At 56.2% G+C, this 57,671-nt stretch carries 45 protein-coding genes and 1 pseudogene (1 of these 46 running past the window's edge); 34 read left to right on the forward strand and 12 right to left on the reverse strand.

Annotated elements, in window-relative coordinates; translation table 11 throughout:
• Nucleotides 1–120 precede the first annotated feature (120 nt).
• Together KXG62_RS34630 and KXG62_RS11130 are read right to left on the reverse strand one after the other, a co-directional pair.
• Nucleotides 121–279 (reverse strand): annotated as a pseudogene (locus KXG62_RS34630) (phospho-N-acetylmuramoyl-pentapeptide-transferase); the annotation flags it as partial.
• Between the two features lie 212 nt (nucleotides 280–491).
• Nucleotides 492–1,373 carry a LysR family transcriptional regulator gene (locus KXG62_RS11130; protein WP_218092038.1) on the reverse strand — a complete coding sequence of 294 codons (882 nt, stop codon included), beginning with the start codon at nucleotides 1,371–1,373 and terminating at the stop codon, nucleotides 492–494.
• Nucleotides 1,374–1,482: 109 nt separating this feature from the next.
• Here KXG62_RS11130 and KXG62_RS11135 point away from each other — a divergent pair, with 109 nt between their 5' ends.
• Together KXG62_RS11135 and KXG62_RS11140 are read left to right on the forward strand one after the other, a co-directional pair.
• Nucleotides 1,483–2,760 (forward strand): adenylosuccinate synthase, encoded by a 1,278-nt coding sequence (locus KXG62_RS11135; protein ID WP_218092039.1) that lies wholly within the window; start codon nucleotides 1,483–1,485, stop codon nucleotides 2,758–2,760.
• A gap of 111 nt (nucleotides 2,761–2,871) precedes the next feature.
• Nucleotides 2,872–3,963 carry a DUF3900 domain-containing protein gene (locus KXG62_RS11140; RefSeq protein ID WP_218092040.1) on the forward strand — a complete coding sequence of 364 codons (1,092 nt, stop codon included), beginning with the start codon at nucleotides 2,872–2,874 and terminating at the stop codon, nucleotides 3,961–3,963.
• A 704-nt stretch (nucleotides 3,964–4,667) separates the two neighbouring features.
• On the opposite strand, the gene KXG62_RS11145 is transcribed toward KXG62_RS11140, so the two are convergent.
• Nucleotides 4,668–6,392, reverse strand: a complete 1,725-nt coding sequence (locus KXG62_RS11145) for a vWA domain-containing protein (RefSeq protein WP_218092041.1) — start codon at nucleotides 6,390–6,392, stop codon at nucleotides 4,668–4,670.
• 26 nt (nucleotides 6,393–6,418) lie between these two features.
• Nucleotides 6,419–7,720: an AAA family ATPase gene (locus KXG62_RS11150; RefSeq protein ID WP_218092042.1), complete on the reverse strand. Its 1,302-nt coding sequence runs from the start codon at nucleotides 7,718–7,720 to the stop codon at nucleotides 6,419–6,421.
• 243 nt (nucleotides 7,721–7,963) lie between these two features.
• Here KXG62_RS11150 and KXG62_RS11155 point away from each other — a divergent pair, with 243 nt between their 5' ends.
• Nucleotides 7,964–8,446, forward strand: coding sequence for a glutathione peroxidase (locus KXG62_RS11155; protein ID WP_218092043.1), 483 nt, complete (start codon nucleotides 7,964–7,966; stop codon nucleotides 8,444–8,446).
• A 53-nt stretch (nucleotides 8,447–8,499) separates the two neighbouring features.
• Here the strand turns inward: KXG62_RS11155 and KXG62_RS11160 are convergent, their stop codons facing one another.
• Both KXG62_RS11160 and KXG62_RS11165 read right to left on the reverse strand, forming a co-directional pair.
• Entirely contained in the window at nucleotides 8,500–9,009 is a 510-nt protein-coding gene (locus KXG62_RS11160) for an SRPBCC domain-containing protein (RefSeq protein WP_218092044.1), read from the reverse strand.
• 13 nt (nucleotides 9,010–9,022) lie between these two features.
• A complete protein-coding gene (locus KXG62_RS11165; protein ID WP_218092045.1) occupies nucleotides 9,023–9,361 on the reverse strand; it encodes an ArsR/SmtB family transcription factor in 339 nt (112 codons plus the stop codon).
• Between the two features lie 209 nt (nucleotides 9,362–9,570).
• Here KXG62_RS11165 and KXG62_RS34635 point away from each other — a divergent pair, with 209 nt between their 5' ends.
• The 7 genes from KXG62_RS34635 to KXG62_RS11200 all read left to right on the forward strand — a co-directional run bounded on the left by KXG62_RS34635 (nucleotide 9,571) and on the right by KXG62_RS11200 (nucleotide 15,510).
• Nucleotides 9,571–9,855, forward strand: a complete 285-nt coding sequence (locus KXG62_RS34635; RefSeq protein ID WP_425517342.1) for a superoxide dismutase family protein — start codon at nucleotides 9,571–9,573, stop codon at nucleotides 9,853–9,855.
• Nucleotides 9,856–10,031: 176 nt separating this feature from the next.
• Nucleotides 10,032–10,889 carry an ATP-dependent sacrificial sulfur transferase LarE gene (gene larE, locus KXG62_RS11175; RefSeq protein ID WP_218092046.1) on the forward strand — a complete coding sequence of 286 codons (858 nt, stop codon included), beginning with the start codon at nucleotides 10,032–10,034 and terminating at the stop codon, nucleotides 10,887–10,889.
• Between the two features lie 33 nt (nucleotides 10,890–10,922).
• Nucleotides 10,923–11,915 (forward strand): 2-hydroxyacid dehydrogenase, encoded by a 993-nt coding sequence (locus tag KXG62_RS11180; RefSeq protein ID WP_218092047.1) that lies wholly within the window; start codon nucleotides 10,923–10,925, stop codon nucleotides 11,913–11,915.
• 166 nt (nucleotides 11,916–12,081) lie between these two features.
• Complete coding sequence (locus KXG62_RS11185) at nucleotides 12,082–12,669, forward strand: class I SAM-dependent methyltransferase (RefSeq protein ID WP_218092048.1); 588 nt, start codon at nucleotides 12,082–12,084, stop codon at nucleotides 12,667–12,669.
• Between the two features lie 3 nt (nucleotides 12,670–12,672).
• Nucleotides 12,673–13,371 carry a response regulator transcription factor gene (locus KXG62_RS11190; protein ID WP_218092049.1) on the forward strand — a complete coding sequence of 233 codons (699 nt, stop codon included), beginning with the start codon at nucleotides 12,673–12,675 and terminating at the stop codon, nucleotides 13,369–13,371.
• Nucleotides 13,364–14,773, forward strand: a complete 1,410-nt coding sequence (locus tag KXG62_RS11195) for a sensor histidine kinase (RefSeq protein WP_246627398.1) — start codon at nucleotides 13,364–13,366, stop codon at nucleotides 14,771–14,773. The genes KXG62_RS11190 and KXG62_RS11195 overlap by 8 nt, the downstream gene beginning before the upstream one ends.
• Nucleotides 14,774–14,961: 188 nt before the next feature.
• A complete protein-coding gene (locus tag KXG62_RS11200) occupies nucleotides 14,962–15,510 on the forward strand; it encodes a DUF3231 family protein (protein WP_218092050.1) in 549 nt (182 codons plus the stop codon).
• Nucleotides 15,511–15,638: 128 nt separating this feature from the next.
• Here KXG62_RS11200 and KXG62_RS11205 read toward each other — a convergent pair whose 3' ends face one another.
• Nucleotides 15,639–17,801 (reverse strand): HelD family protein, encoded by a 2,163-nt coding sequence (locus KXG62_RS11205; RefSeq protein ID WP_218092051.1) that lies wholly within the window; start codon nucleotides 17,799–17,801, stop codon nucleotides 15,639–15,641.
• 291 nt (nucleotides 17,802–18,092) lie between these two features.
• On the opposite strand from KXG62_RS11205, the gene KXG62_RS11210 reads away from it, so the two are divergent.
• The 10 genes from KXG62_RS11210 (at nucleotide 18,093) to KXG62_RS11255 (ending at nucleotide 29,543) form a co-directional block, all read left to right on the forward strand.
• Nucleotides 18,093–19,166, forward strand: a complete 1,074-nt coding sequence (locus tag KXG62_RS11210) for a YncE family protein (protein ID WP_218092052.1) — start codon at nucleotides 18,093–18,095, stop codon at nucleotides 19,164–19,166.
• A gap of 156 nt (nucleotides 19,167–19,322) precedes the next feature.
• Complete coding sequence (gene fumC, locus KXG62_RS11215) at nucleotides 19,323–20,711, forward strand: class II fumarate hydratase (RefSeq protein WP_218092053.1); 1,389 nt, start codon at nucleotides 19,323–19,325, stop codon at nucleotides 20,709–20,711.
• Nucleotides 20,712–21,023: 312 nt separating this feature from the next.
• The gene (locus tag KXG62_RS11220; protein WP_218092054.1) at nucleotides 21,024–22,091 is read left to right on the forward strand and encodes a BMP family lipoprotein; all 1,068 of its coding nucleotides are present in this window, start codon (nucleotides 21,024–21,026) and stop codon (nucleotides 22,089–22,091) included.
• Nucleotides 22,088–23,647, forward strand: coding sequence for an ABC transporter ATP-binding protein (locus KXG62_RS11225; RefSeq protein ID WP_218092055.1), 1,560 nt, complete (start codon nucleotides 22,088–22,090; stop codon nucleotides 23,645–23,647). The genes KXG62_RS11220 and KXG62_RS11225 overlap by 4 nt, the downstream gene beginning before the upstream one ends.
• Nucleotides 23,640–24,716, forward strand: a complete 1,077-nt coding sequence (locus KXG62_RS11230; RefSeq protein ID WP_218092056.1) for an ABC transporter permease — start codon at nucleotides 23,640–23,642, stop codon at nucleotides 24,714–24,716. The genes KXG62_RS11225 and KXG62_RS11230 overlap by 8 nt, the downstream gene beginning before the upstream one ends.
• Nucleotides 24,717–24,719: 3 nt before the next feature.
• The gene (locus KXG62_RS11235; protein WP_218092057.1) at nucleotides 24,720–25,682 is read left to right on the forward strand and encodes an ABC transporter permease; all 963 of its coding nucleotides are present in this window, start codon (nucleotides 24,720–24,722) and stop codon (nucleotides 25,680–25,682) included.
• A 171-nt stretch (nucleotides 25,683–25,853) separates the two neighbouring features.
• A complete protein-coding gene (locus KXG62_RS11240; protein WP_218092058.1) occupies nucleotides 25,854–27,053 on the forward strand; it encodes a DHH family phosphoesterase in 1,200 nt (399 codons plus the stop codon).
• 253 nt (nucleotides 27,054–27,306) lie between these two features.
• The gene (locus KXG62_RS11245) at nucleotides 27,307–28,050 is read left to right on the forward strand and encodes a MerR family transcriptional regulator (RefSeq protein ID WP_218092059.1); all 744 of its coding nucleotides are present in this window, start codon (nucleotides 27,307–27,309) and stop codon (nucleotides 28,048–28,050) included.
• 173 nt (nucleotides 28,051–28,223) lie between these two features.
• On the forward strand, nucleotides 28,224–28,664 hold the full coding sequence (locus tag KXG62_RS11250; protein ID WP_218092060.1) for a GNAT family N-acetyltransferase: 441 nt from the start codon (nucleotides 28,224–28,226) through the stop codon (nucleotides 28,662–28,664).
• A gap of 78 nt (nucleotides 28,665–28,742) precedes the next feature.
• Entirely contained in the window at nucleotides 28,743–29,543 is an 801-nt protein-coding gene (locus tag KXG62_RS11255; RefSeq protein WP_218092211.1) for an HAD family hydrolase, read from the forward strand.
• Between the two features lie 48 nt (nucleotides 29,544–29,591).
• On the opposite strand, the gene KXG62_RS11260 is transcribed toward KXG62_RS11255, so the two are convergent.
• Complete coding sequence (locus KXG62_RS11260) at nucleotides 29,592–29,957, reverse strand: hypothetical protein (protein WP_218092061.1); 366 nt, start codon at nucleotides 29,955–29,957, stop codon at nucleotides 29,592–29,594.
• A gap of 594 nt (nucleotides 29,958–30,551) precedes the next feature.
• On the opposite strand from KXG62_RS11260, the gene KXG62_RS11265 reads away from it, so the two are divergent.
• The 5 genes from KXG62_RS11265 (at nucleotide 30,552) to KXG62_RS11285 (ending at nucleotide 39,227) form a co-directional block, all read left to right on the forward strand.
• On the forward strand, nucleotides 30,552–31,175 hold the full coding sequence (locus tag KXG62_RS11265) for a 3-keto-disaccharide hydrolase (RefSeq protein WP_218092062.1): 624 nt from the start codon (nucleotides 30,552–30,554) through the stop codon (nucleotides 31,173–31,175).
• 272 nt (nucleotides 31,176–31,447) lie between these two features.
• Nucleotides 31,448–32,779 (forward strand): FAD-binding oxidoreductase, encoded by a 1,332-nt coding sequence (locus tag KXG62_RS11270; protein WP_218092063.1) that lies wholly within the window; start codon nucleotides 31,448–31,450, stop codon nucleotides 32,777–32,779.
• 244 nt (nucleotides 32,780–33,023) lie between these two features.
• Nucleotides 33,024–36,878: a heparinase II/III domain-containing protein gene (locus KXG62_RS11275; protein WP_246627403.1), complete on the forward strand. Its 3,855-nt coding sequence runs from the start codon at nucleotides 33,024–33,026 to the stop codon at nucleotides 36,876–36,878.
• 249 nt (nucleotides 36,879–37,127) lie between these two features.
• Nucleotides 37,128–38,396: an FAD-binding protein gene (locus tag KXG62_RS11280; RefSeq protein WP_218092065.1), complete on the forward strand. Its 1,269-nt coding sequence runs from the start codon at nucleotides 37,128–37,130 to the stop codon at nucleotides 38,394–38,396.
• A gap of 36 nt (nucleotides 38,397–38,432) precedes the next feature.
• Nucleotides 38,433–39,227 carry a GNAT family N-acetyltransferase gene (locus KXG62_RS11285; RefSeq protein ID WP_218092066.1) on the forward strand — a complete coding sequence of 265 codons (795 nt, stop codon included), beginning with the start codon at nucleotides 38,433–38,435 and terminating at the stop codon, nucleotides 39,225–39,227.
• An 88-nt stretch (nucleotides 39,228–39,315) separates the two neighbouring features.
• Here the strand turns inward: KXG62_RS11285 and KXG62_RS11290 are convergent, their stop codons facing one another.
• The 3 genes from KXG62_RS11290 to KXG62_RS11300 all read right to left on the reverse strand — a co-directional run bounded on the left by KXG62_RS11290 (nucleotide 39,316) and on the right by KXG62_RS11300 (nucleotide 41,980).
• On the reverse strand, nucleotides 39,316–40,599 hold the full coding sequence (locus KXG62_RS11290; RefSeq protein ID WP_218092067.1) for a sulfatase family protein: 1,284 nt from the start codon (nucleotides 40,597–40,599) through the stop codon (nucleotides 39,316–39,318).
• A 199-nt stretch (nucleotides 40,600–40,798) separates the two neighbouring features.
• Entirely contained in the window at nucleotides 40,799–41,497 is a 699-nt protein-coding gene (locus KXG62_RS11295) for an AIM24 family protein (protein WP_218092068.1), read from the reverse strand.
• A 36-nt stretch (nucleotides 41,498–41,533) separates the two neighbouring features.
• Nucleotides 41,534–41,980 (reverse strand): hypothetical protein, encoded by a 447-nt coding sequence (locus KXG62_RS11300; RefSeq protein WP_218092069.1) that lies wholly within the window; start codon nucleotides 41,978–41,980, stop codon nucleotides 41,534–41,536.
• A 499-nt stretch (nucleotides 41,981–42,479) separates the two neighbouring features.
• On the opposite strand from KXG62_RS11300, the gene KXG62_RS11305 reads away from it, so the two are divergent.
• From KXG62_RS11305 to KXG62_RS11340, 8 genes are all read left to right on the forward strand, one after another.
• A complete protein-coding gene (locus KXG62_RS11305; RefSeq protein ID WP_218092070.1) occupies nucleotides 42,480–43,505 on the forward strand; it encodes a Gfo/Idh/MocA family protein in 1,026 nt (341 codons plus the stop codon).
• Nucleotides 43,506–43,510: 5 nt separating this feature from the next.
• Complete coding sequence (locus KXG62_RS11310; protein ID WP_218092071.1) at nucleotides 43,511–44,830, forward strand: neutral/alkaline non-lysosomal ceramidase N-terminal domain-containing protein; 1,320 nt, start codon at nucleotides 43,511–43,513, stop codon at nucleotides 44,828–44,830.
• Between the two features lie 47 nt (nucleotides 44,831–44,877).
• Nucleotides 44,878–47,163: a helix-turn-helix domain-containing protein gene (locus KXG62_RS11315; RefSeq protein ID WP_218092072.1), complete on the forward strand. Its 2,286-nt coding sequence runs from the start codon at nucleotides 44,878–44,880 to the stop codon at nucleotides 47,161–47,163.
• 156 nt (nucleotides 47,164–47,319) lie between these two features.
• On the forward strand, nucleotides 47,320–48,894 hold the full coding sequence (locus KXG62_RS11320; RefSeq protein ID WP_218092073.1) for an extracellular solute-binding protein: 1,575 nt from the start codon (nucleotides 47,320–47,322) through the stop codon (nucleotides 48,892–48,894).
• An 80-nt stretch (nucleotides 48,895–48,974) separates the two neighbouring features.
• Complete coding sequence (locus KXG62_RS11325) at nucleotides 48,975–49,874, forward strand: ABC transporter permease (protein WP_218092074.1); 900 nt, start codon at nucleotides 48,975–48,977, stop codon at nucleotides 49,872–49,874.
• Nucleotides 49,875–49,933: 59 nt separating this feature from the next.
• Nucleotides 49,934–50,797, forward strand: a complete 864-nt coding sequence (locus KXG62_RS11330) for a carbohydrate ABC transporter permease (protein WP_246627404.1) — start codon at nucleotides 49,934–49,936, stop codon at nucleotides 50,795–50,797.
• A 255-nt stretch (nucleotides 50,798–51,052) separates the two neighbouring features.
• Nucleotides 51,053–53,434, forward strand: a complete 2,382-nt coding sequence (locus tag KXG62_RS11335) for a DNA topoisomerase 3 (protein WP_218092075.1) — start codon at nucleotides 51,053–51,055, stop codon at nucleotides 53,432–53,434.
• 25 nt (nucleotides 53,435–53,459) lie between these two features.
• The gene (locus KXG62_RS11340; RefSeq protein ID WP_343223462.1) at nucleotides 53,460–53,873 is read left to right on the forward strand and encodes a DUF4395 domain-containing protein; all 414 of its coding nucleotides are present in this window, start codon (nucleotides 53,460–53,462) and stop codon (nucleotides 53,871–53,873) included.
• A 90-nt stretch (nucleotides 53,874–53,963) separates the two neighbouring features.
• Here the strand turns inward: KXG62_RS11340 and KXG62_RS11345 are convergent, their stop codons facing one another.
• Entirely contained in the window at nucleotides 53,964–55,601 is a 1,638-nt protein-coding gene (locus tag KXG62_RS11345) for an RNA polymerase sigma factor (protein ID WP_218092076.1), read from the reverse strand.
• Between the two features lie 313 nt (nucleotides 55,602–55,914).
• On the opposite strand from KXG62_RS11345, the gene KXG62_RS11350 reads away from it, so the two are divergent.
• A protein-coding gene (locus KXG62_RS11350; protein ID WP_218092077.1) for a winged helix-turn-helix domain-containing protein crosses the window boundary here: on the forward strand, nucleotides 55,915–57,671 show its 5' portion. 847 nt of this gene lie beyond the right edge of the window; 1,757 of the gene's 2,604 nt are visible here — the first part of the coding sequence; its start codon is at nucleotides 55,915–55,917; its stop codon lies beyond the right edge, outside the window.

A 57,671-nucleotide genomic window follows, 5' to 3' on the forward strand; every position in this document is an offset into this window, starting at 1 on the left:
AATCATCTACTCTCACCTACTTTTCGTGATGCCTTAATTATACAGTAAAAAAGGTACAGCCTCCTCAATTTTCTTGAAGGACTGTACCTTTTTCGTATGAAAGGACTTTTTCAGTGGCCTCGCCATTAGCGGCGTGCCTCGTTTGGCCTGGTGGTCGGACGGGAGCTCGGAGAGGATCGGCTGCGTCAGCTTCAGGCTTCGAAGGCCCCAGATCAGCAGCGGGCAGCACACGGCGGTAGCAGCAAAAGCAATGAATACGGAAAACAGTACGGGATTCACGGTAAGCACCTCGACTTTCGCATAAAGAGCGATTCATATCTTCATGCTTCATCTTTATCCGGATTGTCCCTGTTTAAAAGTGAAACTTTTAGGCGGTACATTTCCTGTTTTTGGCTGAGCCAACCGCAAATAGGCTTTGATGTTCATCCGGCAGCTTCAGCGCGCTGTGAGCCGCCGCCGCTGACTGCCGAGCTCGTGACTCGCTGCGGGTTCTATAGCAAACGGGACATTAGCCGCTGGGCAGCGGCGGAGACGGGGACGTCTTTCAGCGTAATGAGGCCGATGCGCCGGGGCGGAATCGGCGTATCGAGCCGCACCTCGAACAGCTTGCCCGAGCGCAGCTCATCCCCTATGAAATCGGTGATGACACAGGCCACGCCGAGACCGATCCCGGCAAACTGCAGCAGCAGGTCGACGCTGCCCAGTTCAAATTCCGGCCGAAGCTGGACGCCTTGACTTTCGGCATACCGGTCAACGTAGCGGCGAGTGCTGCTCCCGCGTTCCAGCAGAATGAGCGGATATTCGAGCAGCTCTTGCAGCGAAACGGCGCGGTCTGCGAGCTGCTCCCTATACCTCACGCCCGCCACGAAGCCGTCTTGAATCGCCATGCCTTCGCGGACATGGATCTGCTTGTCCTCCAGCGGCAGGTTGACGATTCCGAAATCGATGTGGCCTTCCTTCAGGAGTGCGAGCGTTTCAAGGGTCGTACGATTCGTAACCTGCAGGCGGATGGCCGGAAAATCGCGGTGAAACGACTCCAGATGCGGCAGCAAATAGTGGCGGCACAGCGTATCGCCGGCGCCGATCTTGACTTCGCCGGCCATCAACTGGTGCATTTCGCCGATTTTACGTTCGCCCGTCTCCATGAAGTGGTAAGCCTGCTCGATATATTTGAACAAAAGGTCGCCTTCTGCCGTCAGTTTGACGCCCTTGGAGGTGCGGAAGAACAGCTGGCCGCCCAATTTTTTCTCTAGCTGCTTGATCGTATGGCTGACGGCCGGCTGGGTCAAAAACAGCTCCTCCGCAGCTTTGGAAATGTTCCCGATTTTGCCGACGGTATAAAAGACACGATACCATTCCATATTGGCGATCATGACATAAACTCCTTTTATGGCAGATATAATCATTATTCATTATATTTATGGTATGTACATCCACTATAATACGGTTGAAAGCAAAATCACAAGCAGAAGGCGGGATAATATGAGTGTTACGGCGATTGTAGGCGCGAATTGGGGAGACGAGGGGAAGGGTAAAATAACCGACGCTCTGGCGGCTGAAGCCAAGGTGGTCGTTCGCTATCAGGGCGGAAGCAATGCGGGGCATACAATTATTAACGAGTACGGGAAATTTTCGCTGCATCTGCTGCCGTCCGGCGTATTCCATCCGCATATCATCAACGTGATCGGACCTGGCGTGGCGCTGAACGTAGCGGATTTGATGGCGGAGCTGGACGCGCTGGAAGCCAGAGGCGTGCCGAAGCCAGAGCTGCGCATTTCCGACCGGGTGCAGCTGGTGCTGCCGTTTCATATGCTGTTCGATCAGTTGGAGGAGGAGCGGCTCGGCGCGCGGGGGTTCGGTTCGACGCGCAAAGGGATCGCTCCGTTCTATGCGGATAAGTACGCAAAGCTCGGCATCCAGGCGGGTGAGCTGGCGGACCCAGTGCGGTTGAAAGAACGGGTTGAATCGGCGGTCGCAGCCAAAAACGTGCTGCTCACCGAATGGTACCGGGAAACGCCTATCGAGACGGAAACGCTCGTTGAACAGCTGCTGAAGGACGGGGAGAGACTGAAGCCGTATTTATGCGATACGACCGCGCTGCTCCATGAAGCGCTCGAACGCCATGAGCGGATTGTGGTCGAAGGTCAGCTGGGGGCGCTGCGCGATCCCGACCACGGCATCTATCCGTTCTCGACCTCTTCTTCAACGCTGGCCGGCTTTGCCGCCGTTGGAGCGGGGCTGCCACCATACTCGATCGATCGCGTCGTCGCGGTGGTGAAAGCTTATTCCAGCTGCGTCGGAACAGGACCGTTCGTGACGGAGCTGCACGGAGAGGAAGCCGGCGAATTGCGCGCAAGGGGTGGCGATGCAGGCGAATATGGAGCGACAACAGGCCGGCCTCGACGCGTCGGCTGGTTCGATGCGGTGGCCACTCGTTACGGGTGCCGGGTGCAGGGTGCGACCGAAGCTGCCTTGACGAACCTGGACGTGCTCGGCTACTTGGACGAAATTCCGGTATGCATCGGGTATCGGATCGACGGCGAAGTGACGGAACGGTTCCCGGTCACGGCCTTGCTGGACCGGGCGGAGCCGGTGTACACCGTGCTTCCGGGCTGGAAGGAAAACATAACGGACATACGCTCGTTCGACGATCTGCCGGAGCGAGCCCAAGCGTATGTACGGATGATCGAGGAGCAGATCGGTGTGCCGGTTCGCATGATTTCGGTTGGACCGAAACGCGATCAAATGTTCCGTAAATGAACCGAATCGGACATATTTCTCTATGATCTTCAGCGAAATGTATAGTATACTGAGAGTCGGTCTCTTCGAACGGAGACGGAAGTCAACGCTGGATCAAAGGGGACGCGCAGTATGAAATTCGATGTGGAATTCATTTCTTTTTTTGTCGTGCAAACGGATGGGGAAGAAGGACAGGGCGGCAAACGCTCCAAGCATTACGTGACGATGGACGGATACGATTATGCGGAGAGCGAGCTGAGCGCGTTTTTGGACGGAGAGTTTGCCAAGACGGCGAAGCGCAAGGCCGAGCGCAATCCGAAGGCGGAACAGGTGCCGACCAAGATCGGCATGTTCATGACCGAGCCGGGGTATGATCTGGACTCCAATCCGAACTATAATTTGTTTGCCAGGCTGCGGACAGCCTCGACGCTGGATCAGTTCATGGGACATGCCGACGAGCTGGTTACGACGTATATGGACGCCAGTGCGGTGCGAGGCGGGGCGATGTTTATCGTTCGCGCCAAGCTGAATCAATATTTCGATGAGCCGTTTTTGTTCGTGTTCAAGTGCGATTTCGAGCAAAAAATCGCGCGGATTACGGACGAGCGCAGCTTGCTGAATAAAGTGGAAATGGCGATCAACGCCAAAAACTTGAAATCGATCATGTACCCGCACATGCCGGAACCCGGCATGATGGAGGTGCGCGAGCTGAAAATTCATCAGTCGTCCCACGCCAACTATTTCGAAGACTTTCTCAAATACGTCGAGTATGAAAAATCGGTGCCGGAGCTGATGAACGAGCAGGTGCTCGGTTTCGTGCAGCAGTACGTCGAGCAAGTATACGAGGATCAGCCCGAAGTGATAGAACGGGAATTGGAAGAAATGGACCTGTGGGCGCACAGCGACAAGCGCGAGCTGCAGGAAAAGTGGGAGCCGCAGCAGGTCGTCGAAGCGGCTTCGATCATGGTCGAGCAAAAGCCGGATCTCGAGCTGAAGCTGAAGCTGGGGCATATGGCAATCAAAGCGCTGCTCGCCGACTTCGGCGACCGCCTGCATATCGCGAAGCAGGGCGAACGTTACGTCGTCGTCATGGAAGGGGACTGGCTTCAGTTTGAGCGGGGCATTTCGCCGATCGAGCTGCTTGCGCCGGAGCCGCTGGACGTGCTCGTGGAGCGGCTGAAGCGGAAGATTATGGAGGAAGAGCGGGAAGAAGTGTTCAGCTAGGGCTGCGGGGAAGACACGGGAGAGTCGAGTCGCTGGAAATCATGTATAGTTGGAATACATGAGGGAATATCATTGGAGAAACAGAAAGTGTGATAGTGGGTATAACGGTGGTATTCGTTAGGCAAACTGCACTAATTTGTGCCCAAACCGCCGATTTGAGGCTTCTTGTTGCCTAAAGCGAGTTATTCAGAGGCCTTCCCCTCTGAATAATCGGGCTAGCACTACTGCAAGTCTCTTAACGCTCGTTTGTCCCTTTTTTAGTTGGTTTAACCCAAGGAATAATGGGCTAAACCATACTATTGTTATGGTTCCATCGGGAAACGACGTCCGAAGGCTCTCCGATGGCTAAATGGCTTCAAAGGTCGCAAAGGCCTAAAATGGCGCGAATACGACAATAGATAACATTAACCGTGTTAAATCATTCAATCGCCATTAACACCAATAGAACCCATCGCGCCAATAACATCAATAAACCAATAGAGCCAATAGAACCAATAGAACTCAGTAGCCAGCAGCATCAATGGCATCGATGTGGCATAGGCACTGCGTTCCACAGCAGATAAGTAAATGGCATCCAGCACTCCATTCCAAGGAAGGGAGGAGAGGATGCCATTTACTTATTTCTATCGCGGGCACGATAGTTGTCCGCGGGGCTGAGCTGTCGTCTAACGGAAACGAAGATGCCGTAACATAACCATAAATCGCTACCTGCTCCGCTTTCGCTTGCCTTGTCCGACGACATCGAGCAGCAGCTCGCCGCTCTCCTGCGTCTCCCACGTCGCGGCGAAGCGCACGTTGTGCGAGACGCCGAGGATGTCGTAGCGCTGGGCGAGATGCTGCCGCGCCGCGCCGATGATCAGCGAGTGCAGGCGCAGCTGCTTCTCCGCGCCGAGCGCGGCGAGCTTCTCGCGCACCGGCGGCGAGATCGCGCCGACGCCGTCGGTGACCATGACGAAGTCGGCGTCATGGTAGCGGGGCTGCGCGGACACGAGCTCGATGCCCCGCCGGAGCGGGGCGTCGAAATGCGTGCCGCCGCCGAAGGCCAGCTGCGACAAGGCGTAGAACGCGGGCCAATCGGGCTTCCGCCAGTAGAGCGGACGCTCGATCAGCTCGCCGCTCGCGCCGAACAGCAGCAGCATGAAGTCGCGGCGTTCGAGCAGGCTGAACGCCGCGAACGTCGCCGTGAACAGCTGGGCGAGCCGGAGCTTGCCGCCGCGCATCGAGTAGGACGTATCGAGCATGCAGATGACGGGGCCTTTGAGCGGCTCCTCGGTCCAGCCGGAGATGTTGTACGTCAGCAGCTTGCGCTCCAGCCAGTTGACGAGAAAATACGACTCGTAGTCTTCGTCGGCCAGCAGGCTCGCTTCGGAGGGCAGCATATGCGTAATGTCGCCGGACTGCCGCAGATCGTCGTAATTTTCCGGAACGCGGGGCGAGCGGGTCTTCCGGCGCATCGCTTTCAACTGCTGTACTTGCCGCCCGACCTCCTGCACGAACGCGACAAGCTCCGGATGCCGCTTCAGCTTCTCCAGCCATTCCATATAATGGGCAAACTGTTGGCGGTGCAGCTTGCCCAGATCGCTGCCCCAGCGGCGGTTCGCGATTTGCTGGCTGGCCTGCAGCAGTTCGGATACATTCAGGCTCTCCGTCTCTTCCCGGCCGAGCGATTCCTTCAAGGAACGGCTGAGCCAGGCGCCGAGCTGCTCCTCAAGCTGCCGGAACGTCTCCTGCTCCCGGCGGGAGAGCCGGTCCAGCTGCTTCTCGCGCTGTGCCAGCTCCGTCTCCGCCTTCTGCAGCTTGAGCCGCAGCTTGTCGCGGCGCACGAAGTCGACGCGCATCTCCTCCTGCAGCGAACGGATGCGCTCCTTCAGCGCGGCGATTTCCGCCTCGGCCAGCGGCCTGCTGTCAAGCGCGGCCTGCTTCTCCTCCACGTTGCGCTTGCCCTGCTGCAGCGTGTAGCCGACGAGCTTGAGCTGCTCGATCTGCTTGTCCGACAGCCGCTCGCTCATCTGCATCGGGTCCTCGCCTTGCTGCTGCTGCCGGTCGTTCATCCCGATCGTCAGCAGCTGGCGCTCTTCCTGCTTGCGCCGCTTCACTTCCTCCTCGAAGCTGCTCGTCAGCCACATCAGCGCTTTGAGCGCCGTCTTGAACGATGCGTTCACTTCGCCTTCGGTCCGCGGATGGATCGTCCGGTAAAAGTGCTGCTGCTGCAGCTGCACGACCAGCCAGCGGTGAAACGGCGTTTCCTCGGCGCCGCGGTCGATCTCGGGGCGCTTCTGATAAAAGCACATGAAAAAATCGGCGAACAGCTCGACGGAAAACCAGGAGGTACGCGCCTTCGCCTCGCGAATCCATTCCTGCGCGGTTCGCGAGGAGTGAACGTAGCCGTCAAACACATAGCGGTCGATGCGCGCCGCACGGATGATCATATGCTTTCACCTCGCTATGCTTCCTTTTACAGCGTGTAGTCGTATTCCACGCCGGGGATTTCACGGTCGAACAGCGTGCGGTACAAGCCCTGCAGCGTTTGCAAAATACGTTCGCCCTGAATCCGCAAGTGCGTGTACTTCACCGCATATTGGGCCGTTTGCAGCAGCAGGAAATTGCGGTTGCGGATATACCCGGGCAAATCCTTCTCCCGCTGCAGCCAAAGGATCAGCTTGCCGCGCAGCTCGCGCGCCGTTTCCTCCAGCTCGAGGCGGCACTCCTCCAGGTTCGCTTTTGCCTTCTCCTGGTCTTCCTTGCTCATCCGGCCGCCGACTTCCTTCTTGAACTGGAATGCATGCAGCTCGTCCTCCTTGCCCGCCCAATGCTTGGCGATCCGGTCGTATTTGCGGATGGGCAGCTCGCGTTCCGTTTCCTGCCCGAGCGCCTCTTGAAACGCCTTCTGGAATATCTCCTGCAGCGCGGTCGCATCCTCCGGGAAGTCCCAGAGCATATGCGGGGTATAGACGGTATCCCACACATTCACTTCACTGCGCCTGTTCAGGGCGGCCGACGTTTTCCAGACATGTCCGATTTTGCGCCAGCGGCGGTCGGAGAGGGCGAATTCTTTTGCTTCCATGCTCGTTTTGAGCTGGTACAGCATATAGATCAGCGTCTCCGGAATCGTCACATCGCGGACGGCGGCCTGCACAGTCTCCGCGTCCTTCAGGGACAGCAGCGCCGGCAGCGGCTCGTCCGGCAGCTGAAACATCCGTTCGTAGCTCGACATATGCTTCAAATAACCGACCTCGTACCGGATCAGGAACCGGTCGTATAACGCGGCGAGCTGCTCGTTTTCCTCGGGAAGCTCGTTGGATGCCGCGATCAGGAAGACGAGGGGGGCTTGCTGTTTTTCCCGGCCGTTGAAGAAGACCCGTTCGTTCAAGATCGACAGCAAGGAATTCAGGATCGCGCTGTTCGCTTTGAAAATTTCATCCAGGAAGGCGAAGTCGGCGGCTGGCAAATAACCGTCCGTCTGCCGCACATACCGGTCCTGCTTGAGCTGCTGAAGCGACACCGGACCGAACATTTCATCCGGCGTCGTGAACCGGGTCAGCAAATAGTCGAACCAGCGGCCTCCGCCGAACAGCTGGGAGACCGCGCGGGCAAGCTGCGATTTGGCCGTTCCCGGCGGACCGACGAGCAGGGCGTTCTCGTGGCTCATCAAGCCGAGCAGCAGCAGCCGGATCAGCTCCTCCCGTTCCAGGAAGCGCGCCTCCAGCAGGCGGATCGCTTCCTCCATGTTGCGTTGAATGGACTGCATCTCGTTCATCGTCGTTATTGCCGCATGCCAGATGGCCCGATACCCGGACCCTTGCGCGGGCCGACAGCGCATTTCTGCATGGCCGCGTCCGCTACCGGCATGCGTACCTCCTTCGGCGAAAAATAAGTGGCATGAATATCGTTCCTATTGTAACAAACCTCCATTCTTTTCTCTAATGGGCATGGATTTTAATTCCATCCGCATTCATGCTACAATGAGCATATATTCCATGAGGACAAGGGGAGATAAGGTATGTCGGTATATTCCTTTACGGTCAAGACCATTGACGGGGAGCAGCAGTCGCTCGCCGATTACAAAGGGAACGTGCTGCTGATCGTCAATACGGCGAGCGCATGCGGTTTGACGCCTCACTACAAAGGACTGCAATCGCTGTACGAAGCATACAAGGATCAAGGCTTCGCCGTTCTCGGGTTTCCGTGCAACCAGTTTGCCGGACAAGAACCGGGGACGGAGGAGGAGATCAAGCAATTTTGCGAGCTGAATTACAACGTCACGTTCCCGATGTTCGCCAAAGTGAATGTAAAAGGGGAAAACGCGCATCCGCTGTTCCGTTATTTGGTGGATAATGTGCCGGAGCCGTACCGGACCGGGGAGATCGAATGGAACTTCGCTAAATTTCTCGTGAACAGGGAAGGCGACGTCGTGAAGCAGTTCGGCGCACGCACGGAACCGGCGTTGCTGGAAGAAGACATTGCCGCCGAATTGAAGAAGTAAGGAAACGCGAACAAGCCGCCCGTTCAATGACGGACGGCTTTGTTTGCAATCGTTTAGCGCTGGGATTGCAGATGAGTTTCCAGACGATCCCAAGTTTCGGAGATCCCTTGCTCCATGCCCATATCCAGCACCGTTTGCAGCGCTTCGGCGGAAGCGTAACGCCCCACGTTAATCAGCTTTGTCTTGCCTTCAGACTCTTCAAACGTCAATGTGACATGGGTGGAAGGCATCGTCTCGTTCTCATTGCCTTCGGCATCCGAAAAGTAGTCGACATAGACGATTTTTTCAGGCGCTGCGATTTCTTCGTAGACCGCTTTGCCCCAGGACTCCATGCCGTAGAAGTCGCCCTGATTTTTGTCGACGCATTTCATGCAGTAATGCCACACGCCGCCCGGGCGAAAATCGACGTTGCATACCGGCAGCTCCCAGCCGCTGGGTCCCCACCAATGCTTCAGATGCTCCGCCTCGGAGAACGCTTGGAACACAAGCTCGCGCGGTGCGTTGAAGACGCGCTCCAGAATCAATACCGAACCTTCTACTTTCTTGATCATTGCATTTGCCATGTGTTGTTCCTCCTCATGATTTACCCGTAGGTTTGATTTCTTTTTGCCTTAGCTTTTGTAAGTAATGGTCCAGCGCGTCGAGGCGTTCATCCCAGACGCCGCGATACGTTTCCAGCCACGCGTCCAATTGCTGAAACGGTTCCAGCCGAAGCTTGTAATGACGTCGGTTGGCATCCGCATGCACTTCGACGAGCCCCGCGTCGAGCAGGACGCGCAAATGCTTGGAGGCTTGCGGCTGGCGCAGCTGCAGCCGGTCGGCGATGTCACCGACGGTGAGCGGACCGTCGAGCAGCAGTTCCACAATGCGCAGGCGATTCGCTTCGGCCAGCGCGCTGAATGTCGTAATATCCATGATGCAAGGGTCCTTTCATGAAACGATTGCTTGCATGAGGGACGGTGCGGGATGGGATCCAACGTGCTCCGTGATTCGCGCCACCTCGATTCGCCTGTTTCGTGGGATCGTATTTGCATTCTTAATATACCCCGTTAGGAATATTCTTGTCAAGGAATATTACGTAAAAAATTTACAGCAGCCGATACTTCCATATCGAAGCGGTCTATTTGCCGCGCGGAGAACATGGCTTCCCCGTGCATGAGAACGACAAATGCGAAGCGCCGCAATTCGAATCGGCCGGGGCGCATTTCAATCCGTACAATGACAGCGCCAAGGCTCTACTGGCCGCTGTGCAATGCTGCAGCATGCGCTGGGTTCGTTCCAGACATGCGGCTGCGATTCGCGACCATAATGCTTCATACATCGTGCTTGTTCCAGAATATCGGCGGCCGCGCGGCGGGTCGGTAGGCAAGAGGCGAACGAGAGGAAGTGCCGGTTTGAACCTTGCATAAGCCGATACCTTCGGAAGCTTGCCCGGTTACTCCGCTCCGTTTTTTGCGTCGATTTGGCGCTCCCTCTTTTTCTTCCGGTCAAAAGCGTCTATAATGATGTTGAAGGATCGTGATCATCAATCTTGCAAACGTGTGCATTTACATAATGCGTGCGAGGGAGACGGGAGGCCAAAGCCATGGTAGCCATGGAACAACAAATAGAGCAGAAGTATGAGCAGCTTGGCGGCATTCTCCGGTCGATGGGGAAGGTCGTCGTCGCCTTTTCCGGCGGCGTGGACAGCGCGTTTTTGCTGAAGGCTGCGCTTGAGTATTTGGGTAAAGACAACGTGCTGGCCATTACGGCCGATTCGGAGACGTATCCGGAGCGCGAGAAGTATGAGGCGATCGAGCTGGCCAAGGAGCTTGGGGCGCATCATGAAGTCATTCATACGAGCGAGCTGAACATTCCCGGCTATGCTGAGAACCCGACGAATCGCTGCTATTTTTGCAAAAATTCATTGTTCGACCATCTAATTCCGATTGCGGAAGCCCGCGGCTACGTGAATGTCGTCTTCGGAGCGATCGCCGACGATTTGGGCGAGCACCGTCCGGGACTGCAGGCGGCGCACGAACAGGGCGTAAGGGCGCCGCTGCTCGAGGCCGGCATCAAAAAATCGGAAATTCGCCATCTGTCGCGCAAGTTCGGATTGCGGACATGGGATAAGCCTTCGTTCGCCTGTTTGTCATCGCGTATCCCGTATGGGGAAATGATCACGGCGCATAAGCTGTCCATGATCGATCAGGCGGAAGATTTCCTGATTCAGCTCGGGTTTCGTCAGGTGCGCGTGCGACAGCACGATACGCTGGCCCGCATCGAAGTGCCGGCGTCGGAGCTGGCGGAAGTGCTCGCTGTAGCAGATACGGTACATGCGAAGCTGAAGGAGATCGGGTACGCTTACGTAACGCTCGATCTGAAAGGATACCGTTCCGGCAGCCTGAATGAAGTGTTGGCGCCGGAGCAGCAGTCGATCAAAGCGGTAGCGGGTTTAAGCTAAGCGGAAGCAAACATCGGGAGGAGTCAAGTGATCATGAGCAAACCGAAAATATATATTACAAAGCGGATTCCCGCGGAAGTGCTGCACTATTTGGAGCAATATTGCGAATGCCGGATGTGGGACGGCCAAGGTACCCCGTCGCGGCAAGGGTTGCTTGACGAGCTTGCGGAAGTGGAAGGCTTGCTGACTACCGGAGGACCGGTCAATCAGGAGCTGCTGGATCGCGCGCCGAAGCTTCGCGTCGTGAGCAGCATCTCGGTCGGCTACAACCATTTTGACCTCGACGAGATGCGCGCTCGCCGTGTCATCGGCACGCACACGCCGTATGTGCTCGACGATACGGTGGCCGATCTCGTGCTGGCGCTTATGCTGTCGTCGGCGCGGCGCATTCCGGAACTCGACGCGTTCGTGAAGGCGGGGAATTGGAAGAAAGGCGCGGGACTGAGCGAAGAAGATTTCTTCGGGATGGACGTTCATCATGCGAAGCTCGGCATTATCGGCATGGGGCGCATCGGCGAGGCGATCGCCAAACGCGCGGTGCACGGCTTCGGCATGGAGCTGCTGTATTATAACCGCAGCCGCCGGCCGGAAGCGGAAGAGAAGTACGGCGCGCAGTATTGCGATCTGGAAACGGTGCTGCGCGAATCGGATTTCGTCGTCCTGATGACGCCGCTTACGCCGAAGACGGAGCGGTATATCCGCAAGGAGCATTTTGCAATGATGAAGCCGACGTCGTTCTTCATCAACGCTTCGCGCGGGCAAACCTTAGACGAAGCGGATTTGATCGAGGCGCTGCAGACCGGGCAAATTCGCGGCGCCGGCCTCGACGTGTTCGACGTGGAGCCGGTGCAGCCGGACAATCCGCTGCTGCACATGGCGAACGTGGTGACGATGCCGCATATCGGCTCGGCCACGGCGAAGACGCGCTTCGACATGGCGATGCTGGCGGCGCAAAATCTGGTCGCCGGTCTCACCGGCAAGCGGCCGCCGCATGTGGTGAAGGAGCTGCAATCGCTGGTGGAATAGACGATCGCTGCGGCGGTTTCAAAGGCTCATACCGAGTAACTTATCGGTATGGGCCGTTTTTTTGTACAATCTTAAGAAAAACTTAAATAATTCCGTACCTAAATTCTAAAAATTTATAGATATGATAACTGCATGACTACGCGAGAGCCAAAGGAGCTGACCGTCGATGCTATCGGAACCATCCGTCAAAACATCCGCCGCAGGCAAATGGATGTTTCTCAAAAAATTCATGCAAAATCCGCGGGACGTGGGGAGTATCATCCCCAGCTCGAACCGTCTGACGCATAAAATGCTCGAACCGATCGCATGGGACCGCGTACGCAGCATCGTCGAATTGGGCGCGGGCACCGGCATTTTCACAAAGGCGATCTATGAGCTGGCCCGGCCTGACTGCAAAGTCGCGATCTTCGAGAAAGACGACGAGATGCGCACTCAACTGCTGCAAACGTTCAAAGGCTTTTACTTTTGCAAAAATGCGCTCGATTTGCAAAGCTGCTTGCCGAAAATCGGAATGGCGAAGGCGGACTGTATCGTTTCGGGACTGCCGTTTGCGAACTTTGCCCGGTCCGATCGCGAACAAATCATTCAGCAGGCGCATGATTCGTTGAGCGATGACGGCGTGTTCGTCACGTTCCAGTACTCCCTGCAAATGAGAGCATCGCTGCAGCGCGCGTTCGCTCAAGTATCGGTATCGTTCGTGGCATGGAATATGCCGCCGGCGTTCGTGTACGTGTGCAGGAAAAAGGTGGTTTAATAGATGAATAACGGGAATGCGCCCTGCGTATTGATTATCGAAGATGAGCCGGAAATTCGCGATATCGTGCAAATTTTTTTGAAAAACGAAGGCTGTCTCGTGCTGGAGGCGGAGGATGGGGAGCAGGGCCTCGAGCTATTGCAAAAGCATCCGGTCGATCTGATCATCCTGGATGTGATGATGCCGCGGCTGGACGGCATTCAGACCTGCATTAAAATTCGGGAAACAAATAACATCCCGATCATTATGCTCTCCGCCAAAAATGAGGATATGGATAAAATATTGGGACTGACGAGCGGCGCCGACGATTATTTGTCGAAGCCGTTCAACCCTCTGGAGCTGGTGGCGCGAGTCAAGTCCCAGCTGCGAAGAAGTAAAATGACCGAAGCGGCAGGCAGCCTCCAGCAGGTTATCACGATCGGCGATTTAACCGTTAATATTCCGCGCCATCAAGTGACGCTCAGCGGCAAGGAAATCCCGCTTACGCCGCTTGAATTCGGCATTCTGGAGCTGCTTGGGACGCACCGGGGTCAAGTGTTCAGCGTCGATAAAATCTATGAAACGATTTGGAAAGAGCCGGTCATGCAGTCCGACAAAACGGTCATGGTGCATATCCGCAATATCCGCGAGAAGCTGCAGGATCATCCGCGCGATTCGAAATATATTAAAACGGTGTGGGGAGTAGGGTATAAGATTGATTAATCAGCCGCAATGGCTCCGCAGCCTTCGCATCCGGCTGGTGATGATGTTCGCCGCGACGCTGGTCATCAGCTTTTTTCTGTACATTCTGTTTGACTTTGCGACAAGAGATTTCCGCAAGGAATATTACATCAGCTACGAAACGAGCAAACAAGCGATAAGCGGTACGCTGGAGGCGGTCGAGCAGGAGCTGCCTCGATTGCATAACCCGGAAGCGCTTCAGTCGCTGCTGAGCCGCATCAGCAAGGAGAAGCAGCTGGACCTGCTGCTAGCCGATCTGCAGGGAAACGTCGTATACCGTTCGCCGGATGTGCGGCAAAGCGCCATCGATTTATACCAGATCGCATACGAGCAAAAGGACGCGCTGGCGCATCCCGAAGCGGGAAAGCCATTGTCGCTCATGGCACCGGTGCAGTTTCAAGGGAACAAGCTGTTTTTGGTCGTGTCGGGCCGCCTTGTCGGGGAAGCGGCTTATCGATATAAATTTCCGTATTGGTACAACGCCATAGTCGCGCTAGCCATTTTTCTGCTCGTGTTTTATTTGTTCACCTACAACAAAATGAGGCAAATTCAAGAGATGAACGCCGGCTTGGAGCGGATCGCCCAGGGCAATTTGTCCGTGCGGCTGCGGGTGCGAAGCCGGGACGAGCTTGGAGCGTTAACGGGAAATATCAACGCCATGGTTGGACAGCTTGAAGAGAAGATCGCCCAGGAGCGTTTGGCGGAGCAGACGAAGAACGAGCTGATCACGAACATTTCGCATGATTTGCGGACGCCGCTAACGAGCATCATTGGTTACTTGAGCGTCCTAAGCGGGCATAAGGAAACCCGCGAAGCGCTGCAGCCGTACATTCAGAGCGCACTGAACAAATCGAACCAGCTGAAGCAGCTGATCGATGACCTGTTCGAATACACCCGTCTGACAAGCAATCAGGTATCGCTGGATCGCAGCCGGATTGATCTGACGGGGTTGATCAATCAGTTGATTATGGAGTTCATGCCGCTGGCGGAGCAGCAGCAGGTGCAGGTGCATAGCGCCATTCCGGAGCATAGAATCGTAGCGCATCTCGACGCTGGCAAAATGGTGCGGGCGATCGATAATTTGCTGACGAACGCGCTGAAATTCAGCGTCAAGCCGGGAACGATCGACATTACGCTCCGCCAAGAGGCAAGCTCGGCGACGCTATCCATCACCAATACCGGCAATCCGATTACGGACGAGCAGGAGAAGCGGTTGTTCGAGCGGTTTTATAAAGCGGACGAATCCCGGGGCGGCCACAGCATGCCGCGCGGCTCGGGACTCGGTTTGTCGATCGCCCAAAGCATCGTACAGCTGCACGGCGGAGACATTGCGCTCAAGCGGACGGACAGGCATTATGAATTTTGCGTCCGCATTCCGCTATGATGAGACAAGCGCGCCGGCATACACGCAATGATCTGGAAGGCTATGCATGAAAAGCATGCGGAAGGTTATGCTAAAAAAATCAGAATTTATATGCATTTCGCGGGTTGAGCCGTTCTGATTCCGCGGGAAGCCGCTTCGGGCACGAAGGCGTCTTGCGGGCATACCCTACAGAGACAAGGATGAGAAACATGAACATATTGGAGACAATCACGGAAGCGATCAAACCCTTCCTGGACGGTGAGAAGCCGCCGTTAAACGCGGCGGAGGTGATGAATCTCTGGTTTTACTTGACGGCAACCGAGCAGACGCTGCGAGGCGAACAAGTATCTTTCAATATCGTGCACGATCCGGAGCTTCGCGAGGTGCTGGAAGATATGATCAATAACGTGCATAATCCGATTCGTACGGAGCTTACGCAGTTTCTCCGAGAGGAAGGCGTGCCGCTGCCGCAGTCAACGCCGGAGAAGCCGATCGGCGACTTCCGGTCGATTCCGGAAGGCTCGCGGTTGTCCGACGAAGAGTGCGCGAATTTGATGCTGTTCAATCTTGTGCTCGGGGTCAACTATGCTTGCCGGGGAATGACGGAGTCCGTCCGGGCTGACGTGGCTGCCCGATTCGCCAAGTATTTGGCGATGAAAATGGCGCTTGCCATGAAGCTGAAAAATGTGGCGAGCAAAAAAGGATGGCTGATGCAGCCCCCCGCGTTTCACCCGGAACGTCCGCTGCCGACGCAATAGAACCGGCGTGAACCGCAGCGAACGGTTCACGCTGGATGACATGGCTCTCCGCTCGTACGCAAAAAAGGCTCACCGCAAGCCGGCGGCTGCTTCAGACAGCCACTGCTTGCGGTGAGCGTTTTGTTGTTTTACTTGCCGCGGGCGACGAAATCGCCTTCCACGTCGGCAACGAGCGGAGAAGGCTCGGCGCCATAATAAAGCTTCAATTCGTGCAGCGCGCGGGTGCATCCGACGTACAGCAGCTTGGCGTCCTGCGGCGTCGCGCCGTAATATTCCGCGTCCACATCAACCAGGAGGACCGTGTCGAACTCGAGCCCCTTGGCCATATAGATCGGCACGATCGAGACGCCGCCCTCGTACTGCTGCTGGCCCGGCACGATGAGATTCACCGCGCAGCCGGCGGCGGCGAGCTCGGCGTGCAGCTCGCGGCAGCGCTCCTCCGTGCGGGCGAGCACGGCCAGCGTCCCCGCGCCCTCGCGGCTGCGGTGAGCGGCGATAGCCTCGGCCAGACGCCCGGCGAGCGCGGCGCCGCCGGCTTGTACGAGCGCCACCGGATCGCCGCTGCGGAACACCGGTACCGCGAGCGTCGGCGGCTCCGGTACGCCGTTCTTCAACACTTCGTTCGCAAAGTAAATAATTTCCATCGTTGACCGGTAACTCCGGTTCAGCGTATAGTAGCCCCGGCTGTCTTCGGGGAATTGGTCCAGCATTTCATGCCAGTCGTGAATCCCCTGATAGGCGTGAATGCCTTGCGACAAATCGCCGAGGATGGAGAACGAACCGTTCTTCGTATGCATCGCAAGCAGCGCCACCTGGAACGGCGAGAAATCTTGCGCTTCATCAATCACCGTATGATCGAACCGGAGATCGCCGTGAATGCCGTCAAAGCGCTGACGGATGTAGAGCAGCGGGGCGAAATCCTCCGTGTGCACCAGCTTCTTCTTCGCCGCCGTCCAGGTTGCTCTGCGAAGCTCCTCCGGAACGAAGGCGGCAGCTTCTTCGCTTATAAAAGCAGGGCGGCTATCCGGATTGAACAGCTCTTTATAGAACGTAAAAGGGGTGTACGCCGTCCAAGACTTCGTGTAGGCGCGCAGCTTCTCGCCCGACTTTTTCTTGTACTCTTTGCGCAGATGCACTTCCCATACTTTTTCCAGCTCGATTTCGATCCATCGCTTCATGCGGGCAAGCACGCGCTCTCTCCGTTTCATCAGCGGCTCGTGCTTATACTCCACATGGAACCATTCGCGGATCGTTGCGCGCGGCAGCTTCTTACCTTCCCACGGCAAGAAATCCGCATCCGGTACGGCTGACTGCTCATACGCATCCAGAAGGCTTTCCAGCCACTGCATATAGGCCAGTGAGCCCTTGAACCGTCCCGGCGCCGAATCGTCCATGACAGGACGCTTGGGACCGACAGCGAACCAGTAACGGAGCCGTTCTGCCGGATCGGCGAGTTTGACCTCCTGATCGAGCAATTCCAGCGCCCAATCTGCGAACGTTGTTTGCTGAATATGACCGACGCCGAGCTCGGGCAGTACCCCGGAGATGTAATCGAGGAACATGCGGCTTGGAGCGAAAATGATCATTTTTTCCGCTTTCACCTGGTCTCGGTACTGATACAGCAAGTAGGCGAGCCGATGAAGCGCGACGGTCGTCTTTCCGCTTCCCGCTACCCCTTGGATGACAAGGGCGTTGTTTTTGCCGGCCCGGATAATGGCGTCCTGTTCGGCCTGAATCGTCGAGACGATATCGCGCAGCTTGTTGTCCTTGTTCTCGCCCAGCCGGTAAAGCAAAAATTCGTCGGTGACCGCCATGGCATCGCCTTCGCGGTCGAACGTATCGACGACGCGCTGCAATATTTGTTTGCGGATGACGAGGTTTCGCTTCAAGTAGACGAGACCCTCGATCGCGCCTTCAGGCGAATCGTATACGGCCGATTCCGTGCCGCCGGTGAAAGAGTAGAACAGGCTGGCGACCGGCGCGCGCCAATCAATGACGAGCAGCTCAGGCGAATCCGCCTTTTCCACGCCGAACTTTCCTATATATAACGGGGTTGGTCCCGCTTTGCCGGATTCATGGAAATCCAGCCTGCCAAAGTACGGCTCAGGCATCGCCTGCGACAAATTGCGCCGCTTGCCTTCGCGAATCGATTCCAATACTTGCTCGGTCAAATCCGAACCGGTGTATACCGGAGTGGCACGGAGCGCCTCCAGATGCGCATCCATATCCCGTATCGTATGATTCAACTGTTCCAATTCCTCTTGATAAGCGTTCTGCAGACCGGATTCCACTGTCCGATACCCCCAATCATTGGTAAATCCCTGAAAATGACAGGGATATACTATATCATAACTTCTTTCCCCATGGCAACAAAAACTCGCGATATGCATGGAGCCGGGCGTATGCATCGCGTCCGTTTGCTTATTCAATGGCGCGTTCTCCTGGATATGCATTGTCAATCAGCCGTCGTCTCCAACTGGAACGGTTCGGGTAAAAATGTGTCGGCTGCTCTCTATGCGGTTCCCTATCCGAAAGCTCGTGAATACATATGGAGCAACAACTTATCGGGATGGGGAGTCGGCATGATCCTTACTTTATTGCGCATGAAGAAACGGAGAGCAAGACAATTATTGCCGCGTGTGGCGGCGACAATACCCGTCAGCGGCCCGGTGGTCGCCGAAGCCGTGAACTCGGTGACCAACCGTATCTATTTCCTTGACGACAAAAGCCGCATGCTTGTGCTGGACGGCAATACGAATAAAGTGATCGCAACGGTGAAGACGGGAAGACTGCCTTTCAACCTGGCCGTCAATCCGCGTACGAACCGTATTTACATTACCAATTTTTTTGACGGTACGGTCTCCGTGATCAACGGCCGTACGAACCGCGTCATCGCGACGGTCAAGGTGGGCGAACGGTGCGACAATATCGCGGTGGATCCACGCGCCAACCTTATTTATGTGGCGACCATATCGTTAACTTCCCCCAATGGGCAGCTCGTGGTCTTGAACGGCAGTACGAATCGGGTTCAGACAAAAATACCATTTACCGGCCGTCCTTCTCAAATCGTGGTCAACCCGGCGGCCCGCCGCATTTATGTGACCAATACATCCGAAGATACCGTTTCCGTCATTGACGGGAACAATCACGCGTTTCTGGCCACCGAAAAGGTGGGAAGGAACCCGGTCATCAGGCCGGTGCTCAATACAAGAACGAACCGGCTGTATATCGCCAACAACTTAAGCCGGTTTTACTCCGTCCTGAACCTCCGAACCCATAAAGTCCGGAACGTCCGCATCGGCCGGCTGCAGAGCGAAATCGAGCTTAATCCGATCACGAATCGGGTGTATATCACGAGCGCCCAAATTACGTCCAAGGGACGGCTGTTTGCCGTGAACGGCGGCACGAATCGCGTGATCAGCACGCTGACGATTCCTGCTTCTACAAGCATGACGGTCAATCCGAAGACGAACCATTTGTTTGTTGCCGAACAACCGGAGAGCGGTACCGCTCCGCTGACGGTTTACAATGGCAGTACGCTGGAACGCGTCGCGCTGCTTCGTCTTGGAGAGGGGCCCAGGGGGTTTGTGCTGAACCCGCAGACGAATCGCATTTATATCGGAGGGGACACCATCATTACCGTCATACAAGATTAGTCACTCCCGGGTGACGCATTTTCCGATAAACGCCCGCCGCTTTCTGTACAGGCAAGCCGCGGGCTGTTTTTTGGAAAATTAAAGGATTTGCGATATGATGGAACCGTATGGCGGTAGCTGCCAAAATCCCGTAGGGTTACCAGGAGGCTGAACGTTATGGATTACCGGATCGAACGCGATACGATGGGAGAAATCCGCGTCCCGGCGGACAAGCTGTGGGGCGCGCAAACACAGCGAAGCAGCGAAAATTTCCGGATCGGTACGGAGCGCATGCCGATGGAGGTCGTCAAAGCTTTTGCGCTGCTCAAAAAGGCGGCGGCCGAGGCGAACCGTAAGCTGGGTAAGCTCGAACCGGACAAGGCGGAGGCGATCAAGCAGGCGGCCGACGAAGTCAGGGCCGGGCAGTGGGACGAGCATTTTCCGCTCGTTGTTTGGCAGACGGGCAGCGGCACCCAGTCGAACATGAATGCGAACGAGGTGATCGCAAGGCGCGCCACACAGCTTTTGGAGGCGAAGGACAGCGAGCTTCGCATCCATCCGAACGATGACGTGAACCGCTCGCAGAGCTCGAACGATACGTTTCCGACGGCAATGCATGTGGCCGGCGTCATCGCGGTCGAAGACCGGCTGCTGCCTGCGCTTCAATCGCTCAAGGAGACGCTGCGTGCGAAGATGGAAGCTTTTGCGGATATCGTCAAAATCGGGCGCACGCACTTGCAGGACGCGACGCCACTGACGCTTGGACAGGAAATCAGCGGCTGGTGGGCGATGCTGGACAAGACGGAGCGTATGATCACGCAAAGCGCGGAAACGATGAGGGAGCTGGCTATCGGAGGGACGGCGGTCGGCACCGGCCTGAACGCGCATCCGGCGTTCGGCGACAAGGTGGCGGAGGAGCTGTCGGCGGAAACAGGGAAGACGTTCGCCTCGGCGGCCAACAAGTTTCACGGGTTGACCAGCCACGATCAAATCGTCTATACGCACGGAGCGATCAAGGCGCTGGCGGCCGACTTGATGAAGATCGCCAACGACGTACGCTGGCTGGCAAGCGGTCCGCGATGCGGCATCGGCGAGATTACGATTCCCGAGAACGAGCCGGGCAGCTCGATCATGCCGGGCAAAGTGAATCCGACGCAAAGCGAAGCGCTGACGATGGTCGCGTGCCAAGTGATGGGCAACGACGCTGTGATCGGGTTTGCGGCAAGCCAGGGCAATTTTGAGCTGAACGTATTCAAGCCGGTGATCATCCATAACTTCCTGCAGTCGGTGCGCTTGCTGGCGGATGCGATGGATTCGTTCAACGAGCATTGCGCCGCAGGCATCGAGCCGGACCGTCAAGTGATCCAGCGTTACTTGGACGAGTCACTGATGCTCGTCACGGCGCTGAATCCGCACATCGGATACGAGAAAGCGGCTTCCATCGCGAAGACGGCGCATAAGGAGCGGCTGACGCTGAAGGATGCGGCCGTGCGAAGCGGTTATTTGACGGCGGAACAGTTCGATCAAATCGTGCGGCCGGAAGACATGATTCATCCAAAAGCTTAAGCATACCATATGTGAACGATAAGCGGGACTTGGCCATGACGCCAGGTCCCTTTTTCAATATGGGGGAATTGGACTATGGTCAAGTTGCTGCGACTCGGGATGGACACCGAACCCGAGTGTGTTTTGGTGCCGCACGGGATTGTCGGCCCCAAGGCGCCGGGAGAAGGATTGATTGAGCACTCCGATCTCTGTACACATAATACGGTTTTGTTTTGCCTGCCTCCTCTTCCAGCCGCAACATAAGCAGACAACAAATGGAGAATACTAACGCGAGCGGTATGGAATTTCCATCAGGATGGAGGCTGGGACGTAATGAAAAAGTGGATTTCAGGATGCATGATCTGCGTATTAGCCGTTGTTCTCGCGCTTTCGGGCTGCGGCAAGAAGCCGGCGGCGCCGGACAATACGGCGGGAGGCACGAATCAGGGGGCCGGCGGCAGCGCCGGAGCAGGCGGGAACCAAGCCGGCGCCAAGTTCAATATCGGCATGGTGACGGACATCGGCGGAGTGAACGACAACTCCTTTAACCAAAGCGCCTGGGAAGGCTTGCAAAAGCTGGAGAAGGATACGGGCACCAAGGTGAAATATTTGCAGAGCAAAAGCGATTCCGAATACATTCCGAATTTGAATCAAATGGTAAAAGGCAACTTTCAGCTCGTATGGGGGATTGGTTTCATTATTGGGGATGCGATGAAGACGGTTGCTACGCAAAATTCGAACGCGAAGCTGGCGATTATCGACAACGTGGTCGATGCGCCGAATGTGGCCTCCGTTACCTTTGCCGAGAATGAAGGCTCGTATCTTGTAGGCGTTGTTGCCGGGTTAATGACAAAGACGAACAAGATCGGGTTTATCGGCGGGATGGACATCCCGGTGATTAAGCGGTTCGAGGCCGGATTCAAGGCAGGCGTAGCGGCTGCCAATCCGAATGCCAAGCTGTCGGTCAACTATACCGGGGCATTCGATAAACCGGATGCCGGCAAGGCGGCCGCCGCCACCTTGTACAATGATGGAGCGGATATTATTTTTCATGCGGCGGGCGCTACTGGAAACGGCGTATTCAATGAAGCGAAGGACCGGCTGAAAGGCGGTAAAAAAGTATGGGTCATCGGCGTCGACCAAGACCAGTCCAAAATGTTCGGTGACGACGTCACGCTGACATCGATGATGAAGCGCGTCGATCTGGCCGTGCACCGCATATCGAATGATTTGATTAACGGCAAGTTCGAAGGCGGTCACACGGTCGTGCTCGGCCTGAAGGACGATGGTGTCGGCTTGCCGGCGGACGCTGCAAAGAATGTACCGGAAGACGTATTGAAAAAAGTCGATGAGTACAAGCAAAAAATTGTCAAAGGCGAAATCAAGGTTCCGGAATCATGAGCATCAAGGTGGACATGCGAGGCATTACGAAGCGGTTTCCCGGCATCGTAGCGAATGACGGGATCAGCTTGACGCTGCGGGAGGGCGAAATTCTCGCCCTTCTCGGCGAGAACGGCGCGGGCAAGTCGACGCTGATGAACATCTTGTTCGGCTTATATCAGCCGGATGAAGGTGAAATCCACGTGAACGGCAAGCCGGTCACGATTCCGAATCCGGGCGCGGCGATCGCGCTCGGCCTTGGCATGGTGCACCAGCATTTCAAGCTTGTCCAGCCGTTCACCGTGACGGAGAATATCATTCTCGGCATGGAGCCGAAGCAAGGGCTGCGCGTGAACTACCGGGCCGCCGAGAAGCAGGTAGCCGAGCTGTCCGACCGGTACGGACTGAAAGTCGATCCGCGCGCCCGGGTGGAGGACATTTCGGTCGGCATGCAGCAGCGCGTCGAAATATTGAAGACGCTCTACCGAGGGGCGGACATCTTGATATTCGATGAGCCGACCGCCGTTCTGACGCCGCAGGAAATCAGCGAGCTGCTCGATATTATGCGGAAGCTGGTCGCCGAAGGGAAATCGATCATTCTGATCACCCACAAGCTGAAGGAAATCATGTCGATTGCCGACCGCGTCACGGTCATTCGCCGCGGCAAGGTGATCGATACGGTGCAGGTGAAGGAGACGAACCCAGATGAGCTTGCCGCGAAGATGGTCGGGCGTGAAGTATCGTTCCGTCTCGACAAAGCGGAGCGGAAGCCGGGCAAGCCGGTCTTGTCCGTCCGCGAGGTGACGGCGCGCGGCGCAAACGGCCTGCCCGTCTTGAGCGGCGTCACGCTCGAGGTGCGCGGCGGCGAGATTGTCGGGCTGGCCGGCGTTGACGGCAACGGACAGAGCGAGCTGATCGAGGCGCTGACCGGGCTGCGCGGCATCGACAGCGGCAGCGTTCTGTTGAACGGCGGCGAGATGGCCGGCCGGTCCCCGCGGCATATCGCCGAAAGCGGGCTTGCGCATATTCCGGAAGACCGTCACAAGCGGGGCCTTGTGCTCGACTTTCCGATGAGCGAGAATATGGTGCTCAAGTCGTATTACACCGCCGCTTATAACCGCGGCGGATTCCTCAATTACGCCGCAATCGACCGGCAGGCGCAGCGCCTGATCACGGAGTTCGACGTCCGCACGCCGGGCACGCACACGCCGGCGCGCGCGTTGTCGGGAGGCAATCAGCAGAAGGCGATCATCGCCCGCGAGGTCGATCAGGACCCCGATCTGCTTATTGCCGCGCAGCCGACGCGCGGGCTTGACGTCGGGGCGATCGAATTTATCCATAAACGTCTTCTGGAGCAGCGCAATAAAGGCAAGGCTGTGCTGCTCGTTTCGCTGGAGCTTGACGAAATATTGAAGCTGTCCGATCGGATTGCAGTCATCTATGAGGGCCGCATAGTCGGCGAGGTCGATCCGGAGCGGACGACCGACCGCGAGCTCGGCTTGATGATGTCGGGCTCCACAGCGGGTCACGGTCCTAGGCCAGCGAATCTGATCTCCGGAGGTGAAGCGCATGAATAAAGCGATTCGCGTCATGTCCGCCGACTCGGCACTTGTCCCGCTCGTCGCCATCGTGCTCGGGCTGCTCGTCGGCGCGCTTATTATGCTGGCCGGAGGGTACAATCCTTTGACGGCGTATGCGTCGCTGCTCGAGAAAGTAGTCGGTGATCCGTATAATATCGGGGAAACGATCCGGGAAATTACGCCGCTGATCTTCACCGGCTTGTCCGTCGCTTTCGCCTTTCGCACCGGCTTGTTCAATATCGGCGGAGAAGGCCAGGTCATGATGGGGATGACCGGCGCGGCGATCGTCGGTGTCAAGGCGAACTTGCCGTTCTGGCTTCATGCGCCGCTGGCCGTTATCGCCGGCGCGCTGCTCGGGGGATTATGGGGCGCGGTAGCCGGCTATTTGAAGGCGAAGCGCGGCGTCAATGAGGTCATCACGACCATTATGCTGAACTGGATCGCGCTCTACTTGGCGAATTATATCGTCAGCCACTTTTTGCTCCAGCCGGGTCAGCAGCGCTCCTATATGATCCGCGACACCGCATCCGTCAGCTTGACGGCGATCAGCGCCATGCTGGGCGACGCGCGTCTGCATTGGGGCATCGTCATCGCGCCGCTGGCCGCGGTCGTCTTCTATGTCCTGCTGTGGCGGACAAGACAAGGCTTCGAGCTTCGTGCCGTCGGCCACAGCCCGACGGCGGCCGAGTACGCCGGCATGAGCGTAGGCGCCAACGTCGTAAAGGCGATGTTTATCGGGGGCGTCTTCGCCGGGCTTGCCGGCGTCTTCGAAATTCTCGGCGTATTCCATTATCAAGTGCTGGCCGCCTCTTCCCCAGGCTACGGGTTCGACGGTATCGCCGTTGCGCTGCTCGGCGGCAACCATCCGCTCGGCGTCGTACTGGCCGCAGTATTGTTCGGCTCGCTCACGTACGGCTCGGCCGGCATGAGCTTCGGCGCCGACGTGCCACCGGAAATTATCCGGGTCATCATCGGGACGGTTATTTTCTTCGTTGCCTCGCATGGCATCATCCGCTGGATTTTGCGGTTGGTGTCGGGCAAACGCAAATCGGGGGAGGTGGCATAGCTCGTGGATGCGCTGCGTATTATAGGCGAGCTGCTGCATACGACGCTGGTGTTTTCGACCGCGCTTATATTTACCGCGATGGGCGGCATTTTCTCCGAACGGTCCGGCGTCGTCAATATCGGACTGGAAGGGCTTATGGTATCCGGCGCCTTCGCTTCGGCCGTAGGCACGCTGTATGCCGAGCAGGCGGGGATCACCGGCGGAGCGCCCTGGATCGGACTGCTCGCCGCGCTCGTATTCGGCATGCTGATCTCGGTCATCCACGCGGTCGCGTCGATTACGTTCAAGGCGGATCAAGTCGTGAGCGGCGTTGTTATTAACTTTTTGGCCGCAGGTCTTACGGTGTATCTTGTGAAAATCATGTTCGAAGGCTCCGGTCAGACGGAAACGCTGAACGCGGTGTTTCATAAGATCGCCATTCCCGGCCTGTCGTCCATTCCGCTGCTCGGCTACGCGATCTTTACCGCTTACCCGACGACTTATTTGGCGCTGCTGCTTGTTGCGGCGACAGGGTACATACTATACAAGACGCCGTTCGGTCTGCGCCTCCGATCCGTTGGAGAGCATCCGGGAGCGGCGGATACGCTCGGTGTCGGCGTCAAGCGCATGCGCTATACGGCCGTGCTGATCAGCGGCGCGCTCTCGGGTCTCGGCGGCGCGACGATTACGCTGACGACGACCAGCAATTTTTCGCACAATACGATTTCCGGTCAAGGGTTTATATCGCTCGCCGCGATGATTTTCGGCAAATGGAACCCGGCGGGCGCCCTTGGAGCCGCCGTATTTTTCGGCTTTGCCCAGTCGCTCAAAAATTTCGTGCAGCTGTTCGACTTGGCCAAACGAATTCCGATGGAATTTTTGTACATGCTGCCGTATATACTTACGATTCTGGTGCTGGCGGGAGCCGTAGGCCGGGCGTCCGCGCCGGCCGCCCTCGGCGAGCCGTACGACCCGGGAAAGCGTTAACCGAGAGGACTTGGCGAATAAGCGTCAAGTCTTTTTTCGTCTGCGCGAGGCGTTCCTCGACCGTTCCGCGACAGCGAACCCGCACCGTTTCCGCATCGAATAAAGCCGTTAGGCCATGGGAAATGTATTGTTGTATTGATCGTTTCCAATCAAGAATGGGAGGCCGTTTCATTGTATATTTTGTATACGCATAACGATTTGGACGGTGTGGGCTGCGGCATTGTCGCCCGATGCGCATTCGGGGAAAAGGCAGAGATCCGCTATCACTCGGTCAGCGGGCTTAATCAGCAAGTCGAGCGGTTTCTGGAGCGAGGGAAAAAGAAAAACTACCTGTTCATTACCGACTTATCCGTGAACGAAGCCAACGAGCGGGGGATCGACGAATTCGTCAAATCGGGCGGGAAAGTCAGGCTGATCGATCATCATAAATCGGCGCTTCATCTAAATGAATACAGCTGGGGTCATGTGCAGGTAGCCTACGACAACGGAAAGCTGGCTTCCGCTACGTCCCTGTTTTACGAATATCTTGTCCAAAACGGACTGCTGAAGCCGTCGCAAGGCTTGGAGCAATTCGTCGAGCTTGTCCGGCTGTACGATACTTGGGAATGGGAACGCGAGGGCGAGCTTCAGGCGAAACGGCTGAACGATTTATTTTACATGGTATCGATCGAAGAGTTTGAAGAAAAAATGGCCGAACGCCTCGAAAGGGGAGGGGCGTTTTCGTTCGATGAATTTGAAGAAAAAATATTGGACATGGAAGAGGAAAAGATCGAACGGTATGTGCGCAGAAAAAAGCGGGAGCTCGTGCAAGCCCGCATTCATAATCGTTACGTAGGCATCGTTCATGCGGAGTCGTATCACTCGGAGCTTGGCCATGAGCTCGGCAAGGATAATCCGCATCTCGATTACATCGCCATCTTGAATATGGGCGGCAAAAAAATCAGCTTTCGGACGGTTCACGATCAGATCGACGTCTCTGACATCGCCGGCCGGTACGGCGGCGGCGGGCACGCAAAGGCCGCAGGATGCCCCATGACGGAAGAAGCGTACCGGCTTTACGCTGCCGGAGCGTTTGCGCTCGAGCCGATGCGCGCGGATGCGGCGAACAATAAATTCAATTTGAAGCATTCCGAGTACGGATCGTTGTATGAGAACCGGAGAGAGCAAAGCTTGTTCATTTTCAGCGTGGACAGCGGTTGGGCGGTCGATGTCGACGGCACCGAACTGGAGGAGAGCTTTTCGACGTTTGAGGAGGCGGAATGGGTCGCCAAAAGGGACTATGCCGCATGGCTGGCCCGGGACGAAGCCTATATCGGCTATTTGATGGAGCAGATGTCGAACCGAAGAGCAAGATCCTTGATGCTTGTGTAGAGGGAACGAGCTCAAAAATAACGTTGACGCATATAATGCTGCCCGCGTAAGGGAGCATAGGTCGAGCAAGCAACCGATCGATCGGAAACCTGAAGAAGCTGCCGGGCGCAGCTTCTTTTTTTGCGAGGGTTCAAGAAATGATCGGCAGCATCGCGAACGTATTTTTATGGAATGGGCTTCAAGCTGCTTTTTTAGGGATTGACTCTCACGTTACGTTATACTTTAAAGTAAACGTTGAAGGGAGGCAGGCGCATTGAAAGTAAAGGAAGTTGCCGATTTGGTCGGAATCAGTGTGCGCACACTGCATCATTATGATGAGATCGGGCTGTTGGTCCCGGCCGAAACGACCGAGTCGGGGTACCGGCTGTATTCGGAAGACAATTTGGCCATGCTGCAGCAAATTTTATTTTTCAGAGAGCTTGGCTTTCCTTTAAAACAAATCAAAGACATGATCGAAAGTCCGTCCTTCGACCGCGAGGAGGCGCTGGCGCTCCATCGCAAAATGCTGCTTGCCAAGCGGGAGCAGCTGGACCGGATGATTGAGACGATCGACAAAACGATGAGGCACGCGAAAGGAGAAATTGAAATGACGAATAAAGAGAAGTTTGCCGGGTTTGATTTCAGCCATAATCCGTTTGAGCAAGAAGCGCGGGAACGGTGGGGGAACCGGGCGGTAGACGAAGCGAATGCCAAGGTTGGCCGGATGTCCAAGGAGGAACAGCATGCGCTGGGCGATCGGATGAATGCAATATACCGTAACCTTGCATCGCTACGCCATTTGCCGCCGGATTCCGTGGAAGCCCAGGCAGGGATTCAGGCATGGTACGAATTCCTGCAAACCATGGGCCACTATACGCTGGAAGCGTTTAAAGGGCTCGGCCAAATGTACGTCGACGATGAGCGCTTCACGCGGAACATCGACAAGTTCGGCGAAGGCTTGGCTGCGTTCATGCGCGACGCCATGGCGATTTACGCCGATCGCGGCAAATCGCAATAAACAAATGAAGCCAGCAGTTGCAGGCAAAGTCCATTTCGGGCTTTGTCTGTTTTTCTGCATACGGATGCGGGGCGGCTCCGCGTGCGCAAAAGGATCGCACAAAGGCATCCCGTGTGGTATGATGGCAGGAACAATGAGCGGCGGTCCGTCAGGCGCGGCCATGGAGGTTGACTATGAGCGAGCAGTACAGCATCGAGGAACGATGTCCGACAGTGGAGGAATACAGGTCGATTTGCGCGTCGGTCGGTTGGGAAGGCGTCATCAATTTCGAAGCGGCGGCCGGCTCGCTAGCGCGCTCGCTGTATGGCGTCGTGGCCCTGCATAACGGAGAAGCGGTCGGCATGGGCCGGATCGTCGGCGACGGGTATATTTATTTTTACTTTCAGGATATTGCGGTAAAGCGGGAGCATCAGGGAAACGGAATCGGCAGGCAGCTGTTGAACCGGATGATGCGGTATATGCAGGAGCATGCGCCGGATCAGGCGTTCGCCGGTATTTTTGCTTCTTCCGAAGGGATGCGGTTGTATGAGCGGTGCGGGTTTCGGCGGGAGCCGGGTCTGACCGGCATGTTTCGCGTGATGACGGCGGCGCGGAACCTGGAGGAAGGGCGATGAGCGATGCCGCTCCAAGAGCCGGATGTTTCACACGGTGCTCGGCTGCAAATCAAATGACGAAGAAAGCGAGTGGATAGGATGAGAGTCGGAGCGATTGTGCTTGATCTGGACGGGACGCTGCTGAATGGTTCCAAGGAGGTAAGCCCGCGCAATCTCGAAGCGGTGCTGCAATGCGTCCGGCAGGGCATACCGGTGATCGTCGCTACGGCGCGGCCCCCGAGATCGGTGGCGGATATGCTGCCGGAGCCGCTGCAGCAGCTCGACGCGATGATTTATTACAATGGCGCGCTTGTTATTTCCAGTAAGCACGGTACGAGAAGCCACTATCCGATCGAGGCCGGGCTCCTTGCCGAATTCATCGACGATTTAACAAGTACGGACGGCGATCCGTTCATTTCGGTAGAAATCGAAGACCGGTGGTACAGCATGAGAGAGCTCGATTACAATAAGCTGATGCATATCACAACCGGACCGCAGACGCTTCGACTGGAAGATATTCGTACCATGTCCGTGTCCAAGCTGCTCGTTTCGAATATCGACGAGCCGCGGGTCCGCAGGCTGACCGAACAGTTCGGCAGTCGGGCGAATATCGTCGTGACCGATGCCGGGCAGCTCATACAAATCATGGGCAAGGACGTGTCGAAAGAATCGGCGGTGGCGCGTCTGTGCGCAGAGTGGGGCATTCCGCTGCAGGAGGTTATGACATTCGGCGACGATTACAATGACATTGGATTGTTCCGGTCATGCGGCTATCCGGTGGCGATGGGCAATGCGATCGACGAGCTGAAGCGGATGGCGTATACGGTTACGGAGACGAATGACCAGGACGGAGTCGCCGCCGTGCTGGAGCGGGTGCTCGCCGCCCGTGCGGCCCGCTGACGCCTTGCGGGGTGACGAGCCGCCTGCCGGACCGCTCCGAAAGCCTGGTTACCGCCGAGCTGCCATTCGGTTGCGTATATCGGCGGCCACTTCGGCAGGCCGATCGATTTGAAAGATGACGTATCTATATTTATCGTGTCCGTCCAATTCCATGTTGATGAGATGATCCCTTTTCTCGTAGGACAGGAAATACCAGTCATTCGCATATTTGAAGCTGCCCTCGTAAATGTGAAGCGGCGCGATCGAGGTGCCGGGCATGCGAAGCATCCACAGCGGCGCGTCGAAACCGTCGACAAACACATTTTTAATATGCCGGTAATCGATGGATACTTTCCACTTGAGAGCGAACAACCCGGTGAACCCGGTGAGATGCAAAATAAGATGCGTATCCGTGAACTGAACATGCCTTCCCATCATCATCGCTCCTTGTGCCAGTTTGTTCTAAACTATACCATAAGTATGGACAAATCTCGAACCGCCAAGTCGTACATCGCCTGTTTCCGGCCGCTCCAGGAGCGCGCATCGCCGGCAGTCAGGGCGGTGTTTTTTGTGCTTGTTCAGCAGCGGCAACGGTTCATCGCACAGAGGTACTAGATGAATATAGTACTCAACAAACCTCGTCTTCGGGCTTACAATAGGGGGCAAAGCGATCATCGTGCGGATGGACGAGAGGAGAGTCTGTGTATGCTGGACCGGGAGGAACGGATAAATAAATTGAGGGAATACGAGCGAGACTGTTATTCCATTTGCTACTATGTGCTGCAGTGCGAGGAAAGTGCCTGCGAAGCAGCGAAACATGCGCTCTGCCAGCTGTATCAGTCCGAACGCTTCTTCGCAGAGGACCCCGTTGCGGTACAACAGGCATTGCGGAACGCATCGATCGCGTGCGCGCTTCAGCTGGGAGTTCACGTCATCTCTTTTTCGTCCCATGGGAAGGAATGGTAGCGGTGCAGGACGAATACATACCATTGAGGTTCCCTAAATCTTGGTTCGAACGGAGGAGTATGGATGAATGCGCTGACGGAGGAAGAAGTACAATCGGGATATCGATTGCTGTTTGACGGAAAGACACTGCAGGGCTGGGCGGCGACCAAGCACCCCGAAGGATGGATCGTGCAGGAGGGGCATCTGGTATGCAAGGGCGAGAGCAACGGCTATTTGCACACGCCGGATACGTTTGAGAATTTTACTCTCCAGGTGGAATACCGGACGGCGCCCAAAACGAACAGCGGCATTTTTTTCAGATGGTCCGATCTTAAGGATCCGGTGAACACGGGCTTAGAGATGCAAATATTGGACACGTATCACGAGGAGAAGACGAACAAGCACAGCTCCGGCGCATTGTACGATCTGGTCGCTCCGTCCTCGAATGCAGTCAAGCCGGCTGGGGAATGGAATCAGGCGATCATCACGTGCGACCGCAATAGGATACAGCTTCAGCTCAACGGCACGGTCGTCGTTGAGACCGATATCGACCAATGGGCGGTTGCCGGTAAAAATCCCGACGGGTCAGACAACAAATTCAAGTATGCCTGGCGCGACCGGCCGAGATCGGGACATATCGGACTGCAGGACCATGGAGGCTATGCGGAGTTCCGCAATATCAAGCTGCTTCAACTTTCTCATGAATAACATTTCAACTGCCATGCTTATCGTTTGAGCTGCGTTCACACCCAAGTGCCATGGATTAAACTTTTTTATTTAAGCTCACTGTTTTTGCCGGTGAGCTTTTTTTATGAGAAAAACTTGATGTGATTTCTGAAAAACCTCTTATTTGTACTCACACTGCAAGGTAGCTGCATCAGAAAGTAATAAAAACTAGCTCATTCATTGGCTGGCGTACGCAGCGGATTCCGGCATATACTTCTACAGAGAAGTTACATGAGAGCCGGACGGTGATGGCCATGGCAGCAAATACCGAAGGGTTGACGGGGCGGATCGTGACCGTGGATTCACCGGAATATGCGGAGGCGAGCCGCAGCTTCAACGCCCGCTTTCAGAAGCGGCCGCTTGTGATCGTGTACTGCCAGGTTACCGAAGATGTGGCCCATGCGATCCGATGGGCGCAGCGGCAGCGCGTCCCTTTCCGCATACGGTGCGGCGGACATAGCTATGAGGCGTACTCTGTCGTTGACGGGGGGCTTGTCGTTGATATTAGCGAGCTGCGGCAGCTTGCGGTCAACGTGCAAGCCGGAACGGCAAAGATCGGTGCGGGGTACCGGCTGCTGCCGCTGTACGAGGCATTGTCGAAATACGGCGTCGCGATTCCCGGTGGCACCTGCCCGACGGTCGGCGTGTCCGGGCTGACGTTGGGCGGCGGCTATGGACTGCTGTCGAGGCACTACGGCATGACGTGCGACAGCGTTATCGAGCTGGAGATGGTGAACGCCCGCGGCATCGTCATCCGGGCGAACGAACGGCAGCATCGCGAATTGTTCTGGGCGTGCAGAGGAGCCGGAGACGGCAGCTTCGGGATCATCACCTCGTTCACCTTCCGCGTGCAGCCGATCCGCGACGTAGCCTATTATTCGATGAAGTGGGACTTTGCCGACATGCCGCGCGTCGTTCGCGCTTGGCAGCAATGGGCGCCGCTGGCCGATTCGCGGCTGACGGCGCTGCTGAATGTATCCGCCCCGAAGCAGGGCGGCGTCTTATCCGTCGGCGTATGGATCGGCAGCGAGCAGGGACTCCGGGCTCAGCTCGGTCCGATGCTGACGCAAGTACCGCCCCAGTCACTGAACGTGCGGGCTGCGACTTGGCTGGACACGGCCCGTCATTTTGCGGGACAGCCGGTCGCACAGCAGGTGTTTAAAAATTCGTCGGCTTACGTGTACGAGCCGTTGTCCGATGCCGCGATCGATACGTTACAGCGTCTATTGACGCAAGCGCCGGAAGGGTCGGACAATATGGTGTCGATGGACGCTTACGGCGGAGCGATCGGCCGTGTACCGTCCGATGCGACGGCCTTCGTTCACCGGCAAGCGCGGTTTGTCATGCAGTATCAAGCATATTGGTACCGGCCGGAGGACGCTTCGAATAACACTCGTTGGGTTGAGCGGCTTCGTCAGGCCATGCTTCCGTATACGCGAGGGGCTTACAGGGATTATTGCGATGCGATGATTCCGGATTGGCAAGCGGCGTATTTCGGGCGTAATGCGGAAAGACTGAGGCGCGTGAAGCGGCTGTATGACCCGGAAAACTGGTTTCACTACGAACAGAGCATTCCGGAAATGTAGCTGAGCTGCAGCGGGGACATAAAGCTTCATCCATGCGTGCATATAAAGTGACTGCGAGCAAGCTGCCGGACCTCCCCGGCAGCTTGCTTCGTTATGGTCAACTATGTATTCGAGACACGAGGGAGGTCAGCAAACCTATTGTTGCCAAAAGTGAGTGATGACAAGTATAATAATCAAACCTGTAACATACTTGTTACATGATTGTTTATTTTTCAATCATGGAATCAAGGAGGAGACGGGTGTGATGATAGCGAAAAAACGGTTTTTATCGATAGCGCTCTGTTTGCTGATGATCGCTCTCATGCTTACCATGACCGTACCGGTCGCAGGATCGGCGGCGGAAACTGAAGGAGAATGGATTATGCCTGATACGCTGGTTTACCGTTTCGGGAGCTCCCTTACGGAACGGACCGTATCTTTGGTCGGGGACCCGAAGGAGACGCCTGAGGTGACGGCGAAGCCGACCGGGGTCAAGATTGATTCGACGCTTGAGGCCGCTTCGCGTACGTTTGAATTCGATGTGCCGCAGACGGGCACCTACGCAGTGAAGCTAGGCGGCATGACCGCTACGGACGGCGGTACGGCAGACGTCAGCATCGATGGCGTGGTGCAGGGGCGGTACAGCTTCTACAGCATGAACGGCCAGTATCCGCGGCCCGATCTTTCCGTAGCACAGCTTGAGCTTACGGCAGGCCGGCATACCGTTACATTGACGGTAACGGACAAAGGCAACGTCATCGGCGGCGGTACCGGGACGGCGATGTATCCGGCCCGGCTTGTTCTGACCGATCTTGATGCGGTGACGAACAGCAAGACGCGGCGCACGTACTATACGGAGGCGAAGCTCGCTGCGGCAAGGCACAACGTGCAGCAGTACGATTGGGCCGCCGCCCTTCGGGACGGCGTCGTGAACAAAGCGAATACATATGCGTCGCTGGGATGGGAAGCAATCTGGAATCTCGTGCCGACGCAGGCCATTCCGCGCAGCTACAACACGAACCAGCTAACAGGGAACTTCAGCCCGGTATCCGGCGATCTGAAGCCATACGGCAACTATCCGTGGAAAGCGGACCCGCAGCGCGAGCCGTGGAAAATCGTCGACCCGGCCAGCGGCTACAAGTTCCCGACGAACGACTTCGCAGCCTATTACCGGAGCGGGCTGGACCGGCACGGCAGCTTTGACCCGAAACGGGCGGACAAAAGCCTGCTCGTCAATACGCTTTATCCGGAAAAAGGCCCGGATTGGGGCGTAGATGACGGCTACGGATGGGTCGACCCGGCGACGAACATGCGGTATACCTTTGTAGCGTATTACGCTCATTGGTTCGCGTGGTACGGCGGTACGGCGATGATCAATGACGCGCTGAACAGCTTGCAAAGCGCCTATATCTACACGGGAGACGATAAGTATGCGCGAGCGGGCGCGGTGCTGCTCTCCCGCATCGCCGACGTATACCCGTCGATGGATACGGCGGAGTTCAGCAGCGCCGTCTACGTGAACTCCCATGGCGGCACCGGCGACGGCAAAGTGGTCGGCTCGATCTGGGAAACGTCGCTTGTGAAGACGTTCATCGGCGCGTACGACGCGTTTTTCTCCGCTTATGACGATCCGGAGGTAATTGCGTTCCTCGAGGCGAAGGGGGAGCAGTACGATTTGCCGTTCAAGCAAAGTGCGGCGCACCTTCGCCGCAGCATAGAGGACGGCATTCTGCGCCAGGTGCAGCCGGGTATGCTGTGGGATCAAATACGCGGCAATAACGGTTTCCACCAAAGCGCGGTAGCGATGGCCGCCGTCGTGCACGACACGCTGCCGGAGACGAAGCAGTGGCTGGATTTTGTGTTCCGGCCGGGGACGTTCGTGAACAAAGTCCCGCGCCAGGTGACCGGCGGCAACGTCTTGTTCAGCATGGTGAACGACGTCGACCGCGACGGTCACGGCAATGAAGCGGGGCCGGGCTATAACCGGCTGTGGATCGGCAATTATTTGACGGTAGCCGACGTGCTGGACGGCTACGACCGCTATGCGGCGGCCGACTTGTATGAGAACGTCAAGTTCCGCAAAATGTTCCAGGCGATGTACCCGCTCATCATGCTGGGAAAATATACGCCGTCGATCGGAGACAGCGGCACGACCGGGCAGCCGGGCATTATGGTCGACAAAGCGCAATCGATCAAAGCGTTCGAGCGTTTCGGCGATCCCGTCTACGCGCAGCTTGCGTATATGCTGAACGGGAATAAGACGGACGGCATGCATTCGGATATTTATACGGCCGATCCGAATAAGGTCGCGCGCGATATTGAAGCCGTCATCCGGCAGCATGGTCCGCTCGACCTGGCCAGCGTCCAGTTGACCGGCTATGGCTTTGCCGGCTTGCGGGACGGCCGGGTGACCGGGCAAACCGACACGAGGCGCGGGCTATGGATGTATTACGGCCGCAGCGGCGGACACGGGCACCGGGATGCGCTCAATATTGGCCTGTACGGCTTCGGGCTGGATTTGGCGCCGGATCTCGGTTATCCGGAGCAGGCGAACGCCACTGACGTGAACCGGTTCGAATGGGTGCAAAATACGATCAGCCATAACACGGTCGTCGTCGACAAGCAAAAGCAGCTCGCCCAGTGGGACGGTACGCCGAAGCATTACGACGACAGCCCGATGGTGAAATGGATCGACGTCGAAGCGCCGGAGGCTTATGCCCAAACGAGCCTTTATCGACGGACGACAGCGATGATCCAAGCGGACGACGCTAACTCGTACGCAGTCGATTTTTTCCGTGTGAAGGGAGGCCGTGACCATCATTTCAGCTTCCATGCCGCGGAAGGACCGGTCACGACCGAAGGCTTGAGCTTCACTGCACAGCCGGGCGGTTCGTATGCGGGGCCTGACATCGAATACGGCAAGCGGCCGGCGAGCGATAGCGTCACCGGATCCGGGTATAACGGCTCAGGGTTCCATTGGCTGAAAAATGTCCAGCGTGACAGTGCGCCTTCTGAGCGGTTCAGCGTCGATTATGACGTAACCGACACCTGGCACGTGCTGCCGAAGGAAGAGAACATCCATATGCGCCTGACGATGCTGGGGCAAGTGGATGAGGTGGCGCTGGCGGACGGCGTCCCGCCGCAAAACAAACCGGGCAATCCGGCCAGCGTGAAGTACGTCGTCGCTCACCGCAGCGGCTCCGACTTGAGCAGCGCGTTCACATCCGTCCTCGAGCCGTACAAGGACGCGCGGTATATTACTGCCATCGACAAGGCTTCCGTCATGCCGGAAGGGACCGTCACGTCCAGCGTTTACGATGTGCAGGCAGTGAAAGTGCAGCTTGCAAGCGGCCGCACCGATTATGTGATCAGTTCGCTGCATCCTGACGAGACGTTTATCGTCGATGGGAAGATTCGTTTTCAAGGCGCATTCGGCGTATACTCGGAAAAAGACGGTCAGCCCGTGTTTACGTATGTGAACGACGGCGCATCGATCGGCAAAACCGACGGCACGTATACAAACGTAGGCGTAAGCCGTCTGCAAGGGACGATCGTCGACTTCACGAAGGAGCTGTCGAACGTCAACAAGCTCACCGTACAGCTCGATATGCAAGGCGTTGACCCCGCAAGCTTGGTCGGATCTTCGATTTATGCGGACAATGACGGAAAACGGAATGCGGTCTATACGATTCGCGGCGTACGTCCGCTTGGCGGCGGTTTATACGAATTCGACCTCGGCGACATAACGCTCATACGCGCCTATGCGGATGCGGCCGATTTGTCCAAAGGCTTCGTCTACGATGTTGCGGTGGGCAGCGCGTTTACGATTCCGCTCAGCCGAACGGCATTGTATTTGTCCGACGTGCGCATCGTGGCGACGAAGACGGAGCTTGCCAAAAACGAAACCGTCGATCTGCAGGTGAAGGCTCTTCTGGCCGACGGCCGTCAGGTCGATTTGCGAGGGGATCATTTCAAATGGGAGAGCGACCGGCCGAATATTGCCGGCGTGAACGGCCAAAATCGCTTGAAAGCGCACAATACCGGGACGGCCACGATTTCAACGACGGTGGAGAGCGGCGGCGTGAAACGAACCGGATCGATCCGCATAACGGTAAAATAACGACGGTAACATTAGAATCCGACCGGATTTGAATGCCAAGAAGGAACGGCCATCTGAACTCATCCCCTCGTCCGTGTTTCTGGACATGGAGCAGCCTCCGGGGGTGAAGTTCCGCTGCGCGGTTCCTTTTTTCTTGTTCGATGCCGGGCCTCGATTCTTGCCGGCTCGTTTCAATAGATTTGAAGGAATCGCCTCAGCTTTGGCGAATAGTGACATCATATGGTTATTCGTACGGGAGGAGAGGAACAGATGGAACAACTTCGCAACTGGGCAGGCAATTACCAATATAGCGCCTCGGAGCTTCACGTTCCGGCAACGGTAGAGCAGGTAAGTGAGCTGGTCGCTCGCAGCAGCCGGATCAAGGTGCTTGGCACGCGCCACTCGTTTAATGGAATCGCCGACTGTGCAGGCAGTCTGCTATCGCTTCAGAAGCTGAACCGGGTGATTGCATTGGATCGCTCGCGCCATCAGGTAACGTTCGAAGCCGGGGTCCGGTATGGGGAGCTGTGCGGGTATCTGCATGGCAACGGGTATGCGCTGCACAATTTGGCGTCGCTGCCCCACATTACCGTGGCGGGAGCTTGCGCAACTGCAACACACGGTTCGGGTGACCGGAACGGCAATCTGGCAACCGCGGTTCATGCGATGGAGATCGTGAAGGCAGACGGGGAAACGGTCGTCTTCTCGCGCGATCATTCGGATGGGCTCATGGATGGAGCGGCCGTTGCCCTCGGGGGGCTGGGCGTCGTCACCCAAATGACGTTAAACGTAGTCCCGCAATTTGAAATGAACCAGTACGTATACGAAAACCTGCCATTGGAACAGCTAAAGCATCATTTGGACGACATATTTTCCAGCAGCTACAGCGTCAGCCTGTTTACCGACTGGAAGGGGCCTGCGTTCAATCAAGTATGGCTCAAGCGGACGTCAGCGGATGAGCATCGCGTTCCTTTGGATTCCGTATTTTTCGGTGCGACGCGGGCGACGGAGCGGCTTCACCCGGTGCCTGGAATGACTTCCGAGCATTGCAGCGAACAGCTCGGCGTTCCCGGACCTTGGTACGACCGGCTGCCTCATTTTCGCATGGATTTCACACCGAGCGCCGGAGATGAGCTGCAAAGCGAATATTTCGTAGCCCGTGAAGATGCGTACGACGCTTTATGCGCCCTCGAGCGGTTGAAGGACCGCATCGCCCCGCTCCTCCATGTGTCAGAAGTTCGCACGATTGCGGCGGATCAGCTGTGGATGAGCCCCTGCTACAAGCAGGACTCGGTTGCGATCCATTTTACATGGAAAGCGGATGGGGACGGAGTCCGTCAACTGCTGCCGATCATGGAGGAGCAGCTTGCGCCGTTCCGCGTGCGTCCGCACTGGGGCAAATGGTTCGCCATGTCCCCCGCACAACTGCAATCGCGCTATGAGAAGCTGCCGGATTTTCAACGGCTAGCCCTTGCATGCGACCCCCACGGCAAATTTCGCAATGACTTTCTGAACAGCTACATCTTGGGTGAAGTATGAATTGAAATGACAACCTGTCCGATGATGGAGGACCGTATGAACGACAAGATCGCGACGCTGCTGCGAAACCATAGGATGGAAAATATTAGTTTGTTGAAAATGATCGAAGCTTACGGTCCGGCGATTTCTTGCAGCGTCGTGGAACGGGGGGCGGAATGGGGCATGCTGCTGGCGCTGCCCACGAAACAATCCGCCTTCGATCTTGCCAAGTATCCAGGCACCGCATCGGTTATTTTCCTCTCCGGCTCGCATGCGCCGATCTTGAACGAGCTTCTGGATCAAGTCCCCCAAGACAAACCGCTTGTCTTCAAGGTTCAGCATCCGCTCTACAAAGCTTTAGTGGAAAGCAAGTTTCAAGTCAGCTCCGTCCGTTCGTTTATCTCTTATTCGTGTGCGGAACCGCTGACGGCTGCGGATGATGCAGAGGTGAGGGAAGAAGCGGCGGTTCACGATGAGCTGCTTCTGTTGTGGCGTCAGAACGGATATAGCGAGCAGGAGCTGCGCCGCATGTTCGCAGGCGGAGCGCGCTCCTTTACGTTGTATCGCGGCAGCATTCCGGTCAGCACCTGCATCGTCTTTTGCAATGATGATCCCGTATGGGAAGTCGGCGGCGTATTTATGTGCGAGGAACATCGAGGGAACGGATACGCGAAAAAGGTCGTCAGCCGAGCGATCAACAGCTTATTGCGGCGTAATCTTATACCGCGATATCAAGTCGTACACGATAATGCGGCATCGATCCATGTGGCCGAATCGCTCGGTTTGAAGAAAGCGGTCGTGTTGGAGCATTTGTTATATGCCCCTAACCATCAAGCAGGCCACCGGCAATAACGCGCGGCGGCCTGTTGTGTTGGATGGAATGATATCTAAGCCTGTGAATGGGAAACGGTGCGGATCGTACCGAAATTCCGGATGTATGTCAGTGAGCGGAATTGGCTTGAGCCCGCTGTTCGTCCAGCGCATTTTTCAGGCGAGCGACGACATCCGAATATTCGGCTTTCCCGATAAGGTTGTTAAATTCTTGAGGGTCTTCCGCAATATGATACAGTTCCCCCGGTTCGTCATCGTACATATTCAGCTTCCATGTATCGGTACGAATCATGAAGCGGTTCTCCATCTGGGCAATGACTTCTGTGCGCCAATGATCGGGAGCAGCCTCGCTCTCTAACAGCGGCTTTAAGGAACGGCCGTGAAGATGTTCGGGAATGTCCAGTCCGGCCATATCGCATAAAGTCGGGAACAGATCCACATGGGCGGCAAGCTCATGGCGAACCCCCGGCTTCAATCGGGGATGCGAGAACATTAGCGGGACATGAACCGATGACTCGCGCATGACGAACTTGAAGTACATTCCGTGTTCCCCGAGCTGCTCCCCATGGTCCGATGTGAACACGATCAATGTATCCTCCGTCATATTTTGCCGGTCAATCGCATCGACGACCATGCCGACAAATTGGTCCACCATCTCGACCAATCCATAATAACCGGCAAGCATCTGGCGTTTCTCCGCGTCCGTTAAGCGGCTCCACTCTTTCTGCCGATTCGTAATGAACGGGTGAGGAGGGGTTGCCGTTTCCGGCAGCTCGTCCGGCAGATTGAACTTGGAGGGGTCGAATTGATCGAAAAACGGCTTCGGCGGATAAAAAGGCGGATGCGGCTCGGGAAAGCCGACCCACAACTGGAACGTTTCTCCGTTGTCCGCTGCTTCCTCGATAAACTGTACGGCGCGTTCCGCAACCAGAAAGCCTTTATGCTGCTCCTTCGTTCTTGTACTCGGTCCTGCGGTTAGCCGCAATACGGCTTTTGAGTTCTCCCATGCGACAGCGCTCTTATCCTGCTCGGACAAAATGTCGTTCAAGTTCTGGGGACGCACCGTGTCGAAGCCGTGATCGAAGCCGCCTTTTTCCGGGACCGCAGTAATGTGGGCACTGCGATAGCCTGCAGTGTGAAGCTTATGAGCGATGGTCTCCAGTGGCTTGGCCGGCTTCGTTTCATTATCCGTCACTCCGTGGGCGAATGGATACACGCCGGAGATCAAGCTGTGCCTTGCCGGGGAACAGATCGGGGCAGAGGTGAAAGCGCTTGTAAATTGAACGCTTCGTTCGGCCAGCCGATTGAGATTCGGCGTTTGCACATAAGGGTTTCCATTGCATTGCAATGCATCGTAACGAAGCTGATCGCAGATGATGACGACAATATTCATGCGTTCCTCCCATATGTATGAATGAATTGCGCAAGCCTAAGGAAATATTAGGGATCTCCAGCTTTCTTCCATTATACGCGTCGTGGTTGTGAAAATATAGAAGGAAATGCGGCGGGTAGAGCATACCCATGACAAAAAAACGCCCTCTGTCACCTAAGAGAGCGTTTCTATTCATGTATGAATGCGTGCGTTATTTATATTATTTGATAAACACCCCGCCAAACGGGATGACCTCCCTGAGCACCCGTCGAATCAGGCTGTCGCTCTGCATGTGTTCGTCCAATGCCCTGTCGGGTTTGGAAGGCTGCAGCAGCACCTGCCCGGTACCGGTAAGCTCCCATTGGTAATTCATATATTGGCTCGCCAATGCGTTGCCGTATACGCAAGGCTTCAAAGTAATATGCTGAGGATAGGCAACAAGACAGTTGATATCGACATAAAGCGGTTTCTCCGGATCTAGCTCTATCGGAACCAGCGCTCCGGTCGTCATTAGCCCCAATGTGCCCGGTCCCTGGAACCGCATCTTCACAAAATCGCGGGTCATCAGCGTATTTCGCACGGTTTGCACCTGCGTTCGGAAGGTCATTCCTTCCGTATAAAACAGTACATGGCGAAATTCAAACAGCAAATCTTCGTCGGGCCGGATGGTCAGCGTCGTCATGGAATAGCCGGCAGGCAATCCAAGCATAAGCCGGGCGGGACCGGAAATCTTTGATTGTATCATTCTTTTTTTTCGGTACATGCCGACCAGCTTCATCAATGAATCCTCGCGCTGATAGGACGATCCTTGGAAAGCCACGATTTGATTCGGATGAAGAATATGCACCGCCTCATCGGGGGCAACGGTCAATGTCGCCAATTCCATCTTCTGTGCAGCTTGCTCAAACGAAATATCCATAGGCTCTCACCACCATCTTGCCGCTGCTTTATATATTCAGGACCGCAGATTCTCTCTAGCCCTGCGCCACACCATCCAACGGATGAAGCGTCCTGTCACGAAATAACCGACTACCAGCAACGCTGCCGTGACGGCAAGCATAGTCAGCTTGCGCGTCCGCGCTTCCTTGTCCCGCGCTTGCTGTTCCATAGCCTGCAAACGCTGCTGGAGCTCGTCCTTTTGCGCCTGCAGCTGTTGATTTTGCGCGACGAGCTTCTCTTCCGTTTCTTTGGACTGCCGGATCGATTCGCTCAGCTTCTCATTTTGGAGTTCCAGCTGCAGCTTGGCAGCGTCATACTTCTTTTGAATCTCGTCCATTTGCTCGGGCAGCTGGTAAATGTTTTTGACCCGGTCGACGAAGCCGGCTTCGGCGGTGGACACGGATTGCAGCAGCAGCAGAAAAGCACAGAGCGTCACTACAGCGGCTCTTGCTGTTTTGGACATCAACCGACCGGCACTTCCCCGTAGGTTCTCACGGCTGTTCACGTTTCCTCGCCTCCCCCAATTCGACATTCTTCTCTATATTCTACTCTATCTGCGTTTGGAAGCCAAATAGAAATGACGCAAGCGCACGGACATAGCCAGGGAAGAGGGGAATATGTTTGAGGACCTGATCGAGCTGTATTGCACGCAAAAACGTTTGACGAAAGTCAATACATTACTATATCATACAGGTACGATACAAGTTATACGTTTGTTACTCAGATAGCCATGACAGCAAGGATGGTAGCGGGGAGAACCCGGCTTTGGAACCGGAAAGGTCGCGTAAGCATCATGCGCTGCGAGTTCATTCCTCATTAAGCATAGGTATGATACATATATCATTTAAAGGAGGGCGTACATTGGATCTGAATCGTCTCGTAATTCACCCTATTGCCGAAGGTGGGACCGCAATGGACGGAACACAGATGGCGGATTGGCTGTCGAGGCAGGTGATGGGCCGATGAAACGTTGGGGAATTGCCGTTATCGGCTGCGGAGCCGTCAGTGAATTTCATTTGAACGCGATTCGCGAACTGGATAACGCCGAGCTGACCGGCGTCGCCAGCCGCAGCGAGGATCGGGCGCGCCAGACCGGGGAACGGGAACGCTGTGCTTGGACAACCGACTATTCGGAGCTGCTGCGGCATCCTGGAACGGATCTCGTTTGTTTGACCACGGGCAGCGGGTCCCACTACACCATCGGGCTAGATGTTCTGAATGCGGGAAAGCATCTTTGGGTGGAAAAGCCGCTCGCCATGACGGCCGAGCAAGCCGATCGCATGATTCTTCTTGCCAAAGAGAAGGGCGTCACCCTCTCCGTCGTATCCCAGCGGCGGTTTGAAGCACAGCACAGGCTTGTAAAACGGGTTGTTTCCGAGGGGAAAATCGGCAAACTGATGCTGGTGGAAGTATCCTGTCCATACTTCCGCACCCAAGCGTATTACGATTCGTCGGCATGGCGCGGGACTATTGCCGAGGACGGGGGCGCGCTGATGAATCAGGGCATCCATTCGATCGATTTGATGCTGTGGCTGGGCGGGCCGGTTCAATCCGTTTACGGCAAGACAGAGACAATGTGCCACGATATGGAGGCCGAGGATATAGGACTTGCGCTGCTTCGGTTTCGCAGCGGCGCGTTCGGCACGATCATGTCCTCAACCGGCATTCGTCCGGGCTTTGCGCCTTCGCTTCATTTGTATGGAGACAAGGGCACGATTAAATTGGAAGGAACCGCGATCACGCATTGGACCGTTCCAGGTATGGAACTGCCGGAATTGATCGATACCGCGACCAGCGGGGGCGGGGTTGCGGATCCCCGGAACATCTCGATGCAGTATCACAAGCTGCAGCTCATGGAATTGCTGGCGGCTCTATCGGAAGGAAGAGAGCCTGCGGTAACCGGTGCAGATGGCAAAAGGGCCGTGCAGCTGATCGAAGCGATATACCGTTCGTCGCGCGCGGGCAGCGAAATCCAATGGGAGGAGTAGCTGCTATGGGAAGAGACATTTGCCTGGGTACGGCGAAGGTGGACATTACCCCCGCGGATCCGTTGGAGCTGGCCGGTTTTGCGTCCCGGACAGGAAGCTTTGAAGGGATCAGCAGAAGGCTCTATGCACGGATATGGTTTTTTGAGCAGCATGGGGACAGCGGTGTGCGCAGGGCGCTGATCGTTCAAGCGGATCTCATCTGGTGGGGACCCGAAATCGTCCGGAGCTTGAAACAAAACTTGTTGGAGCGGTGGGGATTCGACCCTGCATCGGTCATCTTGCATGCGTCCCATACCCACTCGGGGCCGCAGACGACCGGCATGTTTACCTCGTCTCTCGGAAAGCCGGATTCGGCGTATTTGAAGCAGCTGGAATGGCTTGTGTTAGACGGGGTGTCGGAAGCGCAGTCCAATTTGGAATCGGTGCAAGTGCACAGGGGTGTCGGGGATTGCCGCATCGGCGTGAACCGCCGCAAGCGGGTGGAGGAGACGATCAAGATGGCTCCGCATCCCGATGGACCTATGGATACGGAAGTAACCGTGTTCCGATTTCAGACCGGCGCCGGAGCGGCCAAGGGCGTGCTTTTCCATTATACGTGTCACCCTACCGTGACGGCGGACAACTTCATTTCATCCGAATTTCCGGGTGTGGCGATGGAACAGGTGGAGGAGGCTTTGGCCGGCGGAGCGATCGCATCCTACATGCAGGGCTGCTGCGGCGACATCAGACCTGCACTGGTTCGCGATGATGCATTTTACAGAGGCACCGATGAGGACGTGGAGCGGTTGGGCGGCGCGCTCTCGGAAGAAGTGCTTCGCGTGCTAGGCAGGCCGATGAAGCCGCTTGCTCCAACCGAGCTGGCATGGCGGAGCGATATTGTGCGCCTGCCGCTGCAGCCGATGCCGGAACGGGAGGAGCTGGAGACGCTCAAGGACGAGGAAGGGATTGTGGGACAGTGGAGCGCGCTGCTGCTTGATGAACCGTTCCGGTTATGCGACTTCGTACCGTTGGAACTGTCCGTGCTCCATATCGCAGACGGGCTGTCGTTCCTTGCCCTGGATGGCGAAGTGGTGATGGAATACGGGGATTTTGTGAAAAAGCGGTCCGGCGGTCGTATCTTGCCGCTTGCCTACAGCAACGGCATGGTCGGTTACATCCCTACTGCCCTGCAGGTTTCGGAAGGCGGTTATGAGGCGAAAGAATCGGTACGATACTTCGGTTTGCCTGCTCCGTTCGACGATTCGCTGGAAAAGCTGATTTGCGACGGATTGCTGCGATTGATCGGAACGGATGATCCCAGAGCGTTCATGTACAACGGAGACTAGGCCATGCTCATGTAATGAAAGGATTGCATTGAATGGGAGGGAGAGACGTGCTGATCAAGCGGGTGCGAACATTCGCCAACATGACGTTTCAACGAAAGCTGCTGCTATATTGTTTATGCTTAAGCATTTTTCCGGTACTCACCATTGGACTGCTTTCCTCCTTCATCGCTGCGCGCAGTATGCAGAGCGTGGTGGATCAGAACCACCGGTATATGTTGAACCAGATGCAGGTACAGCTAGGCCAGTTAACGAAAAGCTTGGAGATCGCCTCGATTACGATCGCCACCAATCTTGCGGTGGAGAAATCGGTCCGGGAAGGACCGGGCATCGACAAGCTGGACACGTCGCTCGAAATGAATGAAACGATTCGGCGCATCCGCAGCACATCGTCGATACGGTACAACGTGTCGATCATTTACAAGCAGTTCAATCATTATATTTATTCAAGCGAGTACGGCTCAGATAAGATCGATCAGATGCGCCTTGTATCTATCCTTGAAAAAATGAAGCCGCTCATGAACGAATCGTTCGTCGTCCCAGCAAATACGTTTGACGATCAGCCGGATCTGCTGCTGTTCCGTCCGGTGCCGATCCATTCCGGTTATGGCGACGGCGTGCTTGTACTCCATGTCAGTCCGGATGATCTTCTCCGGTTCGTCGGTTCGACGGAACACGGGCGAGGAACCCGCGTGCTCGCCGCGGACGAGAAAGGGAGGATCGTCCTCAGTTCGAAGCGGGGAGAGATGGGCAGAACGCTGGACGAAGTGGTTCCTGCCTTCTCTAGGGAGGCTGACGATTTTATGCGGACGCTCGAAATCGGCGGGACGAGCTTCAAGGTACAGGCGCAGAAGTCTGCGCTGAACGGCTGGACGTACATCGCCTTGACGCCGATGTCGGAACTGACGGCCCAGTCCGACCGGATCCGGCTGAGCACATGGATTATTGCCGGCGTCCTGCTTCTCGGCTGGGCGATTATCGCCTCGGCTCTCTCGAGGCGAATGTATTTCCCGATTCGGCGCCTCGCCGATCGGCATATGCCGCACAGCCGAAACGAGAAGAGTCTCGGGGACGGATTGACTAGACTGGGTGCTTATCTCGAGCAGTTGGCCGATGCGAACCGTCAGCTGAACAATCGGTTAAGCGAGCAGTATCCGTATATGCGTCAGGGCATCTTCCAGCAGCTGCTGAATGGCGAAATGTCCGAGCGCGAGCTGCTGCTCGCTGCCGAATACGCCGGAATCCATCTGAAAGGCAGCTGCGTGTTCGTGCTCGTCGCCGAGGCGGACGACATGGCCGCCTTCCATCAGATGTATCGCGAGAAAGATCGCGCGCTCATTCATTACGCGCTGCCGAAGCTCATGGAGGAGACGTTCCACAACGTTCCGTTCTGCCTGGGTTTTACGCCCAAGACCGGCCGCGTCATTCTGCTGATCGGCATGGACGAGGCGGGAGAGGGAGCGAAAGCGCTGCTGCGCGAATACGCCGACGAGGTCCGGACGCATGTGCGGTCTTATTTTCGTTTCTCCGTCAGCGTGGCGATCGCCAGCCCCCTCTCCGGCTTCACCGAGATCGGCAATGGCTACGACGAGGCGGCGGCGCTCCTCGGCCACCGGTTCATTCTGGGCGGCGATATTACGATTGTCGCCGAGCAGGCTGATGAAGCGCTGCTGCGGCTGAACCGGCAAACGGTGGAGCGGCAGAAGCGGATCGTGCACCACGTACTGCACGGCAATCTGGTCGATTCGCGGAGGCTGCTTGCGGAAATTGCCGCCGAGCTGCCCCGGTCGCCGATTCGGCCGCAAACCGCCATGGGATTGTTCTCTTACATGCTGGGCGAGCTTGATTTCATGCTGCAGCAGACCGGCTGCGACATTCAGGAAGCGATGGGAATCGATTTTTACGGCAAGCTGCATGACCTTCGTACACTGCCCGAGCTGGAGCAGTGGCTCGCCGGCGAGCTATTCCCGGCCATAAAGGCGCATCTGGAACGGGAGGCGGTTTCCAAACAGGCGAAAACGATTAGCGAGGTGAAGCGGTACGTCCAGGAGCATATCGGCGAGGAGCTGTCGCTGCAGATGGCGGCCGACCGTTTCGGCATGTCCGTCTCCTATTTGAGCAAGCTGTTCAAGGACGAATCCGGACTCAATTTCAGCGAGTACGTGCTTGAGCTGCGCATGAACAAGGCGCGGGAATGGCTCGAACACACCGATCTGCCGATCAAGCAGATTGCCGAGAAGAGCGGTTATGCGAGCGTTCAAAATTTCAACCGGATGTTCAAGCAGCGGTACAACCTGCCCCCAGGCGAGTATCGGAGGGAGAAACGGCAGGCTTAGGGAGAACAGCGAGTTTATCCGTATTTGTCATTTTGATGATCCTTTTTTATGGTGTGCGATCCAAAGAAATGACAATTGCGCGGAAGTCTGGCCGTTTCCAATAATTACGTAATAAGGGGGCTTCCCTAGACGAAACACGGAAGGAGCATGAATGTGATGATCCGAACGAAAAAGATGGTTGCTTCGCTGTTCGCCGTATCGCTGTTCACATCCGTCGTCGCAGCCGGCTGTGGCGGCCAGCAGCCAAGCGGGACGGATGCCGGAAGCGGCAGTTCGCCGAAAAACTTGAACATCCTGGTTTCGCACGCCAATGCCAAGTACGCCATGCAGGTAAAGGACGACGACCGCTACATCAAGGAGCTGTCCAGGCTGTCCGGTTACCATTTGAAGTTTGAATTTTTGGGCCACGGAAACGACTTCACCCAACAGATGACGGTGCGCTTCGCGTCCGGAGATCTTCCCGACGTGATTCGGACCGACAGCATTAATTCGACGATGCACCCGGGGGCGGTCGACAAAGGCGTTTTTCAGGATTTAACCCCGCTGATCGAAAAATACGGACAAAACTTGAAGAAAAAAATCCCCGAAGAAGCATGGAAAAGCCCGCGAGTCAGCAAGGATGGCAAAATTTACGGCATTCCGGCGCTGTCGGCGCTTCCGGCTTCCCGCGTCGTGTACATCCGGCAGGATTGGCTGGACAAGTTGGGCATGAAAACGCCGAAAACGGTTGATGATTTCTTGAAGTTTTTTGAGGCTGTCAAAAAAGAAGACATGAACGGCAATGGCGACCCGAACGATGAATACGGATTTTACGTCCGCGAGAATCTGATTTATTCCAATCTGTTCTTCTCCGAATTCGGCGCGGAGCCGGGGACATGGTATTTCAAGAACGGCAAGCTGGAGCCCGGCATGATCCAGCCCGAGATCAAGGATGCGCTTAAGTTTTGGAAAAGCTTGTACGACAAAGGCTACATCAACCCTAACCTGTTCACGAACAAAGCGGCGGATTGGGAGGCCGGCATCAAGCAGGGGAAAGGAGGCATGTGGGTCCACGACGTTACGAACTACAATTCCAACTGGGGGCTCCCCGAGTTTTACGCGAATGAGAAAAACGCCAAGGTATCGATGATCAGCGCGCCGGAAGGACCGAAGGGCAAAGGGATTTCACCGCAATCGGATCAAATCTACTTCGTATGGGTCGTACCGGCGAAAAACAAAAGCGCCGAAGACGTGATCAAGTTCCTCAACTGGGCCTGGTCGGACGAGGCGGAGCCGTTCTTCGCGCTTGGGATCCAGGATTACAACTACAAGATGGAAAACAACAAGCCCATATGGAATTTGAGCGATCCTGCCAACAAGGACAACGACGCTTCCGTATTTTATCAGCTGTCGATCAATCCGCGCGGCGACGGTAGAATGCTGCCGAAGCTTCTGGAGGTCATTCCGAATGCCGGAGCGATCAAGGAAGGGATCAAGACAGCGGCGGGCAATGTGATCAAAAACGATGCGCTGCATATGCCGACGCTGGAAAGCTTGAAAACCCATCCTGAGCTGGCGCCCGGAACCGGAGCTGCGGGGACGCTGTTTCTCGACATGTTCGCGAAAGTGACTCTCGGCAAGGAGGATGTCGATTCCGCATTCGACAAATTTGTGGCCGAGTGGAAGCGCAGAGGCGGCGATGCCGCCATCAAGGAAGCGACCGACTGGTACAACCATTTCCACAAAAAATAAATTCGGAATCGGGTGCGCCGGCTGGGCCGCTGCCCAGTTGGCGGATTCGAATCCGGGGGAGGATCACGGAGGATGTGAACATGCTGAAGAGACGAACCTCGAACGATTCGATGCTGCTATGGCTCATTGCGCTTCCGGGCATTCTGCACTTTGTTGTATTTAAATACGTTCCGATGCTCGGCAACGTCATCGCTTTTCAAGATTACAGCATATTTTCCGGGATTGCGGACAGTCCTTGGGTCGGATTCCAGCATTTCGCCAACATGTTTACGTATGCGGAGTTTTATCACATTTTGACCAATACGCTGCTTATCAGCTTGTATTCGATCTTGTTCGGCTTCCCGGCGCCGCTTGTGCTGGCCCTGCTTCTGAACGAAATCCGCAGAGCCTGGTTCAAGCGGTCGGTGCAGACGCTGCTCTATCTTCCGCACTTCTTGTCCTGGGTCATCGTGGGAAGCCTTTTTATCAATTTACTGTCGATCGACGGTTTTTTGAACACGATACTGAGCTGGTTGGGGCTGCCGGGCAAAGATTATTTGACGCAGCCGGAATATTTCCGCAGCATTCTCGTTTCGATCGGGATTTGGAAGGAAATGGGCTGGGGCATGATCATCTATTTGGCTGCGCTGTCGGGCATCAACCCGAATCTGTATGAGGCGGCTATGGTGGATGGAGCCGGACGGTTCCGTCAAATGTGGTCGATTACGCTGCCGTCGCTGCTGCCGGCAATCGTCGTCCTTTTCCTGCTGCGGGTCGGCCATGTGCTCGACTCCAACGTGGAGCAGGTGCTGATCTTGCTGAATCCGCTCGTCCGCGATGTCGGGGAAGTCATCGACACGTATGTGTACCGCGTCGGTTTGCTGGGCGCGCAGTTCAGCTTGACGACGGCGATCGGCATCTTCAAGTCGCTGGTCGGTCTGCTGCTTGTGGTCGGACTGAACGCGCTGAGCCGAAAAACGACAGGAGAGAGCATTTATTGACCGCTGCCGCTTCGGCAGCCGGACTACGGGAATACGGGAAGGAGGGATGGCCTTTGCCGGTGCCAAGAAAGCTTCGCTTGTTTCCGCTGGTGAACGGCATGATGTTTGTGATGCTCTGTTTGACGATGATTGCCCCGATCGTACATCTGGCCGCCGTATCGCTCAGCGCTCCGGTTTACGCTAACGCGAAGCTCGTCGTGTTTTGGCCGAAAGGCTTTAATGTCGAAGTGTATCGTACGATTTTTGCGATGGCCAACATCTGGAAATCCTTGGGCGTGAGCGTCTACATTACGGTTTTGGGTACGCTGATTTGTCTCGCGTTCACCTTGACGCTGGCGTATTCGTTATCGCGTCCGAGCATGAAAGGCCGGAGGTGGGTGCTGCGAGGCATCATCGTCACCTTCGTTTTCTCAGCGCCGCTGATCCCGAACTACCTGGTCGTACGCGGGCTTGGCATGGAAAACACGCTGTGGGCGCTCATGATTCCCGGAGCGCTTAATGCCTTCAACGTCATTATTATGAAGACGTTCTTCCAAGGGATCTCGAGTGAAATGTTCGACGCCGGGAAAATCGACGGCTGCAGCGAGCTCGGCGTATTCTCGCGTATTGCGCTCCCGCTGTCGGCGCCGGTTGTCGCCACGGTTGCGCTATTTCATGCGGTAGGGCAGTGGAACTCGTATTTCGCCGCGCTGATCTTCATACGCAGCAAAGACCTGCTTCCGCTGCAAGTGCTGCTGCGCAACCTTATCGTTGAGGAGCAAGCCAGCAATGTGGCCAGCACCACCGAACTATCCGGCCTGCTCACCCCGGAAATGCTGAAAGCGGGCATTACGCTCTTCGCTACCGCACCGATTCTGATCGTGTACCCGTTCTTGCAAAAGTACTTCGTCAAGGGCGCTATGGTCGGATCCTTGAAGGAGTAGGGGGGCCGGCTGACCTCTCTAACCTTTCCCATTGCGTTGATTCCAGGATCTTCACATCCATAGCGAGGCCTTAATACGGTAGATTCTATCTCCTACAACCGCGTATTGCGCGGAACGTCATTTTGCGAAACGCTCTCTGTCGGCATGCTCTCGGGAATTTTCGTATGGACGTAAACGGCGATATGGTATAATATCAGTAACGCTTATACGTTGCGGACGATATATCGCGTGTTGAAACAGGAGAGAGATCGAAACATGAAGACATTGATTATCGCGGAAAAGCCGGACATGGGCCGCAACATTGCCGCTGCGATCGACCCGAAAGCTAAAAATCACCGCACATACATCGAAGGAGAAACGTACATTATTACTTGGGCGATCGGGCATTTGATCGGGCTTGCCGAGCCGGATGCTTACGATGACCGGTACAAGAAATGGAATTTCAACGATTTGCCGATCGTGCCCGAGCAGTTCAAGCTGGTGCCGAACCCGAGGACGAAAGATCAACTGAAGGTGATCGCCGAGCTGGCCAAACGCACCGGGGCGCTTGTCAACGCATGCGATGCCGGGCGGGAGGGGCAGCATATTTTCTCGCTCATTCAACGGCACTTGAAGCTGAAGCATCCCGTCAAGCGGCTGTGGATTTCCGATTTGACGCCGGAAACGATCCGCCGGGGCTTTGCGGAGCTGAAGGACGGTTCGGAGTTCGATAACTTGACCCGGGCGGCCAAAGCCCGCAGCGAAGCGGACTGGCTCATCGGCATGAACGGCTCGCGCGCGTTTACGACCAAGCATAACGAGCTGCTGTCGGTCGGCCGCGTGCAAACGCCGGTGCTGGCTTTGCTGTATGACCGGCAAAAGGAGATCGAAGCTTTTACTTCAAGCAAGTTTTATGAAGTGGAGGCTTGGTTTGAACAGGGGGAGACCGTCTATCGCGGCTTGTGGCAGGGAGACAAGCTGACTGACGGCGAGAAGGCGGCAGCGCTGGCGGATAAGGTTCGGGGCAAAACCGGACGGATTGAATCGTACGAGGTGAAGGATACGAAGGAGTATCCGTTCAAGCTGTACGACCTGACACTGCTGCAGCGGGAAGCGAATGCCAAGTTCGGGTTTTCCGCCAAAAAGACGCTGGACTTGGCTCAGGCGCTGTACGAGAAGCACAAGGCGATCAGCTATCCGCGGACGAACTCGAATTACGTCACGGAGCAAAACATCCCCGAGATGCACCGGACGCTCGATCAGCTCGCCCGTACCGACTATGCGCCCCTTGTGCAAAACGCGGAGCGCAAGTTTGTGCATAAAAACAATAAAGCGGTATGCAATCCGGCCAAAGTCGAAGATCATCATGCGATTTTGCCGACGCACAAAATGCCGGGGGCGCTGCCGCCGGACGAGCAAAAGCTGTACGACCTGATCGTACGCCGCTTTCTATCGCATTTTTATCCGGCCGCTTCCTACAAGGTTCACACCGTTGTCACGGAAGCCGAAGGAGAGCGTTTCAAGAGCACGGTGAAGCAGCTGCTCGACCTCGGATGGAAAGTGATCTACGCCGATTCGTCGAAGGCGAAGGAGAAGCCTGCGAAAAGCCGCGGGACGAAGCAGAATCAAGAAGCGGACGACGGCGAGGAGGCGGCGGAAGAGGAAACCAGCGCGCCGTTCTCGCTTGATTCGCAGCAGCCGGTGCACTGCAAGGACAGCGCGGCGAAGGAAAAGGAAACGCAGCCGCCGAAGGCTTACACCGAAGGGACGCTGCTTAAAGCGATGGAAAGCGCGGGCAAGCAGATCGAGGATGAGGAGCTTCGCGACGCGATGAAAGATTCGGGCCTCGGTACCCCGGCGACGCGCGCTTCCGTCATCGAGCGTCTGAAGCAGGTCGGCTATGTCGTCATGCAGGGCAAGCGCATCGCCATGACGCAAAAAGGCCGCACCGCAGTCGAATTGATCCGCGGCGCGGGTGTCGAGCTGCTCACTTCGCCGGAGATGACCGGGCACTGGGAGCGGCGGCTTAACGAGATTGCCCGCGGCTCGGCATCCGACGACACGTTCATGCAGAACGTCAAGAAGTTCGCCGCGCTCATCGTGGAGAAGGTGCGGGTGCAGGCGCGCGCGGCGAAGCAGGCGTTCGAGGGCGAGGCGGCGGCGCCCGCTCCTCGCCGCAAGCGCGCCGGCGCTGCGGCCAAGTCGGCGAAGGAAGGCGGCAGCCAAGCCGCGACGGCGCCGGGCGCCGCCAAGACGAAGCGCGCCGCCGCCGGCAGCCGCGCAGCGGCAACAGGCCGCCAGGCGGAGCCGGCGGCCGCGGCAGTCAGCCCGGCGCCGGTTCCGCGCGCGGGCGGGTCTACCGGCGCGGTGACAGCGCACGCGCCGATCGGGCCGTGCCCGCGCGCAGGCTGCCGCGGGCATATTATTCGCGGCCGGCGCGGCTACGGCTGCAGCGAGTACAAAGCCGGATGCGGCTTTGTCGTCTGGAAAGACAGCTTCGGCGCAGCGCTGGGCGAAGCTGACATAAGCTCCCTGCTCCGGCATGGCCGTACGGCGCAGATGCAGCTTCAGGACAGCCAGGGCCGAGCGGTGGAAGGCTGCCTTGTGCTGCAGGATCGCAGTACGGGTCAACTGAAGCTGGAGCCGATGAAGTCCTAGAACGGCCGGATCACGAGGGGGATGCATGATGAAGGAAATTCCGATTCCATATGTTCGCGCCAATCAGGCCGGTATGGTCATTTTAATCTTGTTGTCGATTATTTTGCAGCAGCCGGTCATTCTGGTGGCGCTGTGGGCCATTCAGGTGCTGGGGCTATGGCAGGGAATGCGCGGCAATCTGATCGTCCAGCTCGCCGCTCCGCTGCTGCGAAGCCGCATTGCGGGAGCGCAGACCGAATCCAGCGAGCTCCAGCGGTTTAACAATGCGATCGCGGTTGCTCTGTTGACGATCTCGATCCTGTGCTTCTGGGTGAATCCGGACGGCTGGATCGGCTACGTGTTCGCAGGCATGGTTGCGCTGGCCGCGTTCGTCGCGATCTGCGGCTATTGCGTCGGATGCTTCCTGTACTACCAGTTCAAACGTCTGCGCCGCCGCTAGCTATCCAAACCTATCTGAGAACGGACAATCGATCCTGACGGGCTTACGCCTGTCAGGACTTTTTTTAACCAGTCTATCATAAGGGTCCGATTATTTGAGCTTCCCCATCAGCATGGTGATTGTTTTCCGTTGTTCAGGCAGCGGTTCGCGCAGTTTTCCCTGATCCACTAGATGCTTCAGTATATAAGCGATGAGCGCTCCGCCTGCGGAGTTGATCCAGGTCATATAGGCGATTTGCGGTTCAAGATGTTTCGGCTGGCCCTGCATGGCAATGTGCAGCGATTGTTCGTACAGTTTCGTAATCGCAGGGGCGTAGGCAGGGGACAAGTCTGGAATGACCGTATGGATGTGCCGGAGCGTCTCGGGACGGTCGACCAGAACGGCGTTGAACGTATACCCCTTAGCGGTTTTGAGAAGATACTGCTTTGAGAGCAGCAGCGCGTAATCCTCTACATGCGCGTCATTTTCCGGCAGCTCGCCTTTCCAAAAGCGGCGGCATAACTCTACTTCACCGGGAGTAAAGTTTTTCCAGCCTCCGTCGCGGTCGCTCCAGAATGTGTCGAACCGCCATATGGACAAATTTCCTCTGTCGATGCGATCCATTGGCCCGTTTCTCCAATAAGGCTGCGGGTCGAATCCAAGATCCGGGAACGGATCCCTTTTCAGCTCCGCATAAGCAATATATTGGCCTCCGTCTTTCCTGAGCGGAACGACTTTTGCGGCGGGCGGCCCCAATCGGCCAAGCCGGCTTGCTTGCTCCTCGATATTTTTGGGGAGCAGCGTCCACAACAGGAAGTTAAAGTCATTCTCCGGGTATAAGAGCCCGGATTGTTCAATCTGATCTTGAACGTCCATGATCGCGTCAAAATGCAGCTCGGCAATGTGAGCGGCACATTCTTTGTACAGCTTGTGCGTGCATTGCAACTGCTCGCGGGAATGATCGCGGATAATGAAGTCCGTCCTGTATTTCTTGGCTGCTGTTTCGGTAATAAACCCGTACTCCGCGAGATGTGCAACTTCGTCTTCAATAAAATGAGCCGGCGTGCCGAGCTCCACAGCCAGTTCGTTCACGCTCATCGGCTTATGATACATGGCGTACACGATATTTTGCGTCAGGTTGCGTTTGAGAAAATGCCAAGTTTCTCCAAGCTTGCCGGGTCGGCCGCTGTATCCCATACGGGTCAGTTGAATCGGGCTGACACTTAAATGTCCACGGGTCACACGTTCCATTCCTTTCTTTATTTCGTTTCTGGCATCATGCAGATGCCATTTTACGGTACCGAGCGGAATGCTCAGCTTATCGGCAATTTCTTGCTGCTTCATGCCGTCATAATAATGCATGACCGTGATGCGCCGCTGCAAGCCGGACAAATAGGTCAGCTCCCGGCGCAGCGTATGGTAAGTTTCGCTGTTGACCAGCTGCTGCAGCGGTTCCGGGCCTTCCTCGGATAATAAGTCAGTCATGCCGTTAATTTCAAGATGCTGCAGCTGACCCGACTTTTTCTTCACCCAGTGTACCCAGGTATAGCGCGCAACCGTCCACACATAAGCGTCCAGCTGGCGAATGTCCACACCGGCATTCAAGGACTTGAGCAGCTGCAGCAAAATGTCTTGTGCGAGATCCTCCGCTTCTTGGCGATTCCCCAGCCGGTTCAAAGCAAAGCCGAAGACGGGCTTCGTATAGGGTTGGATCGTTTCTGTCATATCGATGGCGGAATGAGCGCTCATTCGAGACCTCCTTGCGTGATCGATCATCTATATAGTGGGGAAAAGCGGATAAAGGTTGGCCTATTTTTGAAAAAATTATTGTTCATCCCAGTCAAGAGAAAGGAGGCACGCATTCTCTATCGATTCATTATTGGCTGAATGGCCGGCGATCTCCTGCATTCAAAATGTTGAATGGTGAAAGAAGGGTCGGCAAGGTTGAAAATCCGCCGCTACCCGATATCATGCCGCCGCGAAACGGGCAGCCCCCAAACCAGCTGCAGGAAATTCATGTATAATGAAAAGCATACGATACCGAACATTGAGGAGAACCAGGATGCCGCAACCGTTTGATGCCGTTATGCTGATGACCAAAACGAAACCACCTGCGCCGCCGGGCAAAGAGGTGGAGCGCAGCCATATTTTGCATACGCTGCCTACGGTCGCTGAGCGAGTCCGGCTTGTGTCCGTCTGCGCGCCGGCAGGCTCCGGCAAGACGACGGTGCTCAGTCAATGGGCACGCCGGGAATCGGCGCATCTGGCCTGGGTGTCGCTTGACGCGTCGGATAACGATCCTACCCGTTTTTGGCGCTACGTTATTCAAGCTCTTGGCGTGGGCGTGCCTTCAATCGAGACAAGTGCCGTCATAGCTCTGGTCCAATCGTTCCCGAACGTATCGCTGCATACCATGATCGATGCCATGATCAACGAGCTTGCAGCCCTGGCTGAACCGACGATCATTCTGCTGGAAGATTATCATGTCATTCGCGATGCTGCCATTCATGACAGTCTTTCATATTTTATCGATTATTTGCCTGACCGCGTCTGCGTAGCGATCACGAGCCGCACGGAGCTCCCATTCCCGGCTTCGAAATGGAACGCAAGAGGAGAGCGGGCGGAAGTTTCGGCCATGCAGCTTTTGTTTACCGAGGACGAGGCGATTTCGTTTTACCGGGACGTAGCGCTTATTCCATTAACCGGAGATCAAGTGGAAAGACTGATGAGAAGCACGGAAGGCTGGGTTGCCGGTCTGCAGCTGCTCGGGATCGTGCTTCGGCATCATCGGAACATAGACGCCTTTCTCGAACGGTTTTCGGGACATCATCCGATGCTGTCGGATGATTTGTTCCAGGAGGTGTTCGGCGAGCTGGATCGGGAACTGCGCGAATTTCTGCTCGAAACTTCGATTCTTCAGCGGATGGATGCGGAGTTGTGCGAAGCTTTTACAGGGCGATCGGACTGTGCGGAGCTGCTCTTTCGGGTGAAACGTCTCCAGCTTTTTCTCGTCCCGCTTGACGATTTCGGACAGTGGTACCGATATCACCATCTTTTCGCCGATTTTTTGCAAAATGAATTGAAGCGCAGCAGCAAAGCGCGTTGGTTGCAGCTTCATGATGCGGCAGCCCGCCGGTTTGCGGAAAGAAAATTGCTCGACGAAGCGACCGATCATGCGATCGCCGCGGAAAATTATCGGTTGGTGGAACTACTGCTGGAATCGAACATCGTTTCGGTGCTGCAGCGGGGACAATTCGCGACATTGCTGCGCTGGTTCGGCGCGCTTCCCGAGCCGGAGCTTCTTGCGCCGCAGTTGCAGCTGCTTAACGCGTTTCTACTTGCTGTGTCAGGACAATTCGACCTTGCCGAAGCGAGACTAGCCTCGCTGGAACGCCGCGCGGAATTGGCCCCGGAAGACGAGCAAGGGCCGATCCGCAGCGGATTGTTTTTCGTTCGCGCCAACTTGGCGTTTACCAGCGGGCGGTTCGAGGATTGGTACGAATATGCGGATCGTATTCCGGAGATGCTTCCGGAAAGTCCGGTTTTTTACAATTTCAATTACAACCGTACGGAGCCCCTCGTGCGTCGAACCGATTTTTCTTTTAAAGGGGCGCTGCCTCCGGAAGCGGAGGGAATCGTTTCTCGGTTTATCTCGATGCTCGAATCGCGTGGATGGCATGATGCGCTCATTACGCAGTATGTGCTTCAATCGGTTGCCGAAGGATGCTACGAATGGGGCCGGTTCGGGGAATGCGATTCGTTGCTTGCCCGAACGGAGAAAGTGGGACGCAACCGGAAAATTCCGGGCTTGTACGTTCC

Source organism: Paenibacillus solanacearum (assembly GCF_910593845.1).
GTDB classification, from domain to species: Bacteria; Bacillota; Bacilli; order Paenibacillales; family NBRC-103111; genus Paenibacillus_G; species Paenibacillus_G solanacearum.

Coding starts and splice junctions, on each gene's coding strand:
- KXG62_RS11150 (WP_218092042.1), bottom strand. CDS start 7,720: ATGAACGAGATGCAGTCCATTCAACGCAACATGGAGGAAGCGATCCGC.
- KXG62_RS11225 (WP_218092055.1), top strand. CDS start 22,088: ATGAGCATCAAGGTGGACATGCGAGGCATTACGAAGCGGTTTCCCGGC.
- KXG62_RS11320 (WP_218092073.1), top strand. CDS start 47,320: ATGATCCGAACGAAAAAGATGGTTGCTTCGCTGTTCGCCGTATCGCTG.
- KXG62_RS11295 (WP_218092068.1), bottom strand. CDS start 41,497: ATGGATATTTCGTTTGAGCAAGCTGCACAGAAGATGGAATTGGCGACA.
- KXG62_RS11210 (WP_218092052.1), top strand. CDS start 18,093: ATGATCCTTACTTTATTGCGCATGAAGAAACGGAGAGCAAGACAATTA.
- KXG62_RS11160 (WP_218092044.1), bottom strand. CDS start 9,009: ATGGCAAATGCAATGATCAAGAAAGTAGAAGGTTCGGTATTGATTCTG.
- KXG62_RS11255 (WP_218092211.1), top strand. CDS start 28,743: ATGAGAGTCGGAGCGATTGTGCTTGATCTGGACGGGACGCTGCTGAAT.
- KXG62_RS11280 (WP_218092065.1), top strand. CDS start 37,128: ATGGAACAACTTCGCAACTGGGCAGGCAATTACCAATATAGCGCCTCG.
- KXG62_RS11260 (WP_218092061.1), bottom strand. CDS start 29,957: ATGGGAAGGCATGTTCAGTTCACGGATACGCATCTTATTTTGCATCTC.
- KXG62_RS11200 (WP_218092050.1), top strand. CDS start 14,962: ATGAACATATTGGAGACAATCACGGAAGCGATCAAACCCTTCCTGGAC.
- fumC (WP_218092053.1), top strand. CDS start 19,323: ATGGATTACCGGATCGAACGCGATACGATGGGAGAAATCCGCGTCCCG.
- KXG62_RS11165 (WP_218092045.1), bottom strand. CDS start 9,361: ATGGATATTACGACATTCAGCGCGCTGGCCGAAGCGAATCGCCTGCGC.
- KXG62_RS11190 (WP_218092049.1), top strand. CDS start 12,673: ATGAATAACGGGAATGCGCCCTGCGTATTGATTATCGAAGATGAGCCG.
- KXG62_RS11180 (WP_218092047.1), top strand. CDS start 10,923: ATGAGCAAACCGAAAATATATATTACAAAGCGGATTCCCGCGGAAGTG.
- KXG62_RS11270 (WP_218092063.1), top strand. CDS start 31,448: ATGGCAGCAAATACCGAAGGGTTGACGGGGCGGATCGTGACCGTGGAT.
- KXG62_RS11130 (WP_218092038.1), bottom strand. CDS start 1,373: ATGATCGCCAATATGGAATGGTATCGTGTCTTTTATACCGTCGGCAAA.
- KXG62_RS11285 (WP_218092066.1), top strand. CDS start 38,433: ATGAACGACAAGATCGCGACGCTGCTGCGAAACCATAGGATGGAAAAT.
- KXG62_RS11310 (WP_218092071.1), top strand. CDS start 43,511: ATGGGAAGAGACATTTGCCTGGGTACGGCGAAGGTGGACATTACCCCC.
- KXG62_RS11230 (WP_218092056.1), top strand. CDS start 23,640: ATGAATAAAGCGATTCGCGTCATGTCCGCCGACTCGGCACTTGTCCCG.
- KXG62_RS11220 (WP_218092054.1), top strand. CDS start 21,024: ATGAAAAAGTGGATTTCAGGATGCATGATCTGCGTATTAGCCGTTGTT.
- KXG62_RS11290 (WP_218092067.1), bottom strand. CDS start 40,599: ATGAATATTGTCGTCATCATCTGCGATCAGCTTCGTTACGATGCATTG.
- KXG62_RS11335 (WP_218092075.1), top strand. CDS start 51,053: ATGAAGACATTGATTATCGCGGAAAAGCCGGACATGGGCCGCAACATT.
- KXG62_RS11300 (WP_218092069.1), bottom strand. CDS start 41,980: ATGTCCAAAACAGCAAGAGCCGCTGTAGTGACGCTCTGTGCTTTTCTG.
- KXG62_RS11145 (WP_218092041.1), bottom strand. CDS start 6,392: ATGATCATCCGTGCGGCGCGCATCGACCGCTATGTGTTTGACGGCTAC.
- KXG62_RS11140 (WP_218092040.1), top strand. CDS start 2,872: ATGAAATTCGATGTGGAATTCATTTCTTTTTTTGTCGTGCAAACGGAT.
- KXG62_RS11305 (WP_218092070.1), top strand. CDS start 42,480: ATGAAACGTTGGGGAATTGCCGTTATCGGCTGCGGAGCCGTCAGTGAA.
- KXG62_RS11135 (WP_218092039.1), top strand. CDS start 1,483: ATGAGTGTTACGGCGATTGTAGGCGCGAATTGGGGAGACGAGGGGAAG.
- KXG62_RS11325 (WP_218092074.1), top strand. CDS start 48,975: ATGCTGAAGAGACGAACCTCGAACGATTCGATGCTGCTATGGCTCATT.
- KXG62_RS11185 (WP_218092048.1), top strand. CDS start 12,082: ATGCTATCGGAACCATCCGTCAAAACATCCGCCGCAGGCAAATGGATG.
- KXG62_RS11345 (WP_218092076.1), bottom strand. CDS start 55,601: ATGAGCGCTCATTCCGCCATCGATATGACAGAAACGATCCAACCCTAT.
- larE (WP_218092046.1), top strand. CDS start 10,032: ATGGTAGCCATGGAACAACAAATAGAGCAGAAGTATGAGCAGCTTGGC.
- KXG62_RS11155 (WP_218092043.1), top strand. CDS start 7,964: ATGTCGGTATATTCCTTTACGGTCAAGACCATTGACGGGGAGCAGCAG.
- KXG62_RS11340 (WP_343223462.1), top strand. CDS start 53,460: ATGATGAAGGAAATTCCGATTCCATATGTTCGCGCCAATCAGGCCGGT.
- KXG62_RS11265 (WP_218092062.1), top strand. CDS start 30,552: ATGAATGCGCTGACGGAGGAAGAAGTACAATCGGGATATCGATTGCTG.
- KXG62_RS11250 (WP_218092060.1), top strand. CDS start 28,224: ATGAGCGAGCAGTACAGCATCGAGGAACGATGTCCGACAGTGGAGGAA.
- KXG62_RS11275 (WP_246627403.1), top strand. CDS start 33,024: ATGATAGCGAAAAAACGGTTTTTATCGATAGCGCTCTGTTTGCTGATG.